Origin of the sequence: Frankia sp. BMG5.23 (genome assembly GCF_000685765.2) — a bacterium.
Taxonomy (GTDB): domain Bacteria; phylum Actinomycetota; class Actinomycetes; order Frankiales; family Frankiaceae; genus Frankia; species Frankia casuarinae.
Map to the genome: position 1 here is coordinate 1 of NZ_JDWE01000021.1, position 57,671 is coordinate 57,671.

The 57,671-nt window shown below is 68.3% G+C and carries 44 protein-coding genes and 5 pseudogenes (1 of these 49 running past the window's edge); 31 read left to right on the forward strand and 18 right to left on the reverse strand.

Annotation, left to right across the window (positions count from 1 at the left end):
* Window positions 1-327: 327 nt before the first annotated feature.
* Together BMG523DRAFT_RS11640 and BMG523DRAFT_RS11645 are read right to left on the reverse strand one after the other, a co-directional pair.
* A complete protein-coding gene (locus tag BMG523DRAFT_RS11640) occupies window positions 328-1,404 on the reverse strand; it encodes an IS3 family transposase (protein ID WP_235463097.1) in 1,077 nt (358 codons plus the stop codon).
* A 322-nt stretch (window positions 1,405-1,726) separates the two neighbouring features.
* Window positions 1,727-2,989: an IS110 family transposase gene (locus BMG523DRAFT_RS11645; RefSeq protein ID WP_043591167.1), complete on the reverse strand. Its 1,263-nt coding sequence runs from the start codon at window positions 2,987-2,989 to the stop codon at window positions 1,727-1,729.
* A gap of 553 nt (window positions 2,990-3,542) precedes the next feature.
* Here BMG523DRAFT_RS11645 and BMG523DRAFT_RS11650 point away from each other — a divergent pair.
* Window positions 3,543-3,779, forward strand: a pseudogene (locus BMG523DRAFT_RS11650) (IS607 family transposase); the annotation flags it as partial.
* 120 nt (window positions 3,780-3,899) lie between these two features.
* Here the strand turns inward: BMG523DRAFT_RS11650 and BMG523DRAFT_RS11655 are convergent.
* Complete coding sequence (locus tag BMG523DRAFT_RS11655; protein WP_023841251.1) at window positions 3,900-4,730, reverse strand: PhzF family phenazine biosynthesis protein; 831 nt, start codon at window positions 4,728-4,730, stop codon at window positions 3,900-3,902.
* A gap of 149 nt (window positions 4,731-4,879) precedes the next feature.
* On the opposite strand from BMG523DRAFT_RS11655, the gene BMG523DRAFT_RS11660 reads away from it, so the two are divergent.
* Window positions 4,880-5,416, forward strand: coding sequence for a DUF1003 domain-containing protein (locus BMG523DRAFT_RS11660; RefSeq protein WP_011436397.1), 537 nt, complete (start codon window positions 4,880-4,882; stop codon window positions 5,414-5,416).
* Window positions 5,417-5,506: 90 nt separating this feature from the next.
* Here the strand turns inward: BMG523DRAFT_RS11660 and BMG523DRAFT_RS11665 are convergent, their stop codons facing one another.
* The 3 genes and pseudogenes from BMG523DRAFT_RS11665 to BMG523DRAFT_RS11675 all read right to left on the reverse strand — a co-directional run bounded on the left by BMG523DRAFT_RS11665 (window position 5,507) and on the right by BMG523DRAFT_RS11675 (window position 9,721).
* On the reverse strand, window positions 5,507-6,709 hold the full coding sequence (locus tag BMG523DRAFT_RS11665; protein WP_011436398.1) for a cytochrome P450: 1,203 nt from the start codon (window positions 6,707-6,709) through the stop codon (window positions 5,507-5,509).
* Between the two features lie 711 nt (window positions 6,710-7,420).
* A pseudogene (locus BMG523DRAFT_RS11670) lies at window positions 7,421-8,188 on the reverse strand (RNA-guided endonuclease TnpB family protein); the annotation flags it as partial.
* A 633-nt stretch (window positions 8,189-8,821) separates the two neighbouring features.
* The gene (locus BMG523DRAFT_RS11675; protein WP_011436401.1) at window positions 8,822-9,721 is read right to left on the reverse strand and encodes a MurR/RpiR family transcriptional regulator; all 900 of its coding nucleotides are present in this window, start codon (window positions 9,719-9,721) and stop codon (window positions 8,822-8,824) included.
* A 283-nt stretch (window positions 9,722-10,004) separates the two neighbouring features.
* Here BMG523DRAFT_RS11675 and BMG523DRAFT_RS11680 point away from each other — a divergent pair, with 283 nt between their 5' ends.
* The 4 genes from BMG523DRAFT_RS11680 to BMG523DRAFT_RS11690 all read left to right on the forward strand — a co-directional run bounded on the left by BMG523DRAFT_RS11680 (window position 10,005) and on the right by BMG523DRAFT_RS11690 (window position 12,846).
* On the forward strand, window positions 10,005-10,211 hold the full coding sequence (locus BMG523DRAFT_RS11680) for a hypothetical protein (protein ID WP_131728914.1): 207 nt from the start codon (window positions 10,005-10,007) through the stop codon (window positions 10,209-10,211).
* Window positions 10,204-10,341: a hypothetical protein gene (locus BMG523DRAFT_RS25285; protein ID WP_157493373.1), complete on the forward strand. Its 138-nt coding sequence runs from the start codon at window positions 10,204-10,206 to the stop codon at window positions 10,339-10,341. The genes BMG523DRAFT_RS11680 and BMG523DRAFT_RS25285 overlap by 8 nt, the downstream gene beginning before the upstream one ends.
* 680 nt (window positions 10,342-11,021) lie before the next feature.
* Entirely contained in the window at window positions 11,022-11,999 is a 978-nt protein-coding gene (locus BMG523DRAFT_RS25290; protein WP_157902485.1) for a hypothetical protein, read from the forward strand.
* A gap of 22 nt (window positions 12,000-12,021) precedes the next feature.
* A complete protein-coding gene (locus BMG523DRAFT_RS11690; RefSeq protein ID WP_235463098.1) occupies window positions 12,022-12,846 on the forward strand; it encodes a L,D-transpeptidase in 825 nt (274 codons plus the stop codon).
* A gap of 65 nt (window positions 12,847-12,911) precedes the next feature.
* On the opposite strand, the gene BMG523DRAFT_RS11695 is transcribed toward BMG523DRAFT_RS11690, so the two are convergent.
* Complete coding sequence (locus tag BMG523DRAFT_RS11695) at window positions 12,912-13,535, reverse strand: DUF4386 domain-containing protein (protein ID WP_198031000.1); 624 nt, start codon at window positions 13,533-13,535, stop codon at window positions 12,912-12,914.
* Window positions 13,536-13,582: 47 nt separating this feature from the next.
* On the opposite strand from BMG523DRAFT_RS11695, the gene BMG523DRAFT_RS11700 reads away from it, so the two are divergent.
* The 15 genes and pseudogenes from BMG523DRAFT_RS11700 to BMG523DRAFT_RS11755 all read left to right on the forward strand — a co-directional run bounded on the left by BMG523DRAFT_RS11700 (window position 13,583) and on the right by BMG523DRAFT_RS11755 (window position 33,715).
* On the forward strand, window positions 13,583-13,918 hold the full coding sequence (locus BMG523DRAFT_RS11700; protein ID WP_023841243.1) for a TetR/AcrR family transcriptional regulator C-terminal domain-containing protein: 336 nt from the start codon (window positions 13,583-13,585) through the stop codon (window positions 13,916-13,918).
* Between the two features lie 428 nt (window positions 13,919-14,346).
* Window positions 14,347-18,564, forward strand: coding sequence for a non-ribosomal peptide synthetase (locus tag BMG523DRAFT_RS11705; protein WP_083494810.1), 4,218 nt, complete (start codon window positions 14,347-14,349; stop codon window positions 18,562-18,564).
* Window positions 18,565-18,695: 131 nt separating this feature from the next.
* Entirely contained in the window at window positions 18,696-19,763 is a 1,068-nt protein-coding gene (locus tag BMG523DRAFT_RS11710) for an OzmP (RefSeq protein ID WP_198030999.1), read from the forward strand.
* A 24-nt stretch (window positions 19,764-19,787) separates the two neighbouring features.
* Complete coding sequence (locus BMG523DRAFT_RS27100) at window positions 19,788-22,568, forward strand: type I polyketide synthase (RefSeq protein WP_023841241.1); 2,781 nt, start codon at window positions 19,788-19,790, stop codon at window positions 22,566-22,568.
* A 158-nt stretch (window positions 22,569-22,726) separates the two neighbouring features.
* A pseudogene (locus BMG523DRAFT_RS23040) lies at window positions 22,727-22,855 on the forward strand (response regulator); the annotation flags it as partial.
* Window positions 22,856-22,988: 133 nt separating this feature from the next.
* Complete coding sequence (locus BMG523DRAFT_RS11720; RefSeq protein WP_235463099.1) at window positions 22,989-24,245, forward strand: DUF2254 domain-containing protein; 1,257 nt, start codon at window positions 22,989-22,991, stop codon at window positions 24,243-24,245.
* Window positions 24,246-24,577: 332 nt separating this feature from the next.
* The gene (locus BMG523DRAFT_RS11725; RefSeq protein ID WP_035732345.1) at window positions 24,578-25,189 is read left to right on the forward strand and encodes a wax ester/triacylglycerol synthase domain-containing protein; all 612 of its coding nucleotides are present in this window, start codon (window positions 24,578-24,580) and stop codon (window positions 25,187-25,189) included.
* Window positions 25,190-25,229: 40 nt separating this feature from the next.
* Window positions 25,230-25,424, forward strand: a pseudogene (locus BMG523DRAFT_RS27340) (hypothetical protein); the annotation flags it as partial.
* 67 nt (window positions 25,425-25,491) lie between these two features.
* Window positions 25,492-25,749 (forward strand): hypothetical protein, encoded by a 258-nt coding sequence (locus BMG523DRAFT_RS26450; protein ID WP_023841238.1) that lies wholly within the window; start codon window positions 25,492-25,494, stop codon window positions 25,747-25,749.
* 230 nt (window positions 25,750-25,979) lie between these two features.
* A complete protein-coding gene (locus BMG523DRAFT_RS11735) occupies window positions 25,980-29,075 on the forward strand; it encodes an FAD-binding and (Fe-S)-binding domain-containing protein (RefSeq protein WP_023841237.1) in 3,096 nt (1,031 codons plus the stop codon).
* A gap of 43 nt (window positions 29,076-29,118) precedes the next feature.
* The gene (locus BMG523DRAFT_RS11740; protein WP_043591181.1) at window positions 29,119-30,177 is read left to right on the forward strand and encodes an SDR family oxidoreductase; all 1,059 of its coding nucleotides are present in this window, start codon (window positions 29,119-29,121) and stop codon (window positions 30,175-30,177) included.
* A gap of 179 nt (window positions 30,178-30,356) precedes the next feature.
* The gene (locus BMG523DRAFT_RS24470) at window positions 30,357-30,563 is read left to right on the forward strand and encodes a hypothetical protein (protein WP_023841235.1); all 207 of its coding nucleotides are present in this window, start codon (window positions 30,357-30,359) and stop codon (window positions 30,561-30,563) included.
* Between the two features lie 123 nt (window positions 30,564-30,686).
* A complete protein-coding gene (locus tag BMG523DRAFT_RS25910; RefSeq protein WP_051623852.1) occupies window positions 30,687-31,088 on the forward strand; it encodes a hypothetical protein in 402 nt (133 codons plus the stop codon).
* Window positions 31,089-31,440: 352 nt separating this feature from the next.
* Complete coding sequence (locus tag BMG523DRAFT_RS11750) at window positions 31,441-32,532, forward strand: enolase C-terminal domain-like protein (RefSeq protein WP_011436418.1); 1,092 nt, start codon at window positions 31,441-31,443, stop codon at window positions 32,530-32,532.
* Window positions 32,533-32,671: 139 nt separating this feature from the next.
* Complete coding sequence (locus BMG523DRAFT_RS11755) at window positions 32,672-33,715, forward strand: S1C family serine protease (protein ID WP_043591170.1); 1,044 nt, start codon at window positions 32,672-32,674, stop codon at window positions 33,713-33,715.
* Between the two features lie 108 nt (window positions 33,716-33,823).
* Here the strand turns inward: BMG523DRAFT_RS11755 and BMG523DRAFT_RS11760 are convergent, their stop codons facing one another.
* Entirely contained in the window at window positions 33,824-35,968 is a 2,145-nt protein-coding gene (locus tag BMG523DRAFT_RS11760; protein WP_023841232.1) for a SpoIIE family protein phosphatase, read from the reverse strand.
* Between the two features lie 159 nt (window positions 35,969-36,127).
* The gene (locus BMG523DRAFT_RS11765) at window positions 36,128-38,341 is read right to left on the reverse strand and encodes a PQQ-binding-like beta-propeller repeat protein (RefSeq protein ID WP_035941677.1); all 2,214 of its coding nucleotides are present in this window, start codon (window positions 38,339-38,341) and stop codon (window positions 36,128-36,130) included.
* 247 nt (window positions 38,342-38,588) lie between these two features.
* Between BMG523DRAFT_RS11765 and BMG523DRAFT_RS11770 the strand changes: the two genes are divergently transcribed.
* From BMG523DRAFT_RS11770 to BMG523DRAFT_RS11790, 5 genes are all read left to right on the forward strand, one after another.
* Entirely contained in the window at window positions 38,589-39,761 is a 1,173-nt protein-coding gene (locus BMG523DRAFT_RS11770; RefSeq protein ID WP_011436422.1) for a cobalamin-independent methionine synthase II family protein, read from the forward strand.
* A complete protein-coding gene (locus tag BMG523DRAFT_RS11775) occupies window positions 39,758-40,597 on the forward strand; it encodes an isopenicillin N synthase family oxygenase (protein ID WP_023841231.1) in 840 nt (279 codons plus the stop codon). The genes BMG523DRAFT_RS11770 and BMG523DRAFT_RS11775 overlap by 4 nt, the downstream gene beginning before the upstream one ends.
* A 108-nt stretch (window positions 40,598-40,705) precedes the next feature.
* Window positions 40,706-41,371 (forward strand): GPR1/FUN34/YaaH family transporter, encoded by a 666-nt coding sequence (locus BMG523DRAFT_RS11780; protein WP_011436424.1) that lies wholly within the window; start codon window positions 40,706-40,708, stop codon window positions 41,369-41,371.
* Window positions 41,372-41,464: 93 nt separating this feature from the next.
* Complete coding sequence (locus tag BMG523DRAFT_RS11785; RefSeq protein WP_011436425.1) at window positions 41,465-42,244, forward strand: phytanoyl-CoA dioxygenase family protein; 780 nt, start codon at window positions 41,465-41,467, stop codon at window positions 42,242-42,244.
* A complete protein-coding gene (locus BMG523DRAFT_RS11790; protein WP_043591172.1) occupies window positions 42,241-42,843 on the forward strand; it encodes a phosphonate degradation HD-domain oxygenase in 603 nt (200 codons plus the stop codon). Before BMG523DRAFT_RS11785 ends, BMG523DRAFT_RS11790 begins: the two co-directional genes overlap by 4 nt.
* 414 nt (window positions 42,844-43,257) lie before the next feature.
* On the opposite strand, the gene BMG523DRAFT_RS11795 is transcribed toward BMG523DRAFT_RS11790, so the two are convergent.
* A complete protein-coding gene (locus BMG523DRAFT_RS11795) occupies window positions 43,258-44,271 on the reverse strand; it encodes a GlxA family transcriptional regulator (RefSeq protein WP_023841230.1) in 1,014 nt (337 codons plus the stop codon).
* A 101-nt stretch (window positions 44,272-44,372) separates the two neighbouring features.
* Between BMG523DRAFT_RS11795 and BMG523DRAFT_RS11800 the strand changes: the two genes are divergently transcribed.
* Complete coding sequence (locus tag BMG523DRAFT_RS11800; RefSeq protein WP_011436428.1) at window positions 44,373-45,674, forward strand: MFS transporter; 1,302 nt, start codon at window positions 44,373-44,375, stop codon at window positions 45,672-45,674.
* A 42-nt stretch (window positions 45,675-45,716) separates the two neighbouring features.
* On the opposite strand, the gene BMG523DRAFT_RS25295 is transcribed toward BMG523DRAFT_RS11800, so the two are convergent.
* From BMG523DRAFT_RS25295 to BMG523DRAFT_RS23060, 5 genes are all read right to left on the reverse strand, one after another.
* Window positions 45,717-45,884: a hypothetical protein gene (locus BMG523DRAFT_RS25295; protein ID WP_157858559.1), complete on the reverse strand. Its 168-nt coding sequence runs from the start codon at window positions 45,882-45,884 to the stop codon at window positions 45,717-45,719.
* A gap of 70 nt (window positions 45,885-45,954) precedes the next feature.
* Window positions 45,955-47,184: an O-succinylhomoserine sulfhydrylase gene (locus BMG523DRAFT_RS11805; protein WP_011436429.1), complete on the reverse strand. Its 1,230-nt coding sequence runs from the start codon at window positions 47,182-47,184 to the stop codon at window positions 45,955-45,957.
* The gene (locus tag BMG523DRAFT_RS11810; protein WP_011436430.1) at window positions 47,181-47,903 is read right to left on the reverse strand and encodes a TenA family transcriptional regulator; all 723 of its coding nucleotides are present in this window, start codon (window positions 47,901-47,903) and stop codon (window positions 47,181-47,183) included. Before BMG523DRAFT_RS11810 ends, BMG523DRAFT_RS11805 begins: the two co-directional genes overlap by 4 nt.
* Window positions 47,900-48,451, reverse strand: coding sequence for a hypothetical protein (locus BMG523DRAFT_RS11815; RefSeq protein ID WP_023841229.1), 552 nt, complete (start codon window positions 48,449-48,451; stop codon window positions 47,900-47,902). Before BMG523DRAFT_RS11815 ends, BMG523DRAFT_RS11810 begins: the two co-directional genes overlap by 4 nt.
* Window positions 48,426-49,466 carry a homoserine O-succinyltransferase gene (locus BMG523DRAFT_RS23060; RefSeq protein WP_011436432.1) on the reverse strand — a complete coding sequence of 347 codons (1,041 nt, stop codon included), beginning with the start codon at window positions 49,464-49,466 and terminating at the stop codon, window positions 48,426-48,428. The genes BMG523DRAFT_RS11815 and BMG523DRAFT_RS23060 overlap by 26 nt, the downstream gene beginning before the upstream one ends.
* Before the next feature lie 236 nt (window positions 49,467-49,702).
* On the opposite strand from BMG523DRAFT_RS23060, the gene BMG523DRAFT_RS26460 reads away from it, so the two are divergent.
* Both BMG523DRAFT_RS26460 and BMG523DRAFT_RS26465 read left to right on the forward strand, forming a co-directional pair.
* A complete protein-coding gene (locus tag BMG523DRAFT_RS26460; RefSeq protein WP_083771072.1) occupies window positions 49,703-50,002 on the forward strand; it encodes a hypothetical protein in 300 nt (99 codons plus the stop codon).
* A 772-nt stretch (window positions 50,003-50,774) separates the two neighbouring features.
* Window positions 50,775-51,020: pseudogene (locus BMG523DRAFT_RS26465) on the forward strand (DDE-type integrase/transposase/recombinase); the annotation flags it as partial.
* A 40-nt stretch (window positions 51,021-51,060) separates the two neighbouring features.
* Here the strand turns inward: BMG523DRAFT_RS26465 and BMG523DRAFT_RS11830 are convergent.
* Complete coding sequence (locus BMG523DRAFT_RS11830) at window positions 51,061-52,581, reverse strand: DHA2 family efflux MFS transporter permease subunit (RefSeq protein ID WP_083494811.1); 1,521 nt, start codon at window positions 52,579-52,581, stop codon at window positions 51,061-51,063.
* Window positions 52,582-52,737: 156 nt separating this feature from the next.
* Between BMG523DRAFT_RS11830 and BMG523DRAFT_RS11835 the strand changes: the two genes are divergently transcribed.
* Window positions 52,738-53,142, forward strand: coding sequence for a helix-turn-helix domain-containing protein (locus tag BMG523DRAFT_RS11835; RefSeq protein ID WP_011436436.1), 405 nt, complete (start codon window positions 52,738-52,740; stop codon window positions 53,140-53,142).
* A gap of 336 nt (window positions 53,143-53,478) precedes the next feature.
* On the opposite strand, the gene BMG523DRAFT_RS11840 is transcribed toward BMG523DRAFT_RS11835, so the two are convergent.
* On the reverse strand, window positions 53,479-53,805 hold the full coding sequence (locus BMG523DRAFT_RS11840) for a putative quinol monooxygenase (protein WP_011436437.1): 327 nt from the start codon (window positions 53,803-53,805) through the stop codon (window positions 53,479-53,481).
* 394 nt (window positions 53,806-54,199) lie between these two features.
* On the opposite strand from BMG523DRAFT_RS11840, the gene BMG523DRAFT_RS11845 reads away from it, so the two are divergent.
* Window positions 54,200-56,995 (forward strand): FAD-binding and (Fe-S)-binding domain-containing protein, encoded by a 2,796-nt coding sequence (locus BMG523DRAFT_RS11845; protein ID WP_235463102.1) that lies wholly within the window; start codon window positions 54,200-54,202, stop codon window positions 56,993-56,995.
* Window positions 56,996-57,069: 74 nt separating this feature from the next.
* Here the strand turns inward: BMG523DRAFT_RS11845 and BMG523DRAFT_RS11850 are convergent, their stop codons facing one another.
* Window positions 57,070-57,671 carry the 3' portion of a GntR family transcriptional regulator gene (locus BMG523DRAFT_RS11850; protein ID WP_198030997.1) on the reverse strand. The gene runs 148 nt beyond the window's last position, so the window shows 602 of its 750 coding nt (coding positions 149-750); its start codon lies beyond the right edge, outside the window; it ends in the stop codon at window positions 57,070-57,072.

The following is a 57,671-nucleotide window of genomic DNA, read 5'->3' on the forward strand; positions in this document are numbered from 1 at the left end:
TGCCGCCCGGGTACGCAAAGACGGCATCCGCCTGTAAGCCCGTGACGGGTAGAGGTCCGCCTGCCCGTCACTGCGGGGAGGACCCCTGCCCCTGCCCCCAACCACCGGGCGGGGTCCTCCCACCCTGAAGACGTGGCCGGCAGGCCTGCGCTTCCCTGCCGGTCACCTGACCGGCCTCAGATCCGGGTTGCGCCCCCTCGCGCCCGGTTCGGGGTCTTCTCGTATACGGCGGGGACGGTAGTGCTCTACCGGTGGTGGGGATGCTTGGGGCTGGCTGGCAACGGCGGCGGAACCTGTCAAGATTTTTGAGGCAAGATTCTTTGTGGACTAGCCTGCGTTCGATCCCTGTTTCGATCTCTGTCGAGGGATGACCTCCGATCGTTCGGGGGCACCGTCGGTGACCGGCTCGGCCTGGTCGTCGGGCTTCGTGTTGATCCCGGCGGGCTTCGGCAGCGGCGGCGGGACCGGCCGCCGGTTCACGAACCGCTCCGGGTGCGCGGCGTAGGCCGCGTCAAGCACCCGGGCCCGCGCGGCGTGCGCCTGCCCGGCCAGGCCGAAGTAGACGGCCGCCGGCGAGAGATAGCCGATCCCGGAGTGCTTGTGCGCGGTGTTGTACCAGGTGAAGAACCCACGGCAGAACCGGCGTGCCTGCTCGATCGAGTCGAAACGGTCAGGGAACTCGGGCCGGTACTTCAACGTCTTGCACTGCGATTCGGAGAACGGGTTGTCGTTCGAGACCCGCGGTCTGGAATGCGACCGGACGATGTCGAGGTCGGCCAGCAGCAGCGCGAGGGTCTTCGACGTCATCGACGAGCCACGGTCGGCGTGCACCGTCAGCCCCGACGTGTCGACGCCGTACTTCTCGCACGTCTGGCTGACCAGCTCCTTCGCGAGTTCCCCGGACTCGTTCGGCGCAAGCAGCCAGCCCACGACATACCGGCTGTAGACGTCGAGAATGACGTACAGGTAGTAGTACTCGTGTTTCGACCTGCCCTTGAGCTTGGTGATGTCCCACGTCCACACCTGGTTCGGTGCGCACACGAGCAGCTCGGGCTTCACGTGCGACGGGTGCGACGCCTGGGCGCGGCGCTCCCCGGTCTGCCCCGCCGCGGCCAGGATCCGGTAGAACGTCCGCCACGACGCCAGGTAGCCCCCCTCGTCGAGCAGAGTCGCCCACACGTGCGCCGGCGAGGCGTCCCGGAACCGCTCCGAGTTCAACACCTCCAGCACCCGTTCCCGCTCCCGCGCGGACAACGCCCGCGGCTGGACCCGCTCCCGGTGCGGCTTCGGGACCGGCCGCGGCGGCACCGAAGCCGGCGGACGATGACGCCGGTAGAACGTCGCCCGCGACCGGCCCGTTAACTCGCAGGCCTTCTTCACCCCGACAACCCCGGCCAACTCCACCGCGCAGGCGTCAGCTATCCGTTCTCCTTCGGCGACGACTCCCGGGAAATCTCGGGAATGCTTTCGGAGAGCGCCTCCAAAAGCGCGTTGGCTTTTCCCATGATGCCCACCACGCGCCGGGACGCCTCAAGCTCCTTGTCCTTCCGGGCCAGCTCCGCCCGCAACTGCTCGATCTCCCTGTCCCGCGGGTCCGCCGCCGGCCGGCCACGCTTCCTAAAGGGAAAACAGGGTGACCGTTGATCGGGACGTACCCACATGGGGCNTGCCGCCTCAGCGCCGTGGCGGGGCTGGGTCGGGTGGTGTGGTGGTCCGCTGCCTCGGGTCACGCGGCCTTGGTGTCGGTGGGCTGGTCGGTTCGTCTGGTGATGACCGCGTCGTAGCCGAGGGCGTCGAGCTGGCTGATCAGGCGTTGGGCGTGGCGGTTGGGGTCGCGGCGTCGGGTGAAGTAGTCGGCGCCGAGGTCGTGGTAGGGCTCGCCNCGGNNGAGCATGTGNNAGGCGGCGACGAGGATCGAGTGCTCGACGGCGACCCTGGCTTTGGCGGGGCCGCGGCGGGCTTTGATCCGGTGATATTGGGCGTTGAGGTAGCTGTTCTTGGTGCGGCTGGCGGCGCGGGCGGCGTCGTGCAGGTAGATCCGCAGCCATTTCGACCCTTTGCGGGTCCGGCCGCCTTTGGACTTGCCGGCGGACTCGTGCTGGCCGGGGCAGCGGCCCGCCCAGGAGGCGAGCCGTTCGGCGGAGCCGAAGACGGTCATGTCGACGCCGATCTCGGCGATCAGGCATTCGGCCATGCGGCGGTCGACCCCGGGGATCGTGTCCAGCAGGGCGACCTCATCCGCGAAAGGGGCGATCACCCGGTCGATCTCGGTCGAGAGCCGGTCGATGGCCTCGTCCAGGTAGTCCAGCTTGGACAGGATCTCCCCGATGATGATCGCGTGATGGCCGGTGAAGAACGCGGTCAGCGCCTCTTGCAGCGCCGGGATCTTCTTACGGAGCTGGCCCTTGGCGAGCTCGGCGAGCACGACCGGGTCGGTGGTCCCCGCGACCAGCGCGTCGAGGATCGCCCGCCCGGACTTCCCGAGCACATCCGACGCGACCGACGACAGCTTGATCCCCGCGTCCTGGAGGACCTTGTCGAGGCGCTGCGCCTCCCGGGTCCGCTCGTCGATCTGCGCGCGGCGATACCGGGTCAGGTCACGTAGTTCCCGGATCGGCTGGGGCGGCACGAACGACGGGCGGACCAGGCCGTACTCGACCAGCTCCGCGATCCACGCCGCGTCCGCCGCATCCGTCTTACGGCCCGGCACGTTGCGCAGATGCCGGGCATTGAGCAGCCAGCACTCGGCGACCGCGTCCTCCAGAATGTGGAACGGCGCCTTCCAGAAAACGCCGGTCGACTCCATCCCGACCCGGGTCACGCCCAGCCCCGTCAGCCAGTCCCGCAACGCCAACAGCTCACGCGTCGTCGTCCCGAACGTGTGCAACTCGACCCGGCCAGGCCCACCCGGATCGGAGATCCGCGCACAGGCGACGATCTCGTCCTTGTGCACGTCCAGACCGGCGCNCCGCGCCACCTGCCGCTCCACCAGACCCCCTCATACATCGAGACAGACCAGGCGGCCGACCGGGGGGATCAGATGATCAAAGAGTCTAAAGGTCGCGCTCGAAGCAGCAGTCCCACGTGCCTGAAGATCCCCACGTCACACTAGAAGACGGGCTCCACCTACGGCACCAAGGCAGCCCGACGTCGACCGGCCGACCACCAGCGATTTTCCATCGCCCCACGTGGCCGGCCAGTAGCCGCGTGAGGTCGATGCGGTGACGCTCGATCGCATCAGCGCCATCCCGGTGGTACTTCGATAGCCGCAGATAGAGCCAGATCGGCCGCGTCCCTGACCGAACCTCGACGCCGTAGGACCGAAAGGGCGGATAGACCACGGCCCGTGTGCGTCGGCCTGGGCGACGCAGGAACGGGTGTTCTTCGCCTGTTTCGGGGTTGATGGCGATGCCTTCGACCGTTCCGTCACTTAGTTCGCGTTCCATAGGGTGTACTTTAGTTTGCACGACTCAGCGCTTAATAATGTACTTTGGCAGGCTATAGTGGGCCATGCCCTGCTACGCGGCACGCAGGTAGCCACGATCGTTGTCGAGTATCGCGACCGGTTCGGCCGGTTCGGCGTCGAGTATGTCGACGCCGACCTTGCCGCGTCCGGCCGCCGGCTGCTGGTCGTCGACCCCGCCGGGGTGGATGAGGACCCCGCCGGGGTGGATGACGATCTGGTCGGGGACGTGACCGAGATCCTGACGTCGCTGTGCTTCCGGCTGTATGGTCGGGAGGCCGCCGCGGACCGGGTCCGGCGCGCGGTCGCAGCCGCCGTCGAGGAAGCCCGTGAGGGTCCTCCAGGCGTATCGGGTTCGCTCTTGACCCGGAACGACGCCCAGCTCGCCGACCTGCGCCGGTATGCCAGCGCAGGTCGGTTCGTTTACAAACGGAACCTATAGCTCGACGAAGCCGGACACGCAGGTGATCGTGTCGCCGCCGATCCAGACCGTGCCGTCCGCATCAGCGGAGATGTGCACCCGTCCGGTCCGGTGGAGCAGTGTTCCCTGGCTCACCGTGTAGGGTGCGCTCGCTCGCCCGGTCCGGAGCAGCCATTGGGCGACGGACGCGTTGAGGCTTCCGGTTACCGGATCCTCCCTCGTCGTGCCGTTCACGGGGAAGAAGGCCCGAACTTCGAACGTCTCGGTCGACTCGGGCGGATACGGGCCGAGCACGCCGAGATGCAGGTCGACGATGCCCGGTTGCAACGCGAGGACCGCCTCGGCGCTGTCGAGTAGAACAGCAATCCATCCCGGCCCGTTATCCGCCCACTCGGCGGCCACGATGTCATCGCGGGCGATGCCCAGCGCCGTGCCGATGCGCTGGACGAGGGCCTCCTTAACCGGCCCCGAGCGTCGCAGCGGGGGTGCGGCGAACGCGAGTCCGTCCGCGGTCCGCCGGACGGGAACGAGCCCGGCACCACACTCCTGAACGACCACATCGCCCCGTTCGGCCGGAGGCCGGGTGGTCAGCCAGGCGTGGCAGGTACCCAGCGTGGGATGCCCTGCGAAGGCCAGCTCGGCACCGGGTGTGAAGATCCGGACCCGGTAGTCGGCGTCCGATGAGGTGGGCGGCAGGATGAAGGTAGTCTCCGAGAGGTTCGTCCACCGGGCGAACCGCTGCATCTCCTCCGGGTCGAGTCCCGATCCGTCGAGCACGACGGCTACCGGATTGCCCTGATACGGGGATCTTGAGAAGACATCGATCTGTTGGAAGGGACGCGGCATCGGCCCAGTGTCCCGCGGGCCGCCGGCTGACCGCGCGGATGCAGGTGAGGAATTCCTGGATTCCGATCGCCAGGCGGCTGGAGGCGATGGAGCGTCACCAGGAGCGGGCCGGCGCGGGAACGCATCCGGGTGCATATCAGCATGAAGGCATGAGTTCCTCCGCCGACACCCATGGCCGACCCCGTCACGCCGAAGCGGGTGGCCGCCCGCATCCGCGTATTTCCAACGAGCGGATCGCCTTCGCCCGGATGCGCACCTCGCAGGACCGCGGGGCGGATCTGATCACCTCCTTCGCGGGATCGCTGCCCTTCGTCTACCTGCATGCGGTCTGGTTCGGCGGCTGGATCCTGTTGAACGAGGGCGTGTTCGGCGAGGGCGCCGTCTTCGACCGCTACCCGTTCGGCCTCCTGACGATGATCGTCAGCTTGGAGGCGATCTTCCTATCGACGTTCGTGATGGTCAGCCAGAACCGTGAGGCCGCCCGGCAGAACCTCCGTGCCGAACTCGACTTCGAGACCAACCTGCGGTCCGAGGTGTGGTCGGTCCACATCGGGCGGGCGCTCGGGCTTGACCCCGACGAGGTGGAACGGGACGTCCAGGAGCTCGTCGCGCACGCCCGCGCGGAGATCCGTAACGGCCAGGCCCAGCCGATGGGTCCGGGAGTGATGGATCCGGGAGTGTCGTGACGCCTCAGGTTCATCGTCGGCGACGACGCGAATCCGGTGCCTGGTGCCCGGCGCCGGGCGTGTGGGGCCGGGTCAACCGAGCGCGACGATTCAGTCGAGCGTGACGACGAGGCCGCGCAGCTCGTAGGCCGCGATCTCGTCCCGGAGGGTGACCTGGGGTGGGCTGGCCATGTGCAGGCCGTCGAGCATGAACAGCTTGTGCAGGAAGATGTCGGTTTCGTGGATGGCGACGTGTGCGCCGGGGCATTTGTGGGGGCCGTCGCCGAAGCTCAGCCCCGCCGGACTCACGCCGTCGCCGATCGGGCGGGCGGGGCGGACTGTGTACGGGTCGGCGCCGATGGCCTGCGTGTCGATGTTGGTGCTGCTCACCGCGATGTCGATCTGGGCGCCGGCTGGGATCGTTAGCGGGCCGTGCGGGCCCGGTAGCTGGATGTCGGCCGTCGTGCGCCGTTTGAGAGTGGAGATGACCGGTTCCAAGCGCAGGAACTCGTGCAGGATCGCGATCCGTTCGGTCTGGTCAGCGTCGTGGTAGCGGGCGCGCAGTGTGTCGTCGGTGAACAGGTGCCAGGCGGCGACGTTGATGAACTCCCGGGTGGTGATCATTCCTGCGGGTGCGAAGGTGACGCACTCGGCGAAGATTTCGGCATTGGTGCAGCCTTGGTCGATCATGTGTGAGATGAGGTCATCCGTGCGTCGCCGACGGCGGGCGCGTACCGCGGGGCGCACGTCGGCGAGGTAGAAGGCGAGGGCGTGGCGGTTCTGCCGGATGAACTGCCTGATGCCGCGGATGCTGGTGACATTCGGCGGTCCGAGGTCTCCCTGGGCGAACCGTTCCAGGCGGGCGGCCATGCCGGGGCGGCTGTTGGTGAGGCCGATCACCGCGGCGGCGACCTCGACGGCGAGGGCGAAGCTGAGCTCGGACAGGTCGACGCTCCGCTCGCGGCGCAACCGGTCGATCTGCTCGTCGGCGACGCGGTGCATCAGCTCGCGGTAGTGCTCGTCGACCCTGCGTAGAGTGAAGAATCGTGCGGTCAGCCGGCGGCGTTCCCGGTGCTCGGGGCCGTCGCTGTGCAGCACCGGTCGGCGGATCCGCTTGGGAATCGCCTTAGATGCGTCGATACCGAGGCCGGCCTGCTTGGTTTCCAAGCTGCGCAGCACCGCCTGCCCGGCGGCGTACCCGCTGATCCGCCATACGCCGTCGGCGCCCTGTACGACCGGGCATCCGCCGTTCGGGTCTTCGCGGTCGATCTTGCGTGCCGACGTCCCGACGTCGGTCACCACGGGATCCGCCATGGATTCTCCTTCCCAGGGCACTCCGGAAACCGGCCGGGGCGCGGCTTCAGGGCCGTCATGACTGACCGGTGCGGCGATGGAGTGCTGCTGATGCCTATCGAATCGTTGGTGGATGCGAGGGAAAGCCGCCGCCGCCGCCCCTGCGGCTGGCTTGTTCGGGTAACGGCTCGAGGCGGAGTCGGGTGGCATCGGAGGAAGCCGTCGGCCGGACGCCTGAAACCTCTTGCAACCACTTGTGAGCCGGCAATGATGCCCCCTGCGCGGGGAATCCGTGACGGTCCCGGCCATGACGGCCCGCCGGGTTCGGCGGCATTCCTCAACGGTTCTGGCCGCTTTTCACGCTCCGCTTTTCACGCTCCGCGTCCGGGTCCGGGTCCCGTCCGACTTTACCGGAAGGATTGGGAGGGCCGGCTCATTCGTGCCCTCATTCGTGCCCTCCGGGGCGCAGCAGCGGGCCGTGATCTGACTACCCAATTGTGTCAGTTGGTGGGCGGGGCGTTCACGCCGAGCGTGGTCACGGCGCTTTTTCGGAAGCTCGCCGTCATGGTCTACGGCAGACCCGGCAAGGCGATCGCGACGGGAATCACGTGTCGCGCCCTTCCGTGCCGCGTGAAGGATTTCACGCCGACCGGGACGCCCTCCGTGTCCCTCCGTGTCCCGCCGTGTCCCGCCGTACTTCCCGCCGGATGCCACCTCGGTGGTGCGGGTGACGCTCTTCCCGGCCATGGCCGTGCCGGGTTCCCGCTTCACAGCCACCCGCCCACCAGGGTGGGTCTTACGGTCGGCTCCACGGGCGTTTATCGTCTCCGACGTACTGGCGGCGACGAGGTGACGCAGGTTGACCGCGGCGTTGGCGTCGCGGTCGGCCACCAGCCCGCAGGACGGGCAGGTGAAGATGCGGTCCGGCAGGGTCAGGTTTGGGTTTCGCCCGCCACAGCCGGAACAGGTCTTGCTCGAGGGGTACCAGCGGTCCGCGACCACCAGGGTCGATCCGTACCAGAGGGTTTTGTAGGCGAGCTGGCGGCGGACCTCGGCCATGCCGGTATCGGACACGGCACGGGCGAGGCGGCGGTTACGGACCATTCCGGCCACGGGCAGGTCTTCCACCACGATCGTTTCGTGGGACGTCGCGAGCCGGGTGGTGAGCTTGTGCGGCCCGTCGCGGCGCAGCTTCCGCAGCGACCGGGCCAGCGGCTTCGGGTTCGCCACGGTCTCACCGGTCGACAGGACGGCGAGGTGGCGCACCCCGAGGTCGACACCGACCGTCACGGCGGCACGCTGCCGCCGTGACGGGCCGGTGGGAACCTCCCGCTCGACCTCGACGGTGAACGATACGAACCAGCGGCAGGCCGTGCGCGACACCGTGGCGCCTAGGAGGCGGGCCCGACCATTCGCCAGCCGCCCGGTCAGCGCGCCCATCGGCTCGCGGACCTTCACCCGGCCGATCCGGGGCAGCTTCACATGCCGGTCGTCGGCCGGCACGCTGGTTGTTGTTCGGGTCGAGCGCGAACCGGTACGCCCGCAACGCCTTCACGCCGGTCGTCCTTCGTCCACCTGAACACGGTGCCCGTCGGGTTGGCCCGAACGGAGAAGTAGCACGTGATCAACCCGCCGAGGCCGGTCCTGAATGAGGGCTCCGCGTAGGTCTCCTCGTAAGTGTCCTACCAGGGGAAGGCCAACCGGCGGGGTGCCCTGTCGAGGACGCTGGGTGCCCGGTCGAGGACAACACGGCCGGCGAACGTGATGACCGCCAACACTCACGAGCGTTCACGAGGTCAGGTCCCAGATTCGCCGGCCGAAGGCCAGTCGAAGGATCGTGGTCACCGCAGGAGCGGGTGCGGTGGGAGGCCGGCGCACGGTTTACACGGTCTGCGTAGTTCGTGCGGTCAGCGCGGGGTGAGAGGACCGCCGCTACCGCCGCCGGCCTGCCGTGGCCGTCTCGCTGGCCGTCTCGCTGGCCGTCTCGACCGTGTATAACCAGCCAACCGCTGGACCGTTTTCCGGTCAACGAGAACGATCAGATCACCGCCGTACCGGACCGGGAGATGGCCACCCTCGCCATGGCCACCCTCGCCGTCACCCTCCGCGGGTTCACCTCCGTGATCTCGGGTGTCAGATCCGGTGTTCGGTGAGTACCTCGGCGGTGAGTTCCTGGGCTTTCTGGGCGCGGTCGGGTTGCGCGAGGTGGACGGCCACGAACAGGGCGTCGAGGACCGTCGCGTGGATGATGCGGCTGCTCATGGCCTCGACTCGATAGTTTGTTTCGCTGCTGCCGGCGACGAGGGCTACGTCGGCCAGCCTCGTCAGGGGGGATCGGAAGAAGCTGGTGAGGGCTATGGTCGTGGCCCCTGCCGCGCGCGCCGCGGCGGCGCCGGCCAGGGTTTCGCGGGTCTGCCCGGTGTGGCTGATGGCCAGGCAGGCGGAGGCGGGAGGCAGCAGGCGCGCGGCCACGTGTTGGACGTGGGCGTCGGCGGGGGCTTCGGCGAGCAGGCCGAGAGTGCGGAAGCGGTAGGCGGCGTCCTGGGCGAGCGGGGCGGACGTCCCCGCGCCGATGAGCAGGACCCGGTCAGCGCATTGCAGGGCGTCGACCGCGCGGGTGAATGCCGCGCGGTCGACGGTGCGGGTGGTCTCGGACAGGGCCGACTCGGTGCTGTGGAGGATCTTTTCCAGGATGGTGGCAGGGGAGTCGGCGTGGGTGACGGCCTCGTGGAGGCCGCGTTCGGGAGGAATCGCTTCGCCGGCGAGACGAATTTTGAGGTCGGCGAAGCCCTTGAGGCCGAGATCCTGACAGAACCGGACCACGGTCGCGACGGAGGTGCCGGTCCGGTCGGCGAGATCGGTGACGGTGAGGTGAACGATCTCCCTCGGGTCGTCGAGGATCAGCTGGCCGATCTTGCGACCGCTGGGAGTGAGAGTCGGCAGGCAGGCGCGTAGGTGCGCGATGGTGCCGCCCGGCCCGGGGGTGGGTTGGGCGGGCTCGTCGATCGTCTCGACGGCCGTCGGTCCGGTCATGGTCTCTCCCAACGTCGTCACCATCCTCGCGCTTTTCGGCTTCCAGCTTGCCGGTGGTGCGCTGTCATCTGCCGCATGGGCCGGATGAAGATCTGTTCCTTTGGTAGAAATCATACTGTATGAAAATTCTATCCATCTAATGCATTCCGTTAAGAGGATGTTTCCTTCTGTCTCCGTCTCTCAGCCCTGCCCCCGCTGAGCCCGTTGACCGTCTGCCGTAAGCGAGGAGAGATATGAAGCTGAGCACCGACCGCATCGTGACCGCCCACGTCGGCAGCCTGCCGTGCCCAGGATGCTGGCCGAAGAGGTGCTCCAGCGGGAGCATCACGACCCGACCCCGGAGCGGGCACAGCGGCTGCCGGGAACCATCCGCCAGGCGGCCGCCGAGGCGGTGCGCCGCCATGCCGAGGTCGGCATCGACGTCGGCAACGATGGCGAGATGATCAAGATCGTCTATGCCACCTACGTCAAGGAGCGGCTGAGTGCCTGAGCGCCTGAGTGGCTTCGACGCGACCGCCGGGGCCAGGCCCATCCCGCCGAAGGCACCCGATCATGACCAGCGTCCCGCCGCCAACCGGGCCGTTCCCCGCACCCGACGCGTACTGCGACTCACCCGCTGAGCATCGACCGCATCGCGGCCGAGTTCGGGGGACGGCCACCGTGGCGGACGGGTCCCTGCTGCCGTGTCGGTCGTACAGTTCCGATCCGGAACTGTACTCGGGAGAACAGCACCTGACCGGGCACAACCCGGGCCGTCGCCAACTCCAGGGTCTGGCGAGTACTGCACACCGACCACCGGCGTCCGCTCCCGACCCGTCGGACGGAATTCTCCGTGATCTGGGCGCTCTATTTCTATTCCCCGAGTTCTGCGTAGCCCTCCTTATCACCCTCCTGGTTCTGGCGGTGCCGGGTGGACCCGGCCCAGGCCGACCTCGTTTACCGCACCCACCATTCCGGCGCGCTGGCGGCCATCGTCCTGCACACCACATCCGCGTACCTGGCCCGTTCGGAGAGCCCGACATAATCGTATCGCCGTCCTCACCTGTCCTGGTGAGGACAGGTGAGTCGGAAGATACCGGCCGAACAACTTTCGCCGGCGCCTCCTGGTGGGTACGAAAAAATCCTCTGCACACACGGCACGGACGGACCGTCCGCGCCCGGTTCCCGCCGCCGTGTTAGCCCGGACGGGGTACCTGGTGAGATCGTGCGGGGTAGCACGAGGACGTCGCAGAGTACTGTCGCCAGGGCGATTCAACGTACACGTACGCCGATAAATTACGCAGGGAAGGGGCGTCCCGCCATGCGCTCGCGAAAAATGTATTTTGCCGCCGTCGGTGCTGCCGGCGCCCTGGCCGCCGCCGTGGCCGGTCCAGCCGGTGCCGCGTTCCCCGACGGGGTGCCCGGTTCCAGTCAGGTCACGCTCCCGGGCGGCTTCGCCCTGCGGCCAGATCTCGACGTGAGTATCGACAACGTCGTCGTCAACCCGACCCCGCCTCATATCGTCGCGCAGATCAACCCGTTGTTCCGCGCCTACTCGATCGGGGCGGCCGACATCAACCGGATCCAGAGCCACCTGCGGTCGCTCGACCTGCGATCGGCAGGCGGGCACGGCATGGTCTCGTGGACGCTGAAGAACGTCACCGATCATCCGGTCGCCTTCGGCTGGTTCTCGAAGGAGGGGCGGGGCGGCAACGGGGTGCTGGCGGCGGGTGCCTCGCGCACCTTGGACACGCATTCCTCCCTCGTCGTGGCCCGCGTGTTCGACCAGTCGTGGAACCCCTCACCCCAGCTGCCGACGATCGGTGTGTCGACCCACGGTCGGCCGGTGCCGGCCAGCGGACAGGGCCCGTCGACCGCGGCCACCACTACCGGCCTTACCGGCACCGGTCCTACCGGCACCGGTCCTACCGGCACCGGCCCCGTCGCCCCGGGAGCCGGTATCGTGCCGGGCACGCGGGGCGAGGCGCCCTCGTACCCGCAGGCCTCTGGTGGCGGACAGGCCTCTGGTGGCGGACAGGCCTCTGGTGGCGGACAGGCCTCTGCTGGCGGACAGACTCCCGGTACTGGGGAGTCGACCGGTGGCGGACAGATCCCCGGTACCGCGAAGGCTCCCGGAACGGGAGAAGCCCCGGCCCAGGAGACGGGCTCGACATCACCCGTAACCAGCGGCACGACACCACAGGGCTCGCCCGGGCAGCAGGGCGGCACCGGCACCAGTACCGGCACGACGGTACCGGCGACGCCGATCACGACGAACACCGTCCCCTTCACGGGATGACCGGCTCTATGGGATGACAGAGGTGACGGACGCGGGCACCCGGCGGCCTCGACCACCCGCCGGCTTGTCGGCGCCGCGCGCGTCGGCCGCGCTGATGGTCGCCGTGTGCGGGCTGCTGTTCCCGGCCGCCTGCGCGGTCGGTGGTGAGGGCATCGGCGCCGGCTCTTCGGCCACCGGTATGTCTTCGGCCATCCCCAGGTCTTCGGTAACCGCCAGGTCTTCTCGCGGCGCGGCGGCCGAGCCGGAGGCGGTGAACACGATTCTGACCGCGACCGTCGCCGGCGTGGACGTCTACCCAACGCCCATGTCCACCTGGCCCGCGTCGCGGCTGAGTAACCCGAATGAGGCGGGCGCGCCACGGGTCTTTCTCGTCACGGCGAGACTGCCCGGATGGTGGCAGGTCCTGCTGCCGATATGGCCCAACGGCAGCCGCGGATGGATCAGGGACGACCAGGTCCGCGCCAGCACCACCGCCTATCACCTGCAGGTCGTCCGCGGAGCCCACCAGTTGCGGCTGTATCGCGGGAACACGCTCATATCCCTGTTCGTGGTGGCGGTCGGAACCACGGACACGCCGACCCCCGGGGGGCGGTACTACCTGACCGAACTGCTGCGGCCGCGGAATCCGACCGGACCCTACGGGCCCTTCGCCTTCGGCCTCTCGGGCTTCTCCACCTCACTGGCCTCCTTCGAAGGCCATGCTCCGATTATCGGTCTGCATGGCACCGACCAGCCCCACACGCTGGGGCGTGACGTCAGCCACGGCTGCATCCGCCTGAGTAACAGCGACATCACCTGGTTGGCGGGCATGCTGCCCCTGGGCACGCCGGTCGACATCGTCGCCTGACCGGTCCCATCTCGACCTCGTCGGGGTCTGTCGCGGATGCGACAGACCCCGATGCCGATCTTGAATTACTCAAGGCTGAACCGGCAGCCCGGCAGCCCGGCAGCCCGGCAGCGGCTGGCCGCGGGGCAGAGCCGGTTCTGCGGGGTCGGCTGGGTGGATGCCGGCGCAGGAGCGCGAAGCCGAGGGTGGCGATCCATACTCCACCAGAGTGTGGAGCCGAGGAAGCCCGCCGATTCCCATGCGGGGACCCCGGGGATCGCGGTGGTCAGGATGTCGCCCTGGTTGAGCAGGTAGATGGCGCTTGCGACCAGGCCCAGCATGCCCACAGCGGCGGGAAGCAGACGGCGGCGGAGGATGATCACGGAGATCGTCGTCGACCAGGCGATGGCGAGCGTCTGGCCGAGGTGCTCGCCAAGCAGGGCGCCGCCGAGCTGGTGTTGTGCGAGCCAGGCGGCGTCGACGGCTGCTCGGGTCGTCGTGTCGCCGGCCATGTACTGCCGTGCCAGCGGCGGCACGACGAAAACCCAGCGCAGGAATCCGGCGAGCGCGAGCACGATCGCGGCGGAGCCGACCCAGGTCGCGGCGCGCAGGACGGGATCGTCCCGGCGACCGAGGGCCGTGGGCAGCAGCAGCGTCGGCGGTAGTAGCAGAGCGTAGGTCCAGCCGGTCGCGAACCAGGTCCAGACCAGGCCGGTGCCGCCTCGATGGAAGGACGGAAGGACGACTCGGTGGCCCGATGGACGGCCCCAACGCGCTCGCGCTCAACGAGCGGCTGCTCGCGGCGCTGGCCGACGGCGGGGTGCCGGCGGCGAACGCGGCCCGGTCCGCATATCTGCTGATCGTGTATGTGCTGGGCGCCATCGCGTTGGAGGCCGCCGAGCCGCACGAGCCGGGAACCACCGAGGCGGAGCGGATCGCCGCCCGCCGTGACGCGTTCGCTGCCGTGCCCGTCGAGCATTACCCACGCACCGCCAGCCAGATTGACGTGCTGGCCGCCTACGTCACCACCGAGCAGTTCAGCTGGGGCCTCGACCGTGTCCTTGACGGCATCGAACGCCTCATTGACCCCTGAGCGCGGGCAGTTCGTCGGCGCGGAGTCAAGGCTGTGGGATATTTTCAGTGGCGCTTCTCGCGCGTCCGCATCGAAAATCTTGTCGGGATTTCAGCGGTACCTCCTGGCCGGGCGGTGAACGGCCAATGAATCGGTCGGAATGGCGTCGGAATGGCGTCGGAATGAAGGTGGATAAAGCCGCTGTTCGGTGCTGCTCGATCGCCATCTCGAATGAATCGATAGCGCTGTGTAATAAGTGTTGACGACCTTCGTGGCGTGGGCCACAGTACCGGTTGAAAGTGGTGCTCGGCAGGTTGACCTGCTCGTGGCGACGAGAGGAAGCCGTTTCGAATTCCAGTAGTCTGGGCCAGGTCGGCTTTCCACATAGCCTCGCCGTGGGGCCAGACCTCCGGTCGGAAAAGTCGACCCAACGTTACGAGAGGCTCGATATGCACAACCCGGAAGGGCGCGGCACCTCGCCAGGTCCGGTGGCGCCGACGAGCGCGCGCCGCCTCGGGTCGGGAGCCGTGCGGTCGGGCGGAGACGTGGAAAGGATTCCGCTGTCGGCGGTGCAGCACGCAATGCTGTTGCACAGTGGCAGCGCTCCCGGCGAGGGATTCTACGTTCTGCAGAAGTTGTTCACGTTGCGGGAGCAGCTGAATCTGGCGGTGTTCGAGCAGGCACTGCGGGACCTGTTCGACTGGCATCCGATGCTGCGGACCAGGCTTCTGCTGGACCATCCGGACGGTCCGAGCCAGGTGGTCAGCAGTGATGTCGATGTGTCCTTGCCCGCGCGGGACTGGAGGCAGTTGGACAGCGCAACTCGGCAACAGAGCCTGCGCGAATACCTCGACGATGACAAGCGCCGGTCCTTCGATTTCGCGGCCGGGCCCCCGATGCGGTTCGCGGTCTTCCGCATGGATAATCATGAATACGAGTTCGTCTGGACGACCCATCATGCACTGATGGACGGGCGCTCCCTTTTCATGGTGAGCGCGGAACTCTTCGAACGGTACGATCACCTGCTCGTCGGGCGCCGGGCCGAGCGTCCCCGTCCGCGCCCGTACCGGGACTACGTCGCCTGGCTGGCCGAGCAGGACCTTGTCGCAGCGGAGTCGTTCTGGCGTGCCGATCTGGCTGGTGTTACGGAGCCCACGCCATTCGTCGTCGACGTGGTCCGCGTCCCCGACCCCGGTGAGAACGTCCTGACGGCCGTGGAGACCGAGCTTTCGGAAGAGATGACCAGGGCACTGGAACTCCTGGTCCGTGAGCAACAGGTAACCGCTAATAACGTCGTGCAGGCGGCGTGGACGGTCCTCCTGCAACAGCTCAGTGGCCGCCATGACGTAGTATTCGGTACAACCCGGGCATGTCGCGGATTCCTGGACGGCGCCCAGGACATGCTTGGTCTCTTTCTCAATACGCTGCCATTCCGCGTCGTCGCCCCGAGCACGATGACCGTGATCGAGCTGCTGAAGCGGCTGCGACGGCATCAGCTGGCGCTGCGAGAGTTTGAGCACACCTCGCCGACCCGTATCCACACCTGGAGTGATATTCCGGCCTCGCTCCCGATGTTCGAGAGTCTGCTCATCTTTGAGAACTACCTGCCTGCTACCCGGCTGCGGTCGCTGGGGGGTTCCTGGCGGCACCGGGAATTCCGTCTGGAGGAGCAGACGAATTACCCGCTCACTCTCTATGCGAACCACGACCACCGCCTCATCCTCAGGATCGGTTATGACCGCCGCCGTTTCACCGACAAGACGGTAGAACGGATGGGATCCCAGGTTCGGCGGTTGTTGGAGGCGATGGTTGCCGCCCCGGAGGTCCCCCTCGGTGCGCTTCCGAAACTTGCCCCGGAGGAGCTGGCCGGCCGGCGGACGAAGGGACTGGCCGGGCCGGTCGGACCGGTTGAGCCGGTTGAGCCGGGGGAGCCGGGGGAGCCGGGGGAGCCGGCTGGAGTTGTCGAGCACGAGACCGACTGGGTACGGCGCCTGATGTCCGTCGAGCCGCTCGACCTCCCGCGCCGTAATCCGGTCGCGGATCCGCCGCACCGGTACCGGGATATCCGATTCCCCGTCCCCGCTGATCTCGCCGGCGTGGAGGAGAAGATGGCCGCACGGGATGGTGACGGCCGGGGGCGCGATAGGTCCGAATGGTTGCTCACGGTGCTGCTGGCCTTCCTGGTTCGATTCAGCGGTGCGGACGGTCCGGACGTCGACCTGTCGTGGGAAGCCGAATCCGACGCCTCGGGCGGGGATGGCATACCGCTTGCCCGCCATCGGCCGTTCCGGGTGCCCTCGCTCAACGAGAGCCGGGGTTTCCTGGAGTTCCGCCGTGAGGTGGCCAGGCAGCTCCGCCTGTTCAGCGGGCGTAGCGGCCACCCCCGCGACCTAGGGGTTCGTCACGCGGAGCTACGTGCGTGCGCGCCATGGGCCGAGCGCGGCATGCCGGTCGCCGTCGAGCTGGTTGACAATCTCGATGTCGCTGCCGAGCCGCGGTCCGCGACCGTGCTGTTCGCGCAGATCCCGCGAGACGGTGAGGGATGCCGCTGGCTCATCGCCGAGAACGTCCTGCAAACTGGTGCGGCCGACACGATGCGCTCCATGTTCGTCGCGTTCCTCGAGGCCCTCACGGGCTCCGCGACGGCCGATCTGACCCAGCTCCCGCTATTGTCGCCCGAGGACACGCAACGTGTGCTTGTCACCTGGAACGACACGGACGCCGACTACCCGCGCGACCTGTGCGCGCATCAGTTGTTCATACGGCAGGCACGTAGCCGTCCCGAGGCACCCGCCGTCGTCTGCTCTGATCGCAGTCTCTCGTACGGCGAACTTGATCGACGGTCGACGCGCCTCGCCGCGTTCCTCGGTCGCCACGGCATCGGTCCCGGCAGCCTTGTCGGCATCTACCTCGAGCGGTCGGAAGAAATTGTTGTCGCTGTACTCGGCGTGATGAAATCCGGAGCGGCCTTTGTGCCGTTGGATCCGGTGTATCCACCCGACCGCATCACTCAGATGCTCACCAGTTCGGGGTCGACACTGCTGCTCACCCGGACGAGTTTGGAGCCCGATGTCCGGGACTGCCCGGCGACCGTCGTCACGCTCGATCAGTACTGGGATGTGATCGCGACAGCCGGGGGCGGTCCGGGCGAGGAACATGACGAGGAATCTGACGAGGAAAAATATGACCGAGGGTCACCGGAGGGTCGTGCTTATGTAATCTACACGTCGGGGTCGACCGGCCGGCCCAAGGGGGTGGATGTCGGCCACCGGGCCCTGACGAACCTTCTGTGCTCGATGGCGCGGACTCCAGGATTTACCGAGTACGACCGCCTGCTGGCGGTGACCACGGTCTGCTTTGACATCGCCTACCTCGAGCTTCTCCTGCCGCTGGTGACAGGCGGGCAGGTCGAGGTGGTACCCGCCGATGTCGCCAGTGACGGGTTCGAACTGCGGAGACGGATCGAGCGGAGCCGCCCGACGGTCATGCAGGCGACCCCGGCGACCTGGCGGATGCTGATCGCCGCGGCCTGGGAGGGTGACCGTGGCCTGACGGCCCTGTGCGGAGGCGAACAGCTGCCTCGCGACCTCGCTGACGGCCTTCTCGCGCGGGTTGCGAAGGTGTGGAACCTCTACGGCCCGACCGAGACGACGATCTGGTCCTCGGTCGACCGCGTGGAGCCGGGTCGGCAGGTTACGATCGGGCGACCGATCGCCAATACCCGGTTTTACGTCCTCGACAGATGGCTTCAGCCGGTGCCGCCCGGGGTACCCGGCGAGCTGTACATCGGTGGGGACGGGGTGGCCGCGGGCTATCTCGGCGAGCCGGAGCTCACCCGGGAAAGGTTCGTCCGAGACCCGTTCGGACCGGACGAGTCCGCCGTCATGTACCGGACCGGGGACATCGTGCGCCACTTGCCCGACGGCCGGATTGACTACCTCCACAGGGTCGACAACCAGGTCAAGCTGCACGGATATCGCATCGAACCCGGTGAGATCGAAGAAGCTCTGCGCCGGCATGACGGCATCGCTGAGGCGGTGGTCTGCCCACGCGACATCGCCCCCGGTAACCGCCAGCTGGTGGCCTACCTCGTCTCGGCCGAATCCGGCCTCGGCGCGCGGCCGGAGGAACTCCGGCGGTACCTACGTACCCGACTACCTCCCTACATGATCCCGGCTGCGTTCGTGACCGTGACACGTCTGCCGCTGACAGCCAACGGCAAGATCGATCGTCGGTCCCTACCGGGGCCGCCTGAGGTTCTCCCGCCCGCAGGCGGAGAGCGGGTCCTGCCCCGTAGCGAGCTCGAGGCGGCAGTCGCCAGCATCTGGCGGGGTGTCCTGGGGGTGCCGGAGGTCGGAATCGACGAGAACTTCTTCGACGCCGGCGGTAACTCGTTGCTGCTCATGCAGGTTCTGATCCGGCTTCAGGCGGAGCTGTCCGAGTCGCTTACGCGGGTCGACATGTTCGCCTATCCGACTGTCCGGGGACTGGCGGCATACTTGTCCACCGCTGCGCCACGCCGGTCCGGTGACGCCGGATCCGGCGCGCCACACCCTCCCGGACGAGCTGGGGCACCCGAAGAATCCGGGGGGCGTTCCCGGTCAGCACTCGCGGGCCTCAGGCGCAGACGTGGTGGTCTCAGCTCCCGCCAGCCACCCGGCGCATGAGGCACCCGGCGCATGAGGCGGGCCCGTCGGCGACGCGTTCGAAAACTCGGCTGGGAAGGTGAGGAATGGTCCGCTGCAAGATCTGTTCACTGAACGCTGGTCATCCGGGAATATCACTTGACAATGATGGCGTGTGCAACCTGTGTAGCCTCGACGTCGCGGTCGAGATGTTCGAGAACTTCACCTACGTGTCCAGAACCTACGAGGAGTTCGCGAACAGCGGGCCGAACGAGCGTGGTCCCTACGACTGCCTGCTGATGTACAGCGGTGGCAAGGACAGCACGTACATGCTGGACAAGTTCGTGAACGAGTACCATAAAAGAGTCGTCTCCTACACCTTCGAAATTCCCTTCGAGAGCAGCCATGCCGCAGCGAACATGCGGCTTGCCCAGGAGAGGATCCCGGCCACCTTCGTCACCGACCGGTCCGACAAGATAAAGGACATGATGAGGGAGGTGTTCAACCGACCGGTCCCGGAGCGGCCGGGTAAGTACCTGGACGAGAAACTTCCCTGTGTCTCGTGCCGGTCATTCTTTGTCATCCGGGCAATCCTGCACGCGTGGCGGAACAACATCCCCTACATCATCCTGTGCGCGGACCCGCAACAGACGCTCACGATGGAGTCGAACGTCCGGAAGATCGTTAAGAACTTCTACCAGATCTTCGGCCGGGACCGGACCGGCGAGTTCTTCTCGGGCGGGCTGGAGGAACTACTGTTCGCCGACGAGCGTGAGCTGCCGAAGATTGTCTTTCCCTTCGTCGCCCTACGCGACGAATACGACCCCGACCGGATCGTCGCGGAGCTGAAGGCGAAAGGAATTTACGAATCCTCGCCATTCGAGACCCACTGCACGCTTTTTCCGCTACTCAACTACTACTCGTTCAGGAATTGGGGCTGTATGTTCTACAAGCTGAACGCGTCGAGTTATGTGCGGGCGGTCAACCGAAACAAGGACTACGACCGGTCCACCTACAGTGTCAAGTTCCCCCGATCGGTCGATGTGGCCGAGGTCGAGGACCGACTCAGGGCGATCGTGTTCGAGATCGCGGCAGGGGAGGGGGACCCCGGCGCGCACGAGGAGGCCCTCGTCGAGGTGTTCAAGCAGCTTGATGCCGGCGAGGACGCCGCCCGGTATGTCGCCCGTAGTTTCCTCGACCTGCGTACCGTGGCCGCGGACATGGGCATCCGACTCGACTGAGAGTCTGCGCTGAAGGGGGAGACGATGGAACGACCAGACGACGTCCGGGATTCCGACATCGCTATTATCGGGATGGCGTGCCGTTTTCCCGGGGCCGATACCGTCGAGGAATTCTGGCAGAATCTGTGTGACGGGCGTGAGACCACCACCTTCTTCACCGAGGCCGAACTGCTGGCAGCCGGCGTCGGCCCCGCACTCGTGGCGGACCCGCGCTATGTGCGGGCCGGGCAGATACTGGCCGACATCGAGATGTTCGACGCCGAGGTCTTCGGGATCACGAGCGAGGAGGCGGAGCTCCTGGACCCACAGCAACGGCACTTCCTCGAATGCGCGCTCACGGCGCTTGAGAACGCCGGTTACAACCCGGACACCTGCCCCGGACCGATCGGTATCTATGCCGGCGCCGGGCTGAACACCTACCTTCTACGCAACCTCTCCGGCCGTTTCCGCCACGGGTCGACGCTGGAACGTTACCGGCTGATGATAGGCAACGACAAGGACTTCCTGGCGACGCGCGTGGCCTACAAGCTGAACCTGCGGGGCCCGGCGGTGAACGTGAACACCGCCTGCTCCACTTCGCTGGTGGCCGTCAATCTGGCCTGCCTGAGCCTGCTGGGCGGAGAGTGCGATCTTGCGTTGGCCGGAGCGGCCCATATCAAGGTGCCACAGGCCGAGGGCTACCTTTTCCAGGAGGGAATGATCCTGTCGCCGGACGGCCGGTGCCGGGCTTTCGACGCCCGAGCGCAGGGCACGATCCTCGGCAGCGGTGTCGGCATCGTGGTCCTGAAGCGGTTGGCCGACGCGCTCGCCGACGGCGACTGGATTCACGCGGTCATCAAGGGAAGCGCGGTCAACAACGACGGCGGCGCGAAGACCGGCTACACGGCTCCCAGCGTGCAGGGCCAGGCCGCCGTGATCGCCGAGGCTCAGGCTCTTGCCGGTTGCGCCGCCGAGACGATCACCTATGTCGAGGCCCACGGTACCGGCACCCCGCTCGGGGACCCGGTCGAGCTCGCCGCCCTGACCGACGTGTTCCTGCGGCAGGACGTGTTCCTGCGGCAGACAGGGGCAGGCGCCCGGTGCGCCATCGGTTCGGTCAAGACCAACATCGGCCACCTGGACGCGGCCTCCGGGATCGCCGGACTGATCAAAACCTCGCTGATGCTGCGACACCGGCGGATCGTGCCGAGCCTGCACTTCGAAAAACCCAATCCCGACATCGACTTCGACGCCAATCCCTTCCGCGTCGCCACGGAGTCCCAGGAGTGGCCGGCATCGGGCACAGCCCCGCGACGTGCCGGCGTGAGCTCGTTCGGCATTGGCGGCACGAACGCCCATGTGATTCTTGAGGAGCCGCCGCCCCGCGAACGCGAGCCCGGGGTGCCGCCTTCGGACGGCTGGCAGTTGCTGATGATCTCTGCCGGCTCGGTCGCGGCGCTCGAGGAGGCAACGGAGAATCTGGCGCGTCATCTGCGCGTGCACCGCGAGACGCTCGACCTCGCCGACGTGGCGTACACGCTCGCGGTGGGACGCCGGGCACGTGCGTACCGACGGGCGCTGGTGTGCCGGGACGTCCACGACGCCGCACTGACGCTCGCGCTCGGGGAGCCCGACCGCGTGTCCACCGGGCAGGTTGCCGACGGCGAGGCCGACGTAGTCTTCGTTTTCGCGCACCGTCTTATGGAGAACGGCGACGACACCCCTCTCGCCGGCCTGTACCGCGACGCCGCCGTATACCGCGACGTCGCTGTGTTCCGCGACGCGGTCGACCGGTGCGCGGTGGCCCTCAAGACTCTCGGGGTGAGGCCGCGGACACCCGACCCGGCGTCGTTGTTGCGTGCGCGGCATGGCGACGCCGTCGCCGCCTTCGTCGGGCAGTACGCTCTCGCCGAGCTCTGGACGGCATGTGGTGTGCGTCCGAGCGCGCTGGTGGGGTTCGGCTCGGGCGATCTGGTCGCCGCCTGCCTCGCCGGGATCTTCCCCCTCGAGTCCGCGCTCGGGCTGGCCTGGGCGCAGGCGCACGGCGAGCCGGCCGGCAACCTCACGCCAGCGGCCCCCCGGTACCCCGTGTGGTCCGCGGCAGTCAACGGTTGGCTGGACGTGGGTGCGCCGGTGCCGTCGGCGGGCTGGGTCGGGCCGCGTGACGAGACTCCCGACGCCGAGGAACGTCTCGCCCTCCTGCTCGACGGTCGGCGCGAGACATCATCCGGGCGGAAGGTTGTGCCATTGGAGATGGACCCGCGCGGCACCCGTCCCGACGCTGGCACCCGTCCCGACGACGACGCCCGACACGTGTGGCTGGCGACCGCGGGGCGCCTGTGGACAAGCGGCGTCAGCCTCGACTGGTCGGCGTTGCATGCTGGCCAGGGACATCGGCGCGTGCCCCTGCCGACCTACCCGTTCCAGCGCAGGCGCTACTGGGTCGAGGCGGACGAGCACGCGTTTCCGGCGACTGCCGGAGGAACCGATGCCGGCCCCGCGCCGGCGGAGGGGACGCTGCGCGACCGAGTGGAGACGGCACGGGACGCCGAGAGACCCGCACTTGTCATCGATTTCATCCAACATCAGGTCGCGGAAATGCTCGGACTGGACGATGCGGCACAGGTGGACCCGGATCAGAACCTCTTCACGCTGGGGCTGGACTCGCTGAATCTGATCGAGATCGCGGCACGGCTGGGTGCCGAGCTGGAGCAGGACGTCCGGGCCTCGGTCTTCACCGATCATCCGACTATCCGCGCCTACGTGGAAAAGCTGGCGGCATCGCAGGACCTGCCCGGCACCGGCCCAGGCACCCTGACGGGGTAGCCGGCGGTCCGTGGCGCGGATGCCTCCGGGACAGGCCGCCGGTGTCGTTCGACGTGTCGTGTCTCGGCATCCCGAGAGCCAACCCGCACCCGCAAGGGTGGCTCATCTGCTGGGTGGGAAGGTCGATGGTAACGGCTTGGGCGGGGCGACGATAGCCGGCTACGGGCGAGGCGGCCCTGGTGGAGGTTGCCGCGCATCCGGTGGACGCCGTTCTGCTCGACCTGATGTTGCCGGGCATGGATGGTTTGGAGGTGTGCCGTCGCCTGCGTACCTCAGGGGACCTGCCGGGCCTGGTGAGCCGCGGGCGCTGACCGTCGGCCCCCTGGAGATCCGTTGCGCGGAGGGGGTGGTCCTTCGGGACGGCCGCGACGCGCGCCTCACCTGCGGGTCAGCCGGGCAGCTGACGGGCATCTCCTGGCCATGCTGTCCGCGCGGCAACAAGGCATGTGGCGGTCCCGCGCGCGCCGGCTGTGGACCAGCTTCTGGACGATTCCGGCCCTGTGTACCGCCTTGGCGGTTGGTCTTGCCGTTTCGGTTCCCTGGCTGGATGAGCGGGGGCTGTCCGCCGCGCTGCCGTTCCTGTTCAGCGGCGGGCCGGACGGTGCACGATCCGTGTTGTCCGCGGTCGCCTCCTCCATGATCTCGTTTACCGCGCTGGTGTTCTCGATCACGATCGTGACGCTGCAGCTGACCAGTGGCCAGTTCTCGCCTCGGGTGCTGCGGACCTTCCTTCAGGATCGCCTCACCCAACTGGCACTGGGTGTCTTCGTTGCGACTTTCGTCTATGCGCTGGCGGTCCTGCGCTCGGTCCGCGGCGCGGACACGGCCCGGTCGTTTGTGCCGCGGACGGCTGTCACTCTGTCGGTTCTGCTGGTACTCATCAGCGTTGTGCTCTTCATCGCTTATATCCACCACGTGACCAATGCGGTCCGGGTGTCGCAGATCTTGGCCTCGATCGGCACGCAGACCCGCCGATGCATCGCTCGCCGCTTCGATGGCGTCGGCTCCGTATCCTCGGTACCTCTGCCGACGGGCGCGCGCAGCCCAAGATATAAGATCATAAGCGCCCCGCGGAACGGTATTATCGCCGTGGTGCGAGACCGACCGGTGGTTCGGGCTGCCTCGCAGGCTAATTGTCTGGTTGTGCTCGTGCCAAAGATCGGTGATTTCGTTGCTGCCGGGATGCCGCTGTTCACCGTGCACGATGGCCCCGCCGACGGCCTCCGCGGAGACCTCGACCGGCAGGCCGTGATTGACGCGGTGGATATCGAGATCGAGCGGAGCATGGAGCAGGACATTGCGTTCGGCTTCCGGCAGCTGGCCGATATCGCGGAACGCGCCCTGTCACCAGCCATGAACGACCATACGACCGCGGTGGCGGCGGTCGATCAGGTGCATGATCTGCTACGCCGGCTTGTCACGCGGCACCTGACGCCCCGGGCCCATACTGACCGGGACGGCCAGCCGCGGCTCGTGGTGCCGGAACCCGATCTCGAGGACTACCTGCGGATCGGCGTGGACGACATTAGCCGGTGGGCGCAGGACTCCCCACGGGTGCTCTCCCGGCTGCGCCTCATGCTGCGCGACGTGTACGAGCAGGCTCGGCCTGAGCACCGGGCGCGCATCGCTTGCCGCGTCACCCGCTTGGAGCGCCGCCTCGCCGCCAGGAAAGGCTGACCGGGACGGCTAGATGTCCCGTTGCATCCCCTCCCGTGACTGCCCAGACGTCACCTTCTCACCGCCGGTGAACGTCGCCGATGGGTGTGCTGATGGATGAGGTGTGCGATCGGGGATGCTTGGCGGTTGCCGCGGTCAGTGGTGGCGGTCCTCGTACTGCGCGGCTGTGGTGACGTCTCGGGGATAGGTGCGTAGCGCCCGGAGACCGACGAGGCCGGCGGCCACCATGGGAGCCATCATGATCAGGAAGGTGAGTTGCAGGCCCCGGCGGGGCGGGGGCGCGAGCTCGTCCGGAGGGGCCGGGATACAGCCAGCCGCGGGAACGGCGCCGAATGCCCGCGACCGATGCCTTCTTCCTCGAGGTGGAAGGCCCCCGCAGCCCGCAGCAGGTCGGGGGCGTCGCGGTTCTGAGACTCCTCCCCGGCAGCTCCTCGCCCACGCTCGCCGACATCCGCGCCCATGTCGCTCGGCGCCTGGCGGATATTCCCCCGATGTTGCGACGAGTCGTGTCGCCGGGGCCGTTGTCCGGCTACAGATGGGAACTGGCCCGGAGTATCGACCTGTCCTGGCATGTCCGCGAGGTGACCCGGCAGCCCGGAGCCGTGCGGCCGGATTCGCTGTCCGCCTCGCCCGCGCCCGCGCGATGGGCGGCCGTGACCACCGGCATGGTGCGGCTCGGGCTGGACGGAGCCGCGCCCCCCTTCCCCTGGTCTGGGCGATCGGGACCGGCTCGCCGGGTGCGGATGGTGCGGCTGCGACTGCCCGAGGTTCGGGCAGTCGCGCGGGCCGCGAACGCCCGCGTGACCGACGTCCTGCTCGCCATGGTGGCACAGGCTGGCCCAGCTGCTGGCCGAGCAGGGCCAGCCGTGCGGTGCGGCGGTCCGTGCCATCACGCCGATCTCTCTGCGCACGACAGGCACCGCCATCGGCGACGACCTGGGTAACGCGACCACGGCGGTGCAGCTTGACCTGCCGCTCGACCCGATGCCAGTGTCCTGGCGGTTGCGGGCGATTACCGCCGGTGGCCGGCGGGCGCGGCGCCCGGGGCGGATCCTCGCGGCCGGCGCGGCCCTGCGGGTGATAGGTGCCCTGCCGGCGCCGCTGCGCGGACCCGCGGCTCGCAGCGTCTATCAGGGTCGGCATATTGGAATGATCGTATCGAACCTTCCAGGCGCGGCGGGCCCGCGGGAGTTCGTCGGCCTGCCACTGCTCGACACCTACCCGCTGGTCCCCCCTCGCCGAAGGCGTGCCGCTTGCGGTGGGGGCACTCGGCTGGCAGGACGAACTCTGCCTCTCGGTGACGACGGATCCCAGCCTTGTGCCGCCGACGGCGGACCTGGCCGGGCGGCTGTCCGCCGGGCTGGACCAGCTGCGTCGCGAGGTGAGCGCCCCGGCGCGCGCCCCTGGGACGGGGTCCGCCTCGGCCGGCTACCAGGGGCGCCCAATCTCGATCGAGTGGGCTGGCCGCGGCTGGCGTCGCCCGGGCGATGCCGGTGACCCGTAAGGACGGCGTGTAGCCGGGAGCGGCCGTGGGTGGGGGCGGATGGTTGGCCGGTCGCCGGTGCGGGAATGGCCGAGGCGGTGGCCTGTCGAGTGCCTGACGGAGAGTGCCTGACGGAGAGTGCCTGACGGAGAGTCGGTGCGGGACGCTCGCAGGAGAGGGGTGGGTATGCGCGACTTCCCGATCGACCTGGGGATCAGGCCTGGCGCGGGAATGGGCGCGGGGCGGCCGATATGACCGCGGTCCGGCTTCCTGACCCGGTACGGCGGGTCCGGGCGATGCGTTCTGGTGGTGTGAGCGCGGCGGCGTTGGAGCGGGATCTGGCGGCGCGGGTGGATGGTGAGGTGCGGTTCGACGCCGGCACCCGGGGGGCGTATTCGACGGACGCGTCCAATTTCCGGCAGGTGCCGATCGGGGTGGTGGTACCGAGGTCGGTGGAGGCGGGTGCCGAGGCGGTCGCGGTGTGCCGGGAGCATGACGCGCCGGTGCTGTCGCGGGGTGGGGGGACGAGCCTGGCGGGGGAGTCGACGAACGCGGCGGTGATGATTGACTGGTCGAAGTACTGCACCGGGCTGTTGTCGGTGGATCCGGATGGCCGGCGGTGCGTGGTGGAGCCGGGCGTTGTACTGGACCATCTCAACGACCTGCTGTCGCCGCATGGGCTGCGGTTCGGGCCGGAGCCGGCCACGCACAACCACTGCACCCTCGGCGGGATGATCGGGAACAACTCGTGCGGGTCGACGGCACAGCGGGCCGGCAAGGTGGTGGACAACATCGCCCGCCTGGAGGTGCTGCTGTATGACGGGACCCGGATGTGGGTGGGGGAGACATCCGACGATGAGTATGTCGAGACCGTGCGTGCGGGAGGCCGTCGGGCGCAGGTGTACCGGCAGGTGCGGGAGCTGCGGGACCACTATCTGGCCGAGATCCGGCGGTGCTATCCGGAGGTGCCGCGGCGGGTGTCCGGCTACAACCTGGACAGCCTGCTGCCAGAAAAGCACTTCCATGTCGCGCGGGCCTTGGTCGGCAGCGAGTCGACGTTGGTCACGGTGCTGCGGGCCGAGCTGGAACTGGTGCCGGTGGTGCCGGCACAGTCGCTGGTCGTGCTCGGCTACCCGGACATCGCCGCGGCCGGGGACGCGGTACGGCGGGTGCTGCCGCACGACCCGATCGCGTTGGAGGGCCTGGACGACAGGCTGATCCACTTCGAGCGGGAGAAGCACCTGTACCCGGAGGCGTTGGCGCTGCTGCCCGAGGGATCGGCCGGCTGGCTGCTCGTGCAGTTCGGCGGCCAGACAACCGAGGAGGCCGACCGCAAGGCCCGGGCGATGCTGGACGACCTGTGCTCCTCGCCGCATCCGCCGGTGGCGTCGTTCTTCGACGACCCGGCCCGGGAGGCCGAGCTGTGGGAGGTGCGGGAGGCGGGACTGGGCGCGACTACCCGGGTGCCGGGCCTGCCGGATACCTGGCCCGGGTTCGAGGACAGCGCGGTCAGCCCGGACCGGCTCGGCGACTACCTGCGCGACCTACGCAAGCTGTACGGCGAGTTCGGGTTCTCCGAGGCGTCGCTCTACGGCCATTTCGGGCAGGGCTGCGTGCACAGCCGGATCCCGTTCGACCTGGTCACCGCCTCTGGGGTGGGCAGCTATCGGGAGTTCTTGGAACGGGCCGCGGACCTGGTCGCCTCCTATGGTGGGTCGCTGTCCGGGGAGCACGGCGACGGCCAGCAGCGCGGCGAGCTGCTGCCGAAGATGTTCGGCGCGGACATCGTCCGCGCGTTCGGTCAGTTCAAGGCGATTTTCGATCCGGGGAACCGGATGAACCCCGGCAAGGTCGTGGCTCCCTATCCGATTGACGACAAACTGCGGCTGGGCGCGGACTGGGAACCCGCCGAGACGGAGACCTTCTTCCGCTACCCACATGACGGGGGCAGTTTCAGCCGGGCGGTGCTGCGCTGCGTCGGGGTCGGCCGCTGCCGCCGCGAGGGCGGCGGTGTGATGTGCCCGTCCTACATGGTCACCCGGGAGGAGGAGCATTCGACTCGGGGCCGAGCCCGGCTGCTGTTCGAGATGCTGGCGGGCCACCCGGACTCGCCGATCCGCGACGGCTGGCGCTCGACAGCGGTGCGCGACGCGCTCGACCTGTGCCTGGCCTGCAAGGGCTGCAAGAGCGACTGCCCGGTGAACGTGGACATGGCCACCTACAAGGCCGAGTTTCTGGCCCACCACTATGCGGGGCGCATCCGGCCGCTGGCTCATTACTCGATGGGATGGCTGCCGCTGGCCGCCAGGCTCGCTTCCCTGGCGCCCCGGACGGTGAACGCGCTCGCGACCGCGCCCGGGCTCACCGACCTGGTGAAGCTCGCCGGCGGGGTGGCCCGGGCACGGGCCATCCCGCCGTTCGCGTCCGAGTCCCTGCAGGCCTGGTACGCCCGGCGCGGGCCGCGAGGATCCGGCCGGCGGGGCGAGGTGGTGCTCTGGCCGGACACCTTTACCAACCGCTTCCACCCGCACATCGGGCAGGCGGCGATCGAGGTGTTGGAGGACGCCGGCTGGCGGGTCGTGACGCCCGGCGGGACGGTGTGCTGCGGCCTGACCTGGATCTCCACGGGCCAGCTGGCCACCGCGCAGCGGGTGCTGCGGCGCACGACCCGGCTGCTGCATCCGTACCTGCGGGCCGGGACGCCGATCGTCGGGCTCGAACCGAGCTGTACGGCGGTCTTCCGCTCAGACGCCGAGGAACTGTTCCCGCGCGACCCCGACGTCTCCCGGCTGCGCCAGCAGACCCTGACCTTCGCCGAGCTGCTGTACGACCGAACGCCCGGCTGGCAACCTCCGTCGCTGGGCCGGCCCGCGATGGTCCAGACCCACTGCCACCAGCACGCGGTGCTGGGTTTCAACGCGGACACCGCGCTGATGCGCGAGATGGGGATGGACCCGCGGGTGCTGGACTCGGGCTGCTGCGGACTCGCGGGCAACTTCGGCTTCGAGCGGGGCCACTACGACGTGTCACAGGCCTGCGGGGAGCGGGTGCTGTTTCCCGCCCTGCGCGACGCGCCCGACGGCGCCTTGGTCTTGGCGGACGGCTTCAGCTGCCGCACACAGATCGAGCAGGGCGAGGCCGGTGGGCGGCAGGCCGTCCATCTCGCCGAAGTGGTGGCCATGGCCCGGTTCGGCGACGTGCCGGCAGCCCGGCCGGAGCAGGCTGTCGAGCGGCCCTCGTCGCCACGGGCCGCGTCGCTGGCGGTATTGCCCGGTCTCGGCGTTGCCGCGGCGGCCGCAGGCGGCCTGGCCGCCCGCGCCGCGGGACAGCGGATCCGTGACCACTGAATATCCCGGCACTGGACGTATCGCGGCACTGGACGGAGGGATGATGCGGAGATCAGCTGACCAGCCGGGCGGCCGGCGCGGAGTGGTGGTGGTCACCGGGGGTTCGGCGGGGCTCGGTCGGGCGATCGTCCGGCAGTTCGCGCGCCGCGGCTACGACGTGGGTGTCCTGGCCCGTGGCGAGGATGGTCTGGCCGGTGCGGTAGCGGACGTGGCGGCGGCGGGCCGGCGCGGCCTCGCGCTGCCCGCGGACGTCGCCGACGCCGCGGGCGTGCAGGAGGCCGCCGAGCGGGCGCGCGCGGAGCTGGGGCCGGTCGACGTCTGGGTCAACAACGCGATGGCCAGCGTCTTCGCTCCCTTTCCCCAGATCACCCCGGAGGAGTTCGAACGCGCCACAGTCACCACCTACCTGGGCCATGTCAACGGAACCCGTGCGGCGCTGCGGCACATGATGGCACGTGACCACGGGGTGATCATCCAGGTGGGTTCCGCCCTCGCCTTCCGCGGTATCCCGTTGCAGTCGGCCTACTGCGGCGCCAAGCACGCCATCGTCGGCTTCACCGAGTCGGTGCTGACCGAACTGCTGCACGACGGCAGCAACGTGCGGGTTGTGATGGTACACATGCCCGCGCTCAACACCGTCCAGTTCAACTGGGTGTGCTCCCGGCTGCGTCNCCACCCGCGGCCCGTCCCGCCGATCTACCAGCCCGAGGTGGGCGCGCGTGCGGTGGTCCACGCGGCCGAGCACCCACGGCGCAGCATGTGGGTCGGCGTCTCCACCGTCGCCACCATCCTTGGCAACCGGATCGCGCCCGCCCTGCTGGACCGCTACCTCGCCCGCACCGGCTACGCCAGCCAGCAGGCACCCGACGACCACAACCCGATGCTCGGCGAGAACATCTTCTACCCGGTGCCCGGCGACCACGGCGCGCACGGCGATTTCGACGACCGCGCCCACGCCCACAGCCCGGAACTCTGGCTCAGCCAGCACCGCCGCGGGGTGCTCGCCGCCGTGGTCACCGCGGCCGCCGTGGTCACCGCGGCCGGCATGGGAGTCGGGGCCGGCATGGGAGTCGGGGCCGACCGGATGCCCCGGCACCGGTAGGGGGCCGGCGACGGGCGCGCCGGGCCAGCCTGTTGATCTTTCGGTTGCCTGACGAATCCCAGCGGTAGGGGAGAACGTCCGCCCAGGTGGGAACGCTTACCTTGGCGGCCCGTGCAGATCGGCCGCCGTAGGTGGCACCAAGATTGCCAAAAAAGTCAGTCAGGAGGGAACACTCACTCATGGGCGCATTCGAAGAGGCGAAAGGCAAGATCAAGAAAGCGGCAGCCGATGTGACCGGCAGCGAAGGGCTGCGGCAGGAGGGGCAGCAGCAGGAGGAGAAGGGCCGGGAGCAGCGCGAGGCGGAAGAGGCCCGGGCTCAGGCTCAGGCCCACGAGAGGGAAGCCGAAGGCCACGAGCAGCGGGAGCGGTCCGAACAGGGGACCTGACCACGGTACGGATCGTGGCAACCGAGGCGGTGTCCCGCGGCCTGGAACCAGCCGCGGGACCAACAATGTGCGGGACCAACAATGTGGCGGATCGGTCGGACCGGGTGGGCGGCGCTCAGGGCCATGCGGACCGGGTGGGGGATCCTGCTGGTGGCGCAGCCCGGGCTGGTTCTGCGGGCCGCGGGCGGCCACTCCTCCAGCCGCGCCCGGCCGGCAGCCGTGCGGGTGCTGGGAGCCCGCCATCTCGTCCAGAGCCTGCTACCGCCGGGCCGGCTTGGCGTCGCTGCGGACTGCCTGCATGCCGCGAGCATGCTCGCTTTCGCCGCGGCCGTTCCCGGGCACCGCCGGCTGGCCTTGGCCGACTCCGTGGTGGCGTCGGCGTTCGCGGCGTCAGCGTTCGCGGCCGAGCAGCCAACCCTGCAGGAGGTCTCCGCGGCGAGGGGACGGGCCGCGCGGGGTGCGGGCGACGGCCCCGGCCAGACCGAGGGCGCAGCCGCCCAGCATCGGCGCTGCCGCCAGCCATAGCCAGCCTGTCCGGATCTGGCTGATCAGACTGGCCTGCAAGTCTCGCAGTACCGCCTGGGCGCTCGCCGGCAGAGCCGGCACCGCCCTGGTGACTCGGTCCCGCCGAAGGCTGGTGCGGCTGCCGCCGGTGCCTTGAGGTGACCGGCGGGTCGCGGGGGCCGAGGTTGTCTCCTGGCTTCGCCAGCCAAGGTGAACGTTCGGAGGAGGATTTCGTGCCGGAGGGCCGCCCAGCCCCGCGAGCCTGGCGGATCTTCCGTGGCCACGGAAGCCAACCTCGCCCACCCCGTCCCGGGGCAGCAGCCTGGGCGACCGGGTAGGCGTGGCGGGCCGCGGTTTCGGGGAGACAGCAGGCATGCCAGCGGTTGAGAGCGTGGAGGTCGCCGCCTACCTGGTGCCGACCGAGCAGCCCGAGTCGGACGGGACGCTGGAGTGGGGTTCCGTCACCCTGGTGGTGGTGACGGTCCGGACCGGCGGCCAGGCCGGTCTGGGCTACACCTACTGCCATCTCGCTGCCGCGGATGTCGTCGCGGGAAAGTTGGCGGCGGTGGTGACTGGCCGGGACGCGTTGCGGGTCGGTGCCTGCTGGTCGGCGATGCAGGCGGCGGTGCGGAACATCGGCCGTCCCGGCATGGCCGCAGAGGCGATCTCGGCGGTGGACATAGCGCTGTGGGATCTCAAGGCGCGGCTGCTCGGTGTCCCGCTGGTGGTGGCGCTGGACGCGGTGCACGACCGGGTCCCGATCTACGGCAGTGGCGGCTTCACGTCCTATCCGGACAGCCAGCTCTGCGATCAGTTGTCGGGTTGGGCGGCGGCGGGTATCCCGCGGGTGAAGATGAAGGTCGGCCGGGACCCGGCGGAGGACCGGAAGCGGGTGGCTGTGGCCCGGCGGGCAGTCGGATCCGACGTCGAGCTCTATGTGGACGCGAACGGGGCGTACAGCCGCAAGCAGGCGTTGATGCTGGCGGAGATCTTCGCGGAGCAGGATGTGCGCTGGTTCGAGGAGCCGGTCAGCTCCGACGACCTGGAGGGGTTGCGGCTGCTGCGGGACCGCGGCCCGGCGGGGATGGACATCGCGGCCGGCGAGTACGGCTACACGTTGTCCGGTCTGGAACGGATGCTGGCCGCGGGTGCTGTCGACTGCCTGCAGGTGGACGTCACCCGCTGCGGCGGCATCAGCGGGTTCCTGCGGGCGGCGGCGCTGTGCGACGCGCGGGGGATCGACCTGTCCGCCCACTGTGCGCCGCAGGTCAGCGTGCACGCCTGCACCGCGGTGTGGCATCTGCGGCACCTCGAGTACTTCCACGACCACGTCCGGGTCGAACATCTGCTGTTCGACGGGGTCCTCGATGCGCGGCCGGACGGGACGCTGGTCCCGGATCGGTCGCGGTGCGGCCTGGGCCTGTCGGTGCGGCAGCGGGACGCCGAACGGTTCCGGGTCCGATGACCGCGGCGTACGGCGAGGCGGACCACAGCACCGGGCCGGACGGGTCGATGCGCTGGGCTGTGTGCGCCGGCCCCGCCCGCTGTGCGTTCGGGCTGTTCTGATGGGTATGGCAGGAGCTTCTGGCGGGTATGGCAGGAGCGTGAGCCGGTTGACCGGCTGGATCAGTGGGATCGTCGCCGCTGCCGCGATGCTGGTGGGCGCCACCGGCTGCGGTACTGGCGGCGGGCCCGGCTCGCCGACGGCGGACCGGGCCGCCGCCGCGGACAGAGCCGGGCTCGGCGCCGTTGCGGGCATCGTCTCCGACGTCGAGCCGTCCGTTGTCACCATCCTGGTCGGGAACGAGCTGGGCAGCGGCATCGTCTACCGCGCCGACGGTGTCATCGTCACCAACCAGCATGTGATTGCCCAGGTATCCGGTGGAAAGGCCGAGGTGGCCTTCGCCGACGGCCGCCGGGTGGCCGGTCGGGTACAGGCCGCCGATGAGATCAGCGACATCGCCGTGGTGAAGGTGAACCGGACCGGCCTACCCGCCGCGACGTTCCGTAAGGATCTGCCCCAGGTGGGCGAGTTGGCGGTGGCGATCGGCAGCCCGCTGGGATTCGAGAACAGCGTCACCGCCGGGATCATCTCCGGCGTGAACCGGAACCTGCCCGTATCCGGTCAGCAGGGTGGGCAGGGGCGGCCGCTGGTGGACCTTATCCAGACCGATGCGGCGATCTCGCCCGGTAACTCCGGCGGGGCGCTGCTGGACAGCCAGGGCCGGGTCGTGGGCATCAACGAGGCCTACATCCCACCGTCGACCGGAGCCTCGTCGCTGGGCTTCGCGATACCGTCCGCGACCGCGGTTGACGCCGTTGAGCAGTTGCTGCGCACCGGGACCGTGAAGCACGCCTTCGTTGGCGTCCAGCTCGCCACCCTCACCTCGGCGATCGCTGAGCGGCTCGGACTGGACGTGCGTGCCGGGGCGCTCGTGCTGGCCGTCGTGCGCGGCGGGCCCGCGGGCAAGGCAGGTGTTCTACCCGGTGATGTCATCCGTAGCTTTAACGGCAAGTCGGTCGCCTCCGCCGGGGAGTTCTCCGCCAGGCTGCGCGAGGTATCCCCGGGTGACATGGTGACGCTAGGCGTCCACCGAGACGGCAGGGACCACACAGTGCAGGTCAGGGTGTCCGACCGGCCCGGCTGAGAGCTTCGCCGCCGATGCGGCGTCCCACCTCGGGGCTCGGCCCGGGGCTTCCGAGGATGCATCGACGCGCCGTCACGCGCCTGGGGACAGCGGGTTCGTGGACGAGATCTAGGTGAAGATTTCCGGGCCGGTGTCAGTGCCGGTGTCGAGTTGGCACCAGACCGTCTTGCCGGAGTGGGTAGGGCGGGTGCCCCACCGGGCAGCGAGTGCATCGACGAGGATCAGGCCACGACCGTGTTCTTCCTGCTCGTTGGGGTGGAGGACACGGGGGAGGTGACTGTCGCTGTCGGAGACCTCGATGTAGAGGGCCGTCGGGACGCTGCGGAGCACGAGTTCGCCGGGGACTCGGGAATAGCGGATCGCATTGGTGACGATCTCGCTCACCAGTAGTTCCGCGGTCTCGATGGTTTCGGGCTGCTGCCAGCGACGCAGCGCGGCGTTGACGGCGTGGCGAGCCTGTCCGACGGCCCTGAGGTCGAGGGTGAGAGGGATGGTAAGGGTGCGAGTGTTGATGGCCGCGGCGGCCCGGACGAGCAGGAGCGCCACGTCGTCGTCTCGATTGGCCTGATCGACCAGGCGCATCAGCCGGTCGGCGGTGGCGTCCGCGGTGCCGGCGTCCGCGAGAGCGTGCTGTAGCCGGCCGATTCCCTGGAAGATATCGATATCGCGTGACTCGACGAGGCCGTCGGTGTAGAGCGCGAGCGTCGCCCCGACGGGGAACGGGTAGCAGGTCTGGACGAAAACTTGCCCGCCGATACCGAGAAACGCGCCGCCCCCGCCGGTCAGGAGGCGGACCCGGCCATCGGGATCACGCAGGGCGGGAGGGGGGTGGCCGGCGTTGGCGAGGACTATCGTCGCGGTGGTGGGCTCAAAGATCGCGTAGACGCAGCTCGCCAAGGCACCGTCAGGCCCTGCCCCGATGGTCTGGGCAAGGTTGTCCAGGTGGGTGAGTACGTCGTCGGCGGGCAGATCGAGTGAGGCGAACGCCCGGCTGGCGGTGCGGAGTTGACCCATGACGGCGGCGGCGGTCACACCGCGGCCGGCCACGTCTCCGATGACGAGAGCTACCCGACCCGCCGAGAGCGGGATGAGGTCGAACCAGTCCCCGCCCACCTCGGCGTCGATCGGCGGACCCGGCTCGGCGCAGGGCGACCGGCCGGGAAGGGAGCCCGGCTCGTACCGCCAGGCGATGTCCATTCCGGCCACGGCCGGGATGTCGGGTGCAAGCAGGCTGCGCTGCAGCGTGACAGAAACCTCCCGCTCGCGAGCGTACGCGCGGGCATTGGCGATGGCGGCTGAGATACGTCCACCAAGGTTGGCGGCCATCTCGACGTCGTCGTCGGTGTAGGTACGCCCGGAAACGCCGACATGTACAACCATGACCCCATGAAAGTAGCGCCCCACCAGCAGGGGCACCGCGATCCCCCAACGCAGCAGCAGCCGCCGGAAGTAGTCGAGGAATCCAGGAGTCTGATATCCGCTGATCAACGATTCATCGTCGGCCGCGTGGTGAAACGGGCGACCCGACGCAAAGGCTTGGTAGATCGGAGAGTTTCGGTGGCAGTAAAGGATCTCTCCGGCGGCTGAGAACGGGATGTCGCAACTTTGCAGGGGCGGACCGGAAACGCGTGTTTTTATGGCGCGCCGCAATTCCAACAGCTCCGGTCGGGCGTCTGTGTCAAGGGGTTCGTCGAGCAGGTACACGCTGCAGGTGTCGGCGAATTCCGGTACCATAAAATCGGCTATACTCGCCAGTGTGGCGTCCAGTTCCAGGGATCGCCCGACGAGTGTGCTCGCCCGGGTGAGCAGCCGCAGTCGCCGCTCTGCTTCCGCATGCTTCCGCTCGGCACGGCGCTGATCCGTCACATCGACCAGCGTCACGCCAACCGCCGCGGGCACCCCCTCACGGTCCCGGAGCGGAAAGTGCGAAAAGCGCCAGGTGCGTTCCTCCTGCGGGAAAGCCACGCTCCTGCCGATGATCTCCGTGTCTTCAACTGATTCACCGCTGGCCAGGACCCACCGGGCAAGCTTCCACACCCGCGGGTCCATATCCGGCAGCAGCTCGGGGATGGATGTTCCCGCCAGTTGCTCGGGAGACAGGCCGTATATTTCCCGAAAGGACCGGTTGCTCCGTCGCACCCGCAGATCCGGATCGATAATTACCATCGCCGTCGGACTGAAATCGATCAGTTGCGTGCCCAGTAGCGAATCGAAACCGGCATCCAGTGCGTAGTCCGACGAAACGTCCGACAAGGTTCTCCTCGGCTCAGACGTCATTAAATCACATCCCCCTGTGTGGAATGATCATCTCCTGGTCTAATACCCAGGAACTTAGGATCAAATCAGGCCTGGGACTACGGTGGGTGGCGGTCCCGCGGGTAGGTGCCAGAATTCGGTTGCGGATGGCGCTGGTCATGAGGCAGACCGCGATGCCGGACCGGCAAGCATGGGGCGGGTTGCGGTGGCGTTGATGTCGAGCAGGTGAACGACCGCGTCGGTGCTGAGCACGACGAGGGTGTTCGATCCGAGCAGGACAGGCTGGGTGGTGACGGGCGCCGCGACGTCGCCGACCAGCAGCGGACCAGCGGGGCTGTCCAGTTGCCAGATACTGCCATCGAGCAGCACGATCATCGGTCCGAGTGGGGTATGGACGGCAGTGGTGGGCGCGCCGGTACCAGTGGACCGGTAGGGACCGTAGGCGGGGCGCAGCCCGTGCAGGTGCTGGCGGTCGAGGATGCCGCCGTGATCCGGGTCGAGCCGGTGCGCGATGCCGTCGCCGGTGACGAGCACGATTGCCTCGTCGGTGACCAGGGGAGCGGCTGTGGAGAAGCGGCCGGTCAGGGTGGTGCGCCACCGAGTCTGGCCGGTGGAGAGGTTCAGCCGCTCGAGGGTGGGTCCGGCGGTACGGAGCAGCAGCGCATCGGTCCCGTCAATGGCGACCAGCGAGCTGGAGGGCGGTGGTGTGCCGGGCGGATCGGTCCAGGTGATGGTGCCGTCGCGCAGGTCCAGGGCGGTCAGGCCCGGGGTGGGGCCGCCGAGGGGCAGCACGGCCAAGCGGTCGGTGGCCAGACCGGTTCCGTAGGTGAGCAGGGTGTCGACCTGGCCGAGCTGGTCGCGGTGCCAGGCGATATCCCCGGTGTCGAGGTCCAGGCAGGTGACGCCGCCGACGTCACCGACGATCAGCCGGCCCGCCGCGGTGAGGATGGGGGTGGCTAGCAGCCGGCGTCGCTGCCGGTGTGGGAGGTGTCGGGTCCAATGGGGTGCGCCGGTGGCTGGGGCGAGCGCGGTGAGGGTGCCCGCATGGCTGCACGCCAGGATCTGGTCATGGCCGGCGAGAACGCCGGTGATGGGGTCGTCTGCGGCGCGCACCGTCCACAGCACGTCGACTCGGCTGTCGTTACTGCCGGTGTTGGAGGGGTGTAGGCGGGTCAGGTGTCCTGCGCCGTGGGTGTCGGTGCTCGGTGCGATGACGGTGCCGGCGATGGTCGCGAGGGTGCCCAGATGTTGATGGGCGCCGATCGAGTGGCTGGTGGTGCGGGGCGAGGCCGGGGCATCGGCGCGAGACGTGGTCGGTGACCGTGGCGGTTTCGGTAGCGCCGGGATCGTGTCGTGCCGTAGATCCATAGTTCTCAAGCCGGGGGTGAGGGTGATGAGGCGGAGCTGCGGTGGTGACCAGTCCAGTCCGCCGAAGCTGGCTGCGGGCGTGCTGAGCAGGTGACAGCCGCCGACGTTGCGCTGCGCGTCGGCATGCCAATGTCCCGACAGGACGGCGAGGAGGCTGTCGGGTGCGGCACTGTAGCGGATCAGTTCGAGTGTGTCGTGGTCGGGCTGGTCGTGGGTGAGCACGACGACTGGCAGCCCGGGGGTTCGGGTGGCGAGATCGGTGATTATGAAGCGTTGCTGATCGGTGTCATCGATCGCGCACCAGGCGCTGAACCAGTCCAGGGCGAGGAGGTGCACGCCGGCCAGGTCAGCTGACCACCAGCGCGGGCCCATGGCCTGCTCGTAGCGGGTGAGGGTAGCCGCGCCGAGAAACCCGCCACCGTGGGGGGTGTCGCTGGGGTGGGGTTGGTGGCGGTGGCCGTAATGGTCGTGGTTACCCGGCACGATCTCTACCGGCAGCGGCGCTGCGGCGAGGGAGTCGAGTACGCGCCTGAACTCTTCGGGTGTGCCGTGGTCGGTGAGGTCACCGGTGATCACGGCGAATGCCGCGCCGTGGTCGGCTGCGGTCCGCAGCGCGTGGTGCAGGCCGCTGGTGGTGTCCGTCTGGTCGCCGTAGCGGGCGGCGAGCTCGACCGCCTGGGACGGGTCGCCGTCGATCGCGCTGACATGCGTGTCCGTGATGTGCGCGAATCGCAGCTCCCCTGAGGGAGCCGAGGGTGGTTGTGGATCGCTGCCGGTGCGGCTTGGGTGCAGCTGAAACAGCACCGGCTCCCCCGCTGCCGGGTGCTGCCACCAGCGGCCCGTCCAGCCGTTGGGGCGCCGGGCCCAGACCGGGCGCCCCGGCACGGTGCGGAGGCTGAACGAGCCGTCGTCGCGAGTGAATGTCCAGGTCCGCCCGTCGCTTACCGCGATCCCTGCGAGCGCGTTGCCGTGGATGGTGAGCACGGCGCCGATGATCTGCATGCCTGAGTCTAGTCTCCGACAATAGATCATTTACAACCCTTCGCATCATTATGTATGTAATTTCCTTACGGAAGTAAGATGTTGTTTAGATAAAGTTTCCCTTGGCCTGTCAGTGTCACCGCCATGACCCCACCCGGCCTCGCGCTGCCACCGCAGTCACAGGGGGCGGCCTCGACGAGGCTGTCCGGGTGGCCGGTGCTGTCCGGAACCGTCTGTACCGCTTAGTCCACTTGATGGAGGAACTGTCATGAAACTCAGCAGCGACCGCATCCTGACCACGCACACCGGCAGCCTGCCCCGACCGGCCGGGCTGGCCGAGCTGATCCGGGCCCGGGAACAGGAGACCCTCTCGGTCGCGGACGCCGAGTACCTGCCCGAGCGGATCGCGGACGCGGTTGGCGTGGTCGTCGGCCATCAGGCGCAGGTCGGGCTGGACGTGATCAGCGATGGCGAAATGAGCAAGATCGGGTACGCCACCTACGTCAAAGAACGCCTCACCGGTTTCGACGTGGACGTTGCCGTTCCCGAGGGCGGCGGCCTGTCGATCGCTGATCTGGACGACTACCCTGGCATGGCCGAACGTTCCCTGGCCGGCTTGGAGACCGCGACACCGACCTGTACCGGTCCGATCAGCTACACCGGCACCGCCTTGCTCGATACCGATCTGGCCAACTTCGCAGCCGGCGTCAGCTCAATCTCGGCAGGATCGGGTCAGCCGACCGAGCGGTTCATGAATGCCGCGTCACCTGGAGTTATCGCGCTCTATCTTCCGAACCAGTTCTATGCCAGTTTGGATGAGTACCTGTTCGCGTTGGCCGAAGGAATGAGGGCCGAGTACGAGGCGATCACCGCAGCCGGGCTGGTCCTGCAGATCGACGCCCCGGATCTGGCGATGGGTCGGCACATCCAGTACGCGCACCTGTCCGAGCAGGGATTCCTGGACCGGCTGCGCGTGCACGTTGAGGCGATCAACCACGCGCTACGCAATATCGACCCGGCGAGGGTGCGGGTGCACCTGTGCTGGGGCAACTACCAGGGCCCGCACCACAAGGACGTCGGCCTGGACGTCATCCTGGACACGATCATTCAGCTCAAGGCCGATGGGCTGGTATTCGAGGCCGCCAATCACCGCCACGCACATGAATGGCAGGTGCTGGCCGACGCGAAGATTCCCGAGCAGAAGGTCCTCATCCCGGGTGTCATCGACACCTCCAGCGTCTACGTCGAACACCCCGAACTCATCGCCCAGCGCATCACCCGCTTCGCCGACATCGTCGGCCGCGAGCGCGTCATCCCCGGAACCGACTGCGGCTTCGCGTCCTTCGCCACCTTCCTCGCCGTCGACGAGAGCCTGGCCTGGGCGAAACTCGAATCCCTCACCGCCGGCGCTCGACTGGCCAGCGATCGACTGTGGTCATGACCAGCACCACCCCGACCCACAGCACGACCGAGCACGACGCGGCGCTGCCGGTGCTCGACCTGCGCGAGTTCGACCCTGGCACTGATCCCGCGGTGCGCAGCCGGTTCCTTGAGCGACTGCGCGAGACCTGCCATGACGTGGGTTTCTTCTACCTGGTGGGGCACGGCATCGGTGACACCCTGTTCCGGGAGGTCGAGGAGGTCACCCGAGCGTTCTTCGCTCTGCCCGAAGCCGATCGAATGGCGATCGCGATGACCCGGTCGCCACACTTCCGTGGCTACACCCCACTGGGTGGTGAACTCACGAACGGTCGGGCCGACCGGCGCGAGGAGATCGACCTCGGCGAGGCCACCATCAAAGCCATCCACTACCCTCCGTCCGGACCTGGCTGCGATCATCAAGGCGTTGGCACCCACCGGGACTTCGGGCTGCTCACCTTCGTCCTGCAAGACGCCGTCGGTGGACTGCAGGTGGAGCGCGACGGATGCTTCTTCGACGTCCCGCATCTGCCCGGCGCCCTGGTCGTCAATCTCGGCGAAATGCTGCAGCTCGCCACCCACGGCTACCTCAAGGCCACCGTCCACCGCGTCATCAGCCCACCCGCTGGCGTGCGGCGATTCTCGGTTATCTACTTCTTCAACCCGCGCCTGGACGCCACCCTCACTCCCATCGACCTGCCCGCCGAACTTGCCGCCCAGGCAACGGGCGGACACAGCGCTGACCCGGACAACCCCATCCTCGCTACCTACGGCGAGAACATCCTCAAGGTGCGGCTGCGTGCCCACGCCGACGTCGCGCAACTCCACCACGCAGATTTGCTCGCCGCCGAGAGCTGACCTGATCCACCGGCACACCGCAACCCGCCTTCGTGCTGGCCCGCGCGCCCCGCGCCCCACGGCTCCCACGCGCGCCCAGTCATCCCCTGAACAGAAAGGCGATCCGCCATGACCGTTGATGCCCCGCCCGCATCGGTGGCAACGCATGTACCGCTACTGACCGAGGCCGAAACCCCGCCCGACCCACCGGTCACGAACCCGCTGCGAGGCAACCCCGGCATCGTCGGCATCCCGATTACCATCGCTGGCGCGCTCGGACTCGGCTTGGTCGACGCCGGCTACGTGCCCGCCGAGGCCGCCGCCGCCGGCATCCCGACCATCCTCGCCGCAACCTCGATCGGGCTGCTGCTGGCTACCGTCTGGGCCGCCGCGCTCGGGCAAAATGCCTCGGCTAGCCTGTTCGCCGTTTTTTTCGGCTTCTACGCCAGCTACGCCGCACTCGCCCTCGGACTCGGGCACAACTGGTACGGCATCCCCGATGCCCAGATCGTGCACACGCAAGCCATCTGGCTGATCTGCTGGCTGGTCACCATTGCCATGCTCACTCTGGTCACCATACGGCTACCTTGGAGCTTCACCCTGCTCCTCGGCCTGGTCGACGTCGCCCTCGTCCTGCTGCTCGTCGGCACCCTGGAGGCCAACACCACCTTCATCCATCTCGGCGGGTACGTGGTCTTCGCCTTCGTTGCCGTCGCCGTCTACCTGTATGTCGATCTTATGTGGAGCGAGACCGGTGGCCGTGGACTTCCTCTCGGTAAGCCTCTCGTATCTTGACTCGGTCGCTGTAACAAAGTTGCATCACAGCGTCTCTTCTTGATACAAGAGTTACACAGACGTTCTGGTTGACCGGCTCCTCGGAGGCTCACGTTGCTGACCGATTCCCTTGACCTCACGACCTGGCAGGCCAGTGGCGTTCTTCTCATGGACGGCTTCCTTGGCCCGGAGCGCCTGCGGGAGGTGCGACGCTGGGTCGATGAGATCGAGGCCCTGCCGGGCCGCGAGGACGGTCTGCTGCAGTACGACGAGACCACCGGGGACGGATTCTCGGTGCGGTGCCGCACCGAGAACATCGTGCCCTTCCATGACGGCATGCGTGCCTTGCTCACCCGGGGCACGCTGCTCGACATTGCCAGCATGTTGCTCGGCGAGCCCGCCGTCCTCTACAAAGAAAAGATCAACTATAAGGAACCCGGCGGCGCCGGGTTCGCCCCACACCAGGACGCGCCCGCCTACCCCTTTGTCCGGTCCACCATCACCTGCATGATCGCTATCGACGATTCCACCACCGACAATGGCTGCCTGGACGTTGTCGAAGGCATGCACCACGAGCCGCTCCCCACCGACGATGTCGGCTGCATCCCCGCCAGTCTCGCCGAGACCCTCCTCTGGAAACCCGTCCCCGTCCGCGCTGGGTCGTTGCTCTGGTTCAACTGGTACGTCCCGCACCGCTCCGGAGTCAACACCTCACCACATCGTCGCCGGGCCATCTACCTCACCTACAACGCAGCCTCCGACGGTGACCACCGCCACCACTACTACCAGGAAAAGCAGCACCGCCTAGCCGCCGGCACCGACCGAATCAGCCTCATCGGCCACTTCACCGGCGACAGCCACGTCAGCGCCCGGGGCGCCGAGGAATCTGCATGAATACCGACCGGCTCCTCCACGGCACCTTCACTGGCGCGGACGAGTTCTGCGATGAACTGTTCGCCTACCTCACCGCCGTTGGCCAAAGTCAATACGACGAAACCGTCACCCAACTCGAACACGCCCGGCAAACCGCCGCCCTCGCCGAAGCCGACGGCTATGACCAGGCCGCGCAGGTCGCCGCGCTGCTGCACGATATCGGCCATCTCCTCCTCGACGAACACGACGCGCACCACAATTTCCTCGCCGAAGACCTCCATCACGAAATCGTCGGAGCACGCTACCTGACCCGATGGTTCGGCCCCGATATCGGCGCTCCGGTCGCGCTGCACGTCAAAGCCAAGCGCTATCTCGTGGCCACCGACCCCGCCTACGCCAACAGCCTGTCCGTAGCCTCCACCCGAAGCCTACGCGTCCAAGGCGGCCCGATGACTGGCAGAGAAGTCGATGCCTTCCTTTGCCTGCCACATGCCGACCTCGCCATCGCGTTGCGTCGATGGGACGACAACGCCAAGCGAGCCGGCGTCGCGGTACCGGAACTTGACCATTGGCGTCCGGCTGTCTGCCGGCTGGTCAATGAGGCTTCCGCGGTGGTTTGACAGGCGGGTATGGCCCCTGACCGCCCGTCATCCGTGAAGGCGAGGAACGCGTACTGTTCTGTGCGGGTCAGGCCCGTGCCGCGGGCGATACTCGTGCCCGCCGACGCGGAAGTCCAGCTCGTGATGGGCTGTCCCCGGCTCGTTGGGTAGATGGAACCAGCGCTTTCGTATTGCGAAGTCAGCGAAATCGGCCAAGATATGACTTGGCGCTGCCGCCAGGTGCGGGCCAGGGTGAACAACCCGTGAATGAGGGGTGAGCCTGCCGCCGTTGATACGGTGTCGCTGTCCGCTTCGCCGGTGAACTCGGCAAGGGTCGCGCCAAAGTCGGCGCACACGCCGCGCATCGTCCGTTCGCAGGCGTCGAGCATCGCCTCATCGAACACGCCACGCCGGTACTTCGTCTGGACCCGGCTGTTACGGGGCGAGTTCGTCGGCACGCCCACTCGCTCGGCGCGGGCGGCCCTGGTAGGAGGCGCGGTAGGCGGACGGCGTGTTGGCGGCGTCGCGGGCGAGGTGGATCCGCAGGTTGGCGGCGGTCCCCAGTCCGCAACGGGCGGCGATCCGATCCACCGGCAGGTCGGTCACCTCGAGCAGCAGCCGCGCCTCGGCGATCCGGTGGGCGAGCAGCCACTGCCTGGGCGTGACGCCGTACTCGGCGATGAAGCGCCGGGCGAACGTGCGCGTCGCGTAGCCAGCGTGGCCGGCGAGATCAGCGACGGACAGTGGCTCGGCGAGCCGTTCCAGCGCCCAGTCGCAGGTCGCGGCCAGCCTGCCAGGACCGCCAGAGCCGGGCTTTGGACCGGGCACCGGGCGGCGTAACAGCTGGGCTTGGCCGCCTGCGCGATGGGGCGCCACCACCAGCCGGCGGGCGACGCGGGTGGCGACGGCACTGCCGAGGTCGCGCCGCAGTATGTGCAGACACAGGTCGATCCCCGCGCACACTCCGGCGCTGGTGAGGATCCGCTCCCCGTCGACGTAGAGAACGTTCGGGTCCACCTGCACCGTCGGATGGCGGGCGGCGAGGTCGCCCGCGTCCTCCCAGTGGGTGGTGGCCCGCTGACCGTCGAGTAGCCCGGCGGCAGCGAGGGCGAACGCTCCGGTGCACACCGACATCAGTCTGACGCCGCGGTCGGCAGCCGCGCGCAGCGCGTCGAGCACCCCTGGTGCGGGTGTGACCAGTGGGGCGTACCCGGGGACGACGACGGTGTCAGCGGCATCCAGCGCGGCGAGCCCGTGCGCCACCTCCAAGGCGAAGCCGGTGGTGGTGGGCAGCGAGCCAGGCTGCTCCGTGCACAGCGTGAACGTGTAATGCTCGGCCAGGTCCAGGTGGCCGAACACCTGGGCCGGGATCGCGAGGTCCATCGCGACGGTGGCCGGGACCGCGAGGGCCACCACGGCGTGGCGAGTGGCCGTTTCCTTATGCAGCACGGCAGAACAGCCTATTCCGCTGCGCACTCGGCGCCCGGCACTCTGGCCTCGTGTCCAGCAAGCCGCTGCCCCGCCGGGCCGACCCGAAGGATGCGGACCCGATGACGACTCGAGACGCCGCCGACGCACCTGAAGTCGCGTCCCCTGCTGGTCGTAGCCGGCGGAACACGGCGCTGATTTTCGCCGCGACGCTCGCGTTCACGCTGTCGCTGGCCGGGTCGGCGTTGAAGAACACGATTCAAGTGGACTTCTCGCCGATCGCAGTGGACCTTGGTGTCAGCCGCGGGACGTTCGCCTGGTCGACGACGGTCTTCGCTGTGGTCATCGCGGTGGCGAGCCCGGTCGTCGGGGTGCTGGCCGATCGGTTCGGCGGCGCGGCCGTGCTGGTCAGCGGAACGGTGCTCGCCGGTGCCGCCTTCCTGATCTGCGCGGCGGCGCCGGGGGTGTCGCTGTTCGCGTCCGTCTACGGCGTGCTCGGCGCCTTCGCCTTCACGATGCTCTCGTACGTTCCATTGGGAAAGCTTGCCAGCGAGCTGTTCACCGCCCGCGGGGAGGGCCTGGCGTACGCGGTCATGACGAACGGCCCGGCTGTCGGGTTCATCGTGCTGGTGCCGCTGTGGGTGTGGCTCGGCGCGTTCGCGTCCTGGCGGGCCGTCTTCGTCGTCGCCGGTCTGTCGATGCTCCTCGTGCTGACCCCACTTGCGCTGCTGCTGTATCGGCTGTCCGGCCAGGACGAGCCGGCGCCTACGGCGACGCCGGGCACACCCGGGACCGCGGACGACGCGCGGCTCGGCTTCGGGGACCGGTTGCGGCTGGCAGCCGCCAACCCTGTGTTCCTGGCGCTGACCGTCGCGTTCACCGGCTGTGGGATCACGATGGCGTTTGTCGACGTTCACCTGGTCACCGATCTGCACGAACATGGCATGAGCCCGGGTGTCGTCAGTGGCACCCTCGCCATGCTGGGCGTCTTCGAGATCCTTGGCTCACTGGCCGCCGGCCGAAGGTGTGACCGGGGCCGGGTCCGGCAGACCCTGCTTGTCGGTTACGCGCTGCGCGGCGGGGCGATGGTGCTCGTCGCCTTCGACGCGACCGTAACCGCCTCGCTGGCCTTCGGGGTCATCTTCGGGGCGAGCTATCTGGCGACGGTGGTCGCGACCACGCTGTGGATTGGCCGGGTGCTGCCCGAGGGCGCCCGGGCCACCGGCCTCGGTCTGCTGTGGACGCTGCACAGCATCGGCGCCGCTCTCTCCAGCCAGCTGGGCGCGCTGGTCGCCGACTCGTACAACTCCTATACGCAGGTCGCGATGGGCGAGGCGCTGCTGGTCGGGGTGTCGTTCCTGCTGATCGCCCGGCTGCCCGCGCCACGCCCGGCGGCCGTCCCCGCCGGCGCTTCCCGGCAATGAGCGGTCTGCGTGGCACCCTGTCGAGCCCTGGAAAAACCGGGATCACACGCCGTGGCGTTTCGGGCCGGGCCGCCGACTTATGGTCTCCAGCAACACCCGCTTCTCCGGCGTCAGCATGATCGGGAATCGGTGCCCGGCGAGCCGGGCAAGCACCGCGGCCAGCTTCGTCACGGCGTTGTCCGGGGCGCCGGCGGACCAGGTAGCCGGCACCGAGGGCTCCGCGCACCGAGTACCTGCTCATCGAACTGGCCTGGCGCCTGCGGGGCTGTCGGCTGCGGGTTCATCGGGCGCGGGCCCCGGCAGGCCTGGTCGCTGCGAACGCCCGGGCCAGATCGGCGACGATGTCCTCGACGTCCTCCAGGCCGACCGATAGGCGCAGCAGGCCGTCGGTGACGCCGGCGGAGTCGCGCTGTGCCGGCGTGAGCCGGCCGTGGGTGGTGCTTGCCGGATGGGTGATCATCGACTTGGTGTCCCCGATGTTTGTCGTGTTCGACACGAGCTCAAGCCGGTCGACAAACGACCAGCTGGCCTGCTGGCCGCCGTACAGCTCGAAGCTGATCACTCCGCCGTGCCCGGACTGTTGGGCGGCTACCAGCTCCCGCTGCGGGTGATCCGCGCTGCCGGTGTAGTGCACCGCCCGTACGTCCGGTTGGTCGGCTAGCCAGGCAGCCACCACCGCCGTGTTGGCGTCGTGCGCCCGCATCCGCACCGGCAGCGTCTCCAGGCTCTTCAGGAAGATCCACGCGTTGAACGGGCTGAGGCTCGGGCCCGCGGTGCGCAGCACACCGTGCAGCTCGGAGATCAGGCCCGCGCGGCCGGCGACAACGCCGCCGCCGCAGCGGCCCTGACCGTCGATGTACTTGCCGGCGGAGTGCAGAACGAGGTCTGCGCCAAACACGATCGGTTGCTGGAACACCGGGGTGCACAGGGTGTTGTCGACCAGCAGCAGCGCGCCGGCGGCATGTGCGAGCTCTGCGAGGTACCTGATGTCGGCCACGGCCATTACCGGGTTCGTGGGGCTCTCAACGACGAGCATCCTGGTCTGCGCACGCATTGCGCGCGCCCAGGCGGCCGGGTCGGTCACCGGAACGACGGTCGTCATGACGCCGAACCGGTCCAGATAGTGAGCATAGAGCCGGGTCGTGGTGCCGAAGACACCCTCCGCAAGCAGGACATGGTCCCCGCCGCGCAGCAGCCCGAGCGACACCGCCAAGAATGCGGCCATCCCGGACGCGGTCGCTACGGCGGACTCGGCACCCTCCAGCCGCGCGACGCGCTCCTCGAACGCGCGCACCGTCGGGTTCGTGAACCGGACGTAGACGTTGCCGGGGCGCCGCTGCGCGAACTTCTCCGCCGCGTCGTGCGAGTCGTCGAACAGGTAGCTCGACGTGAGTACCAGCGCCTCGCTGTGCTGGTCGTCAACGGACTGGCGATGGCCGGCACGCACCGCCTCCGTCGCCAGTCCGCGGCGGGTGCCGGAGGCCGTACGGTTGGAGGACGGAGGCGTCATGCGGGCAGCAGCCGTCCGGCCAGGTATTCCTGGTAGATGCCCTCGTACATGCCGTAGAACAGCTCGCAGGTATGCGCTACGGCGTAGAGCGCCTCCTGCTGCATCTGCTCCGTCGTGCACAGGTCTGCGACGAGGTCGAGGCCCTGCTGAGTGTGGGTGATGTCCTCGACCTGGTGCACCGAGAAGAACAGCAGGTCCCTCGGCTCGAGCCCGTACACCCGACCGAACAGGATGTCGCGGCTCTCGCTGCCTAGCTTCTCCAGGTTCTGCCCCTCGCTCGCGATGGTGACCGCGGCGGCACCGACGTGATAGCGATCCGGATCCTTCACCGCCGCGAGCCGGTAGTCGATCAGCTCCTGGGTCGTCGGCAGCGCGACGGCGGCATCCCGGGTCTCGTCGTCGATCCCGATCGCTAGCAGGAAGTCCTGCATCAGCTTGACGTGGTTCCGCGTCTTCGAGATCCGCCCGGTCTCCTCCTCGTAGAGGTTGTGCAGCAGGCGCCGCTTGTGCCGGGGGAGCGGGCAGTAGAAGAACAGGTGCTCGACGTAGGTAAGGAAGTGCTTGGTGAGCTGGTAGCCCTGTAGCGCTACCTGCTGGAGGAAACGCGGCTGAGGGTTGTCCGCGTCCAGTAGAAGCCCGAACACCGGGTGGGCGATGGTGAGGTGCTGGTGCAGGGTCTCCTCCAGGGACGCCCTGAACCTGTCCCGCGGGAGCGTCATCGGCTCGTCCTCTCTGCGATGGCGGCTTGTGGGGTGGTGTGGCGGCGAGTGGGATCGGCACGACGGGCCAGCCGGTCGGCCGTGACGGCCTGTAGCTCGGACACGGCGTGAGTCATGTAAAGGCCGCGGTGGCTGATGCCCCGCACTCGGCTGTAGTCGTCCAGCACGCCGTAGGTGGTGAACCCGAAGCCGCTCCAGACCCGGTGGGCTGGGGAGCCTTCGCGGACGTCGATGAGAACGCGCTCCACCCCGACGTCGGCGAGTCGCTCGCAGACGGCGAACACGAGCTCGATCACCGCACCGGTGCGACGGATCCGGGGACGCAGGTATGCCTTGCTGACCTCGCTGAGATGCCGGCAGTTCGGCATCGAGTTCAGGGCGACGACGCACATCGCGCAGACGCCCTCGTCGTCCTGGCCGAGCAGGACGAGCGCTTCGCCTGTGCCGACCCGACGGGCGAGGTCCTCCGCGAAGCCCACGCCCTGGGCCGGCGTAACCGGCTCGGTGAAGCCGAGGATGCCGTCATCGATCACGCTCGCGGCCAGCATCGAGGCGAGGTCCGTACTGTACGGACGAACATCCGTTGGCCAGGACCAGGTCATCCTGGTGCCGTCCGGCGGCTGGTCGGGTAGGTGGGTCATTGATCCTCCCGGTGGATCCGTCGGCGACCCTGCGGATCCAGTTCGCGGTCATGGCGGTCGCCTCCGCGGTCCACCGCCGGGCGACGTCAGGCAGCGGCCCGACAGTGGGCAGCTGTGTGGCCAGCGTGGGAGAGCGCTGGCTGCGGGCGCGCCGGGCGAACGCGGCGAGCCGCCGGCTTGCGGTATCGGCCAGGTAGCCCTCCGGGATCGGCGGGTACGGCGCGTCAGGGTCCGTGAGGAAGACCCGGACGTCGCGGCGGTACTCCCGCAGCAGCATGTCGGGCAGGTACTCCGGGTGACCTTGGACGAAGACCTGACGGACCCCGTCCTGACTGGTCGCTACCGCCCAGTCAGAGCCACCGGTAAGCAGCTCCAGGCGCACGCCGCAGGCGACGAGTTCGTCACGGTCCACAGTGTTCCATCGGGAATGCGGCATGGTGACGACGTCGGGCAGCCCGACGGTGAGCGGGCCGCGTCGTGCGACGGTCTGATGGTCGAGCACGCCGACCCTCTTGTGTGCCAGTCGGCGGCGCTGCACGCCGCACATCTGGTGGAGGGCTAAATGCGCAGACAGACAGGAGAACACAGTGAAGAAATTCCGTCTCCGGCTGAGGTCGAGAATCCGCTCGATCACCGGATAGCCCGGGTCCTTCTCTGGGTGGGAATTCTGTGGCTGTGCGCCGGTCACCACCAGAGCATCGAATGATGCTATTCGCTGCCAATCGCTTCGTGACCCCGGAAGATGGGGATGGCTGGTCGTCGGGTCGAGGTCCACCACATCGACGTGGACTGCCACTCTGGCGCTGTTCGCCGCGTTTCTTATCAGCCGGTCGAACTGCTGCCCTCCTGTTCCTCGGCCGGTGGCCGCCATGAGGTCAACGACTCCGACACGGAGGGATCCATGAGGTGGCTTCTCCGGCATCTTTCCTTCCCCTGTTCGACCGCAAGAATAGCCCCGCGCCGCTGCTCGCGGCCAGCTGTCGACGTGTCAGTTAGTTGATATAAACATTGCGTGCCGCGCGGTCCTCGCCGCACATCATGACGCACGCATGATGAGAGATGCCATGATCGTTTCCGTCGAACATGTCACCCCACTCACGATGTGGATAGGCGCACCGGTTCTTCGCGCGGGCGGTCTGGTCGCCCGACCGGGTCGGCCTGGCACTCGCCCGCGTCGTCGTCGACCGGCTGCTCCCGGCCGGGCCGCTGACTGTCGTGGTCGATGACACCCTGTTCCACCGGGCGGGGAAGAAGGTGTGGGCCGCCGGCTGGTTCCACGACGGCTCCGCGAAGGGGCAACCGGCAGGTCGGCTTTGGCGACAACTGGGTCATCGTCGGCCTCGTCTTCTCTTGATCACTTGTTGGCTCCCGCGACCCCAGTCGGCCGCCGCGACACCGATCGCCCCAGTTCCGCGTGCGCGCGTAGTTGATATCGATTTCAGGATCAACCTTCCGTAAACAGAAATGACCGGCACGCGTCTCGCTATGGTCGACCAGTTTTCGATCATCTGCGACTCGATCGACGCCAAGACCAGGATCGACGAAGGTGGATGAAGTGAACGATAGGCAAAATCAAGATCTGTTAATTAAGTGGCACTAGCGGAGGTCTGCGGTCCAAATTTCCCTCTTGCTCCACAATGGGGAGCCTACACCCAGCCTTCATGAACTCTCAAGCCCTTTGGCTGAAGGTGCGGAAATTTGTTGGCAAGCAGTCCGGGCGGTCGCGGTAGGGACCGTCCTTGCCCTCTCTGTCGGGGTTGAGTGAGACACCCTCGTGGGTGTGAGCTGGCTACGGAGGGCGTGATCGGAGATCCATGATGTTCATGGAGCCTGAGTCGCAGGAGGCTCCGGCCGGGTCACCGCAGGCGCGGGACCCGGCGCCGCGTCCGTCGCGGCGGGTGTTCAGCACGGCGTACAAGCTGCGGATCGTCGCGGAGTACGAGAACGCCCCGCACGGCGAGAAGGGTGCGATCCTGCGCCGGGAGGGTTTGTTCTCCTCGCATGTGGTGGAGCGGACCCGGGCACGTGACGCGGGGGCGCTGGGAAGAGCAGGCGTCCCGGCCCGCGCTCCGGGGAAGAATCCGGGGAAGTCGGCGGAACAGATCGAGTTGGAGCGTCTGCGCCGCGAGAACGAACGGTTGAAAGCGAAACTTGCGACGGCAGAAACCGCGCTGGCTTTTATGGGAAAAGCACGCGCTCTCTCTTGCGGCAGGTCTCCGAGAGAGCGGACTCCGAGTACCGGATCGTCCGGGCGGCGGGGCAGACCAGGGAACGCCGTGCGCAGGCGACCCACCCGCCGCGGGTCCGCCCCGAGCTGTCCGCGACCGGACCGTCACAGGTCTGGTCGCGGGATATCACCGCGTTGAAAGGACCCGAGAAAGGCGTCTGGTACCGGCTGTACGTCATCATCGATATCTACTCCCGGTATGTGACCGGCTGGCTTGTCGCTGCCGCCGAGGACGCGGTGGTCGCGAAGGATTTCCTTCTACCCCGTCCCCGACGGCTGGCCCCGGCGGTTACTGTCCCGCGGCCGGCACCCCCGCCGGCTGCGTCGGGTCGTCGGTCTCGGCTGGGTGGGTGTCGGCGGTCCGTGCGCTGTCGGCGGCCCGCGACTGGCCGGGCGGGCGCAGGACGAACAGGGCGACGAGGACGGCCGCGGCGACCAGGGCCGCGCTCACCGCGTAGGCGAGGTGGAACCCGCCGGTGAGGGCGGTGGTGGTGCTCCTGCCGTGGTCGAGCAGCGAGTCGGTGCGGGAGGCGGCAAGGGTGGCCAGGATCGCGGTGCCGAGCGCGGCGCCGATCTGCTGGGTGGTGTTGGCCACCCCGGATGCGACGCCGGCCTCGGCGGGGTCGGAGACCGCCATCGCCTGGCCGATCAGTGCGGGCATCGCCGCGCCGAAACCGATACCCAGCAGGACGAACACCGGGGCGATGTCGCTCGCGTAGCTGCCGTCAGCCGGTAGCCGGGCCAACAGTAGGAGCGCCGCGGCGACCAGCAGCAGCCCGACGACGATCACCGGCCTGGGGCCGAACCGGGTGTTCAGCGGCGACGCGAGGCCCAGCGAGACGGCCGCGATGGTTAGCGGGGCCGGCAGGAACGCCAGCCCGGTGCGCAGCGCGTTGTAGCCGAGCACGTCCTGCAGGTACAGGGCGGTGCAGAACTGGTAGCCGAACAGGCCGGCCACCATCAGGGTCAGGATGATGTTCGCTCCCCCGACCGCGCGGGAGCGGAAGATGCGCAGCGGCAGCAGTGGCTTGGCCGCTCTGGCCTGGCGGCCCACGAAGGCGGCGAGCAGGAGCAGCGAGGCGGCGAGCGACCCCAGCGTCCCGCCGTCGCTCCAGCCGTCCGCCCCGCCCCGGACGACGGTGTAGACGCCGAGCATCAGCCCGGCGGTCACCAGCCCGGCGCCGAGAACGTCCGCGCTCTCGCGCAGCCCGAGCCCGGCGATCGGGGGCAGCACCCACAGGGCGAGCACCACCGCGAGGACACCCAGCGGCACGTTGACGTAGAAGACCCACGGCCAGCTGAGACTCTTGGTCAGCACGCCGCCGAGGATGAGCCCGATCGATGAGCCGGCCGCGGCGACGAAGGCGTAGCAGGCCAGTGCCTTGGCCCGCTCCCGGCTGTCAGGGAAGATCGTGACTATCATGCCGAGTGCCACCGCGGAGGCCAGCGCCCCCCCGGCGCCCTGCAGGAAGCGGAACGTGATCAGGAGGCCGCCGGTGTTGGCCAGGCCGCAGGCCAGCGAGGCTGCCGTGAACAGGCCGAGCCCCCCGATGAAGACGGGCCGGCCGCCCAGCAGGTCACCCAGCCGCCCGGACAGCAGCAGCAGGCCAGCAAAGGCGATCAGGTATCCGTTCACAACCCAGGCCAGGTTCGCCTGGGAGAAGCCGAGGTCCTGCTGGATGGTCGGCAGCGCGACCGTAACGATCGAGCTGTCCAGGATGGCCATCAGGTTGCTGGTGCAGAGCACCCCGAGGGCGAGCCAGCGGGACGGGAGCGCCGGGGGCGGGGCCGGGGGAGTTGAGTCGGTCAACAGTCTTCCTTGACGTCGAGGAGGCCGGACGGGCCGCGGCGGCGGGCCGGTCGCGGCCGCCAGCCAGGTGCGGCGGTTCCAGCCGCCGCATGGGGCATGCCTTGTTACGGAAGCCATCATGTGTGACTGTGGGAGTGGCCGGAAGGAGGCACTTTCATGTTTCAGGGGAACAGCGATGTGATCGACTCCCCCGGCCACGAGGCCGAGGCCTGCACCGTCTTGGAGGTGCTGAACCGGATCAGTGGCAAGTGGGCCATCGGCATCCTGCTGCGGATCAGCGACGGACCGGTCCGGTTCACCGAGCTGCAGCGGTCGATCAGCGGCATCAGCCGGCGGATGCTCACCCTCACACTGCGTAACCTGGAACGTGATGGGCTGCTGACGCGGGTCGTCTACCCCACGGTGCCGCCGAAGGTCGAGTACCAGGCCACCGATATGGCCCGGGAGCTGTATGCCACGCTGCGGACACTCACATCGTGGGCCGAACGGCACCGCGACGACATCGCCGTGGCCCGCGCGGCCTACGACCGCAACCACGGCCCCCAGGGTGGGGTCGAGTAGAGCACCCTGGAGGCCATGATGCGAAGATGCATCCGAGTATGACGTTGGGTGACTGTCGCTGGGCTGGAGCGATCCCGTCCGGATGCCAGTCCTGGAACAGGGCAGCCCGTACACCATGCGCCAGTGCCCGTACTGGGCGGGAACGTCCCGCTACGGTGCCCCGGTCCGCGTCCGCCACCGAATTCCGTCGATCAACTGCCGGCGTGTCCACGTCGGCGGCTGACCCGGTCTCTTCCTCATGCCGATACGCCGGACCACGGGAATAGCGGCGTCTGGTTGGATGTCACGGAGGTTTCCGACCGGGGCTCCGCCTGTCGTCGCCGGCGGCCCGACCGATCAGTCGGACACAGCGAGTTCGCCGAGCTCCGACCAGTCGTCCTGCTCCAGAACCGTGTTCACGATGCGCGGCGTCTCGGCGAGGTACTTCGGCAGTGTCTGCCGGGCGGCCCTGAAGTGGTCGGACTGGACGTGCGCGGCTCCGGCGTCGCCATCCTGGAATGCCTCGACCAGTACGTACTCGGTCGGGCTCTCAATGTTGCGGGACCAGTCGAACCATTTGCAGCCCGGCTCAGCGCGGGTCGCCTCGGTGAACGCCCGTGAGATCTCCGGCCACTGGTCGGCATACTCCGGCTTGATCCGGAACTTGGCGGTGATAAAGATCATTATAGACCCTTTCCGAGCTCATGGCTCTTGCTGTGGGCGACGGACCGCCTGGGGTACCGAGCTCCAATGACTGTCTCCACACCATCGACGACGGGTGGCCCCCACGCTCGGCACCTCGCCCATGGTCGTAGCAGTCACAGCCGCCACGGGCAGTCTCGATTTGAGAAATTTCGGGGTCTGCCGCGGGTTCGTGATCAGGGCTCGATGCGCTGGGTGGCAGGGACGCTGGGTGGCAGGGACGCCGTAGGGCAGCCGAGGTGTCACGACGCAGTGTGGGCGAATGTATACTTGTCAGACTTTCCTTGTCCGGGGAGGGCAGGCAATGAGTCTTGAGGGGCGTCCCACCGGCGCGGAGGTAGCGGGGAGCCGCGGCGGACCTGGCCAGGGGCCGGCCGTGGCAGGCAGCCCGGTCCTGCGCTACGCGATGGCGCGGGATGCGTCGCACTATCACCTGGTGCCCTCCGCGGTGGAACGTGTTGCCGGCGTGGGCGATGTGGCGGGGCTGTTTGCGAGATGCCGGCGGAGTGGTTCGTACCTGACGTTCCGCTCGGGCGGAACGAGCCTCAGCGGCCAGGGCGTCACCGACGGGATCCTGGTCGACGTGCGACACGGTTTTCAGTCGGCCGAGGTGCTCGACGGTGGTCACCGTTTGCGCGCCGAGCCTGGCGTGACCGTCCGTGCGGCCAACGCGCGGCTGCGTCCGTACGGGCGGAAGCTCGGCCCCGACCCAGCGAGTGAGGTCGCCTGCACCCTGGGTGGAGTCATTGCCAATAATTCCAGCGGAATGGCCTGCGGCACCGGGCAGAACGCCTACCAGACGCTTGAGGCGATGACCGTGGTGCTACCCAGCGGATCCGTGATTGACACCGGTGCGCCGGACGCGGATGAACGGCTGCGCGCACTGGAACCCGATCTGTATGCGGGCTTGCTGCGGCTCCGCGAGCGGATCTGCCGCAACCCGGCGTCCGTGGCGACGCTGCGTCGGCAGTTCTCAATGAAGAACACGATGGGCTACAGTCTCAACTCGTTTCTCGACTACGAGCGTCCCGTCGAGATCCTGGCCCATCTGATGGTCGGTAGCGAAGGCACGCTCGGGTTCGTCGCCTCGGCCACGTTCCGGACGGTGGAGCTCTTTCCCCACGCCTCGACCGGCTTGGCGGTGTTTCGTGACCTCGCCACCGCGACCGCCGCGTTGCCCGAGCTGGTCGACGTGGGGTTCGCGACGATCGAACTGATGGACGCTCGGTCCCTTGCCGTTGCGCAGACCCTCGGCGCGACACCGGCTGAGATCGGCTCGCTGGAGGTGCGTGACCATGTTGCGCTCCTGGTGGAGCTGCAGGCAGCGACCACCGAGGAGCTTGCCGACAAGGTGTCCGGGGCCGGCGGCGTGTGCGATGGGCTCGAGATCGAGTCGCCCCTGGAGTTGACCTCGGACCCGTGGCGCCGAAAGGACCTGTGGCATGTGCGCAAGGGTCTCTATACGGCCGTCGCGGGAGCGCGCCAGGCGGGGACCACGGCGTTGCTGGAGGATGTGGCGGTTCCGGTGCCGCACCTGCGGGCAGCGTGCCAGGAACTCACGAAGCTGTTCGACGCGCACGGCTATCAGAACAGTGTCATCTTCGGCCATGCCAAGGACGGCAATATCCATTTTATGCTCACCGAGACCTTCCGGGATCCCGCGCGGTTGGAACGCTACCACGCATTCACCGAGAAAATGGTTGAGCTGGTGCTCGAGCACAAGGGGACGCTCAAGGCGGAGCATGGCACCGGCCGGATCATGGCGGGGTATGTCCGTCGCCAGTACGGCGATGAACTGTATGACGTCATGACGGAGGTGAAGCGGCTGTTCGACCCGCTGGGAATCCTCAACCCGGGGGTCGTGCTGTCCGACGATCCTCGCTCCTATCTGCGCAATCTCAAGGATGTGCCGACGGTCGGCTACGGCGCGGACATGTGCGTGGAGTGCGGGTACTGCGAACCGGTCTGCCCGAGCCGGACGCTGACCCTGACTCCTCGGCAGCGGATCGCCCTGCTGCGGGAGCGTGAGGCCGCGCGGCGGGAGGGAGACGAGGGGCTCGCCGATGAGCTGTCCGCGGCCTACCGCTATGACGTGGTCGACACCTGCGCGGTCGACGGTATGTGCCAGACCGCTTGCCCTGTGCAGATCAACACCGGATCACTCGTGCGAGAGCTGCGCGCCGAGAGGGTGAACAAGGCCGAGGACGCGCTGTGGCGCTCGGCGGCCCGCCACTGGGGGGCGACCACCACACTGGCTGGGAAGGCGCTTTCTGCCGCCGCCGCACTGCCGCCGACGTTGCCGACAGCCGCGGCCTCCCTGGCCCGCAGAACGTTGGGCACCGACAGGATGCCTCAGTATGACGCCTCGCTGCCCCGCGGTGGGTACCGGCGCCGGGCGGTCGCGGCTGCCGCAGAGGCGTGCACCGTGTACTTCCCGGCGTGCGTCGGGGCCATGTTCGGCTCGTCGTCATCCAGCGGCGGGGTCATGCCCGCGATGCTGACGCTGTGCGCGCGTGCCGGGGTAGCGGTACGGGTACCCAGGGGTATCGCGTCGATGTGTTGCGGTATGCCGTGGAAGTCGAAGGGTCTCAGGGGTGGCCACGAGGTCATCGGGGCCAAGGTCCTGCCGGCGCTGCTCGCGGCGACTGACGGCGGCCGCCTGCCGGTCGTGTGCGACGCGGCGTCATGTACAGAAGGTCTGGAGGAGCTTCGCGCCGAGGCAAAGCGGCTTGGCGGCGCCTACGAGGCACTTCGTTTCGTGGACGCGCTCGAATTCGTGCGCGCCGAAGTCGTGGGCCGCCTCTCGGTGACCCGCCGGGTGGCGTCCCTGGTACTGCACCCTACGTGCTCGACCGAGCGGCGGGGCACCACGACTTTACTCAGGGAACTCGCCGAGCTGGTCAGCGACGAGGTGGTCGTGCCGCTGGACTGGAATTGCTGCGCGTTCGCCGGTGATCGCGGACTTCTGCATCCCGAGCTGACTGCGGCGGCGACGCTGAACGAGGCACGTGAGGTCAACTCCCGCGCCTTCGAGGTGCATGCGTCGGCCAACCGGACCTGCGAGATCGGAATGTCACGCGCAACGGGGCGCGAATACGTCCACATTGTCGAGGCGCTGGAGTACGCGACTCGCCCGATCCGTGATTCTGCCCATCCAGGCGGTGCCGGCTGAGAACGTGACGTGTCGGAGAACGCCGATCGACGACTTCCCGTGACCTTGATGGATGCGCGACCCGAGCGAACGTGTCACCCGCGCGCCGTCGCGGCTTCGTACGCGAAGTCCGCCTCCGGGCCCGGTTCGGCGCCGAAAGCGCCCGCGAGTCTCTCTCGCGCGCGGGAGAGGTGTTTGTGGAGTAAGATCGTTGCCGCGTCCTGATCGCCGGTCACGATCAGCTCAAGCAGGCGAGCGTGCTCGCCGTAGATTGATTCCGCGCTCAGCAGCGCCCGACCCTGCACCTGCGACATGCACAGCCGGACTTCACCGGCGAGTTTGTGGTACATGCCGCTGATGCGGGGGCTGGACATCGAGTCGACGAGGCTGATGTGAAACCGCATGTCGGGCTCGACGATCGCGATCTGAGGGCCATTGATCACCGACTTGATCTCGTCATTGGCCATCTGGGCCTGCGCGGGAACGCGGCGGGCCGCGGCGAGCAGCCGGAGTGGCTCGCGCTCGAGGCAGTAGCGCGTGTTGTAGATGTCGCGAACGTCGTCCGGGCCGAGCTCGGGGACCCGGGCGACCTTGTGACTGCCGCGGACAAGGAGACCGGCCGCGACCAGCTTCTCGATTGCCGCCTTCGCGGTCGGGCGAGCGACATCGTACTGGGTGGCGACGCCTACTTCGGTCA

Bases quoted from the DNA above. Each gene is read 5' to 3' on its own strand.
- BMG523DRAFT_RS11775 (WP_023841231.1), top strand. From the start codon at position 39,758: ATGACCAGCACCACCCCGACCCACAGCACGACCGAGCACGACGCGGCG.
- BMG523DRAFT_RS11790 (WP_043591172.1), top strand. From the start codon at position 42,241: ATGAATACCGACCGGCTCCTCCACGGCACCTTCACTGGCGCGGACGAG.
- BMG523DRAFT_RS11750 (WP_011436418.1), top strand. From the start codon at position 31,441: ATGCCAGCGGTTGAGAGCGTGGAGGTCGCCGCCTACCTGGTGCCGACC.
- BMG523DRAFT_RS11735 (WP_023841237.1), top strand. From the start codon at position 25,980: ATGACCGCGGTCCGGCTTCCTGACCCGGTACGGCGGGTCCGGGCGATG.
- BMG523DRAFT_RS25910 (WP_051623852.1), top strand. From the start codon at position 30,687: ATGCGGACCGGGTGGGGGATCCTGCTGGTGGCGCAGCCCGGGCTGGTT.
- BMG523DRAFT_RS11675 (WP_011436401.1), bottom strand. From the start codon at position 9,721: ATGACCGGACCGACGGCCGTCGAGACGATCGACGAGCCCGCCCAACCC.
- BMG523DRAFT_RS25290 (WP_157902485.1), top strand. From the start codon at position 11,022: ATGCGCTCGCGAAAAATGTATTTTGCCGCCGTCGGTGCTGCCGGCGCC.
- BMG523DRAFT_RS11815 (WP_023841229.1), bottom strand. From the start codon at position 48,451: ATGCTGGCCGCGAGCGTGATCGATGACGGCATCCTCGGCTTCACCGAG.
- BMG523DRAFT_RS11835 (WP_011436436.1), top strand. From the start codon at position 52,738: ATGTTTCAGGGGAACAGCGATGTGATCGACTCCCCCGGCCACGAGGCC.
- BMG523DRAFT_RS11720 (WP_235463099.1), top strand. From the start codon at position 22,989: ATGCTGTCCGCGCGGCAACAAGGCATGTGGCGGTCCCGCGCGCGCCGG.
- BMG523DRAFT_RS11770 (WP_011436422.1), top strand. From the start codon at position 38,589: ATGAAACTCAGCAGCGACCGCATCCTGACCACGCACACCGGCAGCCTG.
- BMG523DRAFT_RS11800 (WP_011436428.1), top strand. From the start codon at position 44,373: ATGACGACTCGAGACGCCGCCGACGCACCTGAAGTCGCGTCCCCTGCT.
- BMG523DRAFT_RS11840 (WP_011436437.1), bottom strand. From the start codon at position 53,805: ATGATCTTTATCACCGCCAAGTTCCGGATCAAGCCGGAGTATGCCGAC.
- BMG523DRAFT_RS11780 (WP_011436424.1), top strand. From the start codon at position 40,706: ATGACCGTTGATGCCCCGCCCGCATCGGTGGCAACGCATGTACCGCTA.
- BMG523DRAFT_RS11765 (WP_035941677.1), bottom strand. From the start codon at position 38,341: ATGCAGATCATCGGCGCCGTGCTCACCATCCACGGCAACGCGCTCGCA.
- BMG523DRAFT_RS11705 (WP_083494810.1), top strand. From the start codon at position 14,347: ATGCACAACCCGGAAGGGCGCGGCACCTCGCCAGGTCCGGTGGCGCCG.
- BMG523DRAFT_RS27100 (WP_023841241.1), top strand. From the start codon at position 19,788: ATGGAACGACCAGACGACGTCCGGGATTCCGACATCGCTATTATCGGG.
- BMG523DRAFT_RS23060 (WP_011436432.1), bottom strand. From the start codon at position 49,466: ATGCCGGAGAAGCCACCTCATGGATCCCTCCGTGTCGGAGTCGTTGAC.
- BMG523DRAFT_RS11655 (WP_023841251.1), bottom strand. From the start codon at position 4,730: ATGCCGCGTCCCTTCCAACAGATCGATGTCTTCTCAAGATCCCCGTAT.
- BMG523DRAFT_RS11725 (WP_035732345.1), top strand. From the start codon at position 24,578: ATGCCCGCGACCGATGCCTTCTTCCTCGAGGTGGAAGGCCCCCGCAGC.
- BMG523DRAFT_RS11805 (WP_011436429.1), bottom strand. From the start codon at position 47,184: ATGACGCCTCCGTCCTCCAACCGTACGGCCTCCGGCACCCGCCGCGGA.
- BMG523DRAFT_RS11665 (WP_011436398.1), bottom strand. From the start codon at position 6,709: ATGGCGGATCCCGTGGTGACCGACGTCGGGACGTCGGCACGCAAGATC.
- BMG523DRAFT_RS11810 (WP_011436430.1), bottom strand. From the start codon at position 47,903: ATGACGCTCCCGCGGGACAGGTTCAGGGCGTCCCTGGAGGAGACCCTG.
- BMG523DRAFT_RS11660 (WP_011436397.1), top strand. From the start codon at position 4,880: ATGAGTTCCTCCGCCGACACCCATGGCCGACCCCGTCACGCCGAAGCG.
- BMG523DRAFT_RS11700 (WP_023841243.1), top strand. From the start codon at position 13,583: ATGGACGGCCCCAACGCGCTCGCGCTCAACGAGCGGCTGCTCGCGGCG.
- BMG523DRAFT_RS24470 (WP_023841235.1), top strand. From the start codon at position 30,357: ATGGGCGCATTCGAAGAGGCGAAAGGCAAGATCAAGAAAGCGGCAGCC.